We start from the raw sequence: 55,111 nt of genomic DNA, 5'->3' as shown, positions 1-55,111 counted from the left end.
GTCACTTTTCCCACGAAGGACACCTCATGGGCTCCGCCAAGAAGGCCAGCACGTCACGCAAGGCTCGAATAGAGGAGATGCGGCGCGCCGAGCAGGCCCGTGAGCGCCGCAACCGGATCCTCACCATCGGGGCCAGCCTCGTGATCGTGACCGGACTCGTCGTCGGCGGCGTGGTGCTCGTGCAGTCCCAGGACGACGGGGCCAGTGACACCGCGGCGGCGAAGGACTCCTCCGGCAAGGGCACGTTCGTGACGGGCAAGGACGGGGTCAAGACCTGGAAGGGGAAGCTGGCCCGCAACCACGTCACCAAGGCCGTGAAGTACGCCTCCGAACCGCCGGTGGGAGGCGACCACAACCCGGTCTGGATGAACTGCAACGGCGACGTCTACACCGAGCCGGTGAAGAACACCAACGCCGTGCACTCGCTGGAGCACGGCGCGGTGTGGGTGACGTACAACGCCGCCGCGAAGAAGTCCGACGTCGACGCGCTCGCGGCGAAGGTGAAGAAGACGCCGTACACGCTGATGAGCCCGATGGACGACCAGAAGGACCCGATCATGCTCTCGGCGTGGGGCCACCAGCGCACGGTGACCGGCGCGAGCGACCCGAACGTGGACAAGTTCTTCGAGAAGTTCGTCCAGGGCGAGCAGACCCCCGAGCCGGGCGCCGCCTGCACGAACGGGCTGTCCAAGTGAGGCATGCCGGCCTGATCGCGGGGGCCGCGGCGACGGCGCTCGTCGCGGCCGGTGCGATCACCTACGCCGTCGCCGGGGACGACGGCGGCGGCAGGACGCCCTCCGCCGACTCCGCTGACGCCGGGTTCGCGCGGGACATGGCGGTGCACCACCAGCAGGCCGTGGAGATGTCGTACATCGTGCGCGACCGCACGAAGGACGAGGAGGTCCGGCGCCTGGCGTACGACATCGCGCAGACGCAGGCCAACCAGCGCGGGATGATGCTCGGCTGGCTCGACCTGTGGGGCCTGCCGAAGGTGTCCGCCAAGCCGCCGATGACCTGGATGGACATGGGCGGCATGGCCTCCGCCAAGGACGGCGCGCTGATGCCCGGCATGGCGACCAACTCCGAGATGAAGAAGCTCGGCGAGCTCAGCGGGAAGCAGGCGGAGGTCTTCTACCTCCAGCTGATGACGGACCATCACCAGGGCGGCGTGCACATGGCCGAGGGCTGTGTGGACCGGTGCGTGGTCGGCGTGGAGAAGCGGCTCGCGCAGGGCATGGTGGACGCGCAGCAGTCGGAGATCCTGCTGATGGCGGACATGCTCAAGGAGCGCGGCGCCGCACCGCGGTCCTAGACCGGCACCGGTGGGCACGTAAGCCTCAAATCGCCCTGCCGGGCGGCCTCTTGGGCTCTTCTTGGTCTGCGTAGAGCGCTTCTTGGGCTGCACAATTCCCTTGCATGAACGGTTCATCGCGAGAGTGGCGACCGTCGAGTGATCCACTCGCGACGAACCGCACAGGGGGTTCCATGAGATCCAACCGCGCCTCGGTGCGCGCCGGGGTGAGCATGGCAGCGACACTGCCGATGCTCGCCGGTGCGCTGGCGCTCGGCATACCCGCGGCGCACGCCGCCGACCACCCGGTCCGCGACCTGCTGTCCGGGACCCGGCCCGCCTGGGCCACGGCCAAGGCGGACAAGGGCGCCGCTTCCGACGGCGCCCGGGTGACGGCCCGGGTCTACCTGGCCGGCAAGGACGCGGCGGGCCTCGCCGCCTACGCCAAGGCCGTCTCCGACCCGCACTCGGCCTCGTACGGCACATACCTGACGGCCAAGCAGGCGCAGTCCCGCTTCGGTGCGACGAAGGCCCAGGTGGCTGCCGTGAAGTCCTGGCTGACGGCGGCCGGCCTGAAGGTCACCGGCGTCACGCGGCACTACGTCTCCGTCAGCGGTGACGTGGCCGCCGCCGAGAAGGCGTTCGGCACCCAGCTGCACAACTTCGCCAAGGGCTCGAAGACCTACCGCGCCCCGGCGAGCACCGCCTCCGTGCCGCAGAGCCTGGCCGACGCCGTCCTGACCGTGACCGGGCTGGACAACGCGCCGCACATGGCCACGCACGACGATCAACTGCCGCCGCCGGACACCGTGTTCCGCAACGCCGGGCCGTTCTCCTCGTACTACGGCTCGAAGACCGCGAGCACGCTCCCGGACGCGTACGGCAAGAAGATCCCGTACGCCGTGAAGGGCTACACGGGCAAGCAGCTGCGGGCCGCCTACGGCGCGGGCACGCGCACCGGCAAGGGGGTCCGGGTCGCCATCACGGACGCCTACGCCTCCCCGACCATCGCCTACGACGCCGGCACCTACGCCAAGCGCAACGGTGACGCCGCGTGGAAGACCGGCCGGCTGCACCAGGTGCTGCCGAAGAAGTACACGAACACCGAGGACTGCTCGGCCTCCGGCTGGTACGGCGAGGAGACCCTGGACGTCGAGGCGGTGCACGCGGTCGCGCCGGCCGCGGACGTCACCTACGTCGGCGCCGCCTCCTGCATGGACGGCGATCTGCTCGACGCGCTCGGCAAGGTCGTCGACAGCCACCTGGCCGACATCGTCTCCAACTCCTGGGGCGAGGTCGAGGCGGCACAGACGCCGGACCTCGCGGCCGCCTACGACCAGGTCTTCCAGCTCGGCGCGGTCGAGGGCATCGGCTTCTACTTCTCCTCCGGGGACGACGGCGACGAGGTCGCGAGCTCCGGGACGAAGCAGGTCGACTCCCCGGCCAACTCGGCGTGGGTCACCGCCGTCGGCGGCACCTCGCTGGCCATCGGCAAGGACGACACGTACCTGTGGGAGACCGGCTGGGGCACCGACAAGGCGAACCTGTCGGCCGACGGCAAGAGCTGGACGGACTTCCCCGGCGCCTTCACCTCGGGCGCGGGCGGCGGCACCAGCAGGACCGTCGCCGAGCCCTCCTACCAGCAGGGCGTCGTGCCGGACGCGCTGGCCAAGGCCAACAGCGCGGGCGGCAACCGGGTCGTCCCGGACATCGCGGCGATCGCCGACCCGAACACCGGCTTCCTGGTCGGGCAGACGCAGACCTCGCCCGACGGCAAGACGCAGGCGTACAGCGAGTACCGCATCGGCGGCACCTCGCTCGCGGCCCCGACGATCGCGGCCATCCAGGCCCTGGCGCAGGAGGCCCGCGGCGGCAAGGCGATCGGTTTCGCCAACCCGGCGATCTACGCAAAGGCCGGTTCGAAGGTCTACCACGACGTCACGGACAACCCGACGGGCTCCGGCCTCGCCGTGGCCCGGGTCGACTTCGTGAACGGCTACGACGCCACCGGCGGTCTGTCCACCTCCGTACGCAGTCTCGGCAAGGACAGCTCGCTGGCCGCCGTGAAGGGCTACGACGACGTCACCGGCGTGGGCTCACCCGCGAAGGGCTACGTCGAGTCGTACCGGCGCGGCTGACCTCCGCAAGGGGACATGGGGTGGTGTGGGGTGACTCACACCACCCCATTGTGTCGCACTGACGATTACACTGGGCGGCGTGCCTCAACTACGTCTCGCCCTGAACCAGATCGACGCCGGCGTCGGCGACCTCGCCGGGAACACCGAGTCGGTCGTCCGCTGGACCCGGCACTCCGCCGAACAGGGAGCGCACCTCGTGGCGTTCCCCGAGATGGTGCTGACCGGGTATCCCGTCGAGGACCTGGCGCTCAGGTCGTCCTTCGTGGAGGCCTCCCGCGCGGCGCTGCGTTCTCTCGCCGCGCGCCTGGCCGAGGAGGGCTTCGGAGAGCTGCCGGTGATCGTCGGCTACCTCGACCGCAGCGCGACCGCCCAGCCGAAGTACGGTCAGCCGGCCGGCGCGCCGCAGAACGCGGGTGCGGTGCTGCACCGCGGCGAGGTGGTCCTGAACTTCGCCAAGCACCACCTGCCGAACTACGGCGTGTTCGACGAGTTCCGCTACTTCGTGCCCGGCGACAGCATGCCGGTGCTGCGGGTGCACGGCGTGGACGTCGCCCTGGCCATCTGCGAGGACCTCTGGCAGGACGGCGGCCGCGTCCCCGCCGCCCGTTCGGCGCAGGCGGGCCTGCTGGTCTCGATCAACGCCTCCCCGTATGAGCGCAACAAGGACGACACGCGCCTGGAGCTGGTCCGCAAGCGGGCCCAGGAGGCCGGCTGCACCACGGCCTACCTGGCGATGATCGGCGGCCAGGACGAGCTGGTGTTCGACGGCGACTCGATCGTCGTCGACAAGGACGGCGAGGTCGTGGCGCGGGCGCCGCAGTTCTCCGAGGGCTGCGTGGTCCTGGACCTGGACCTGCCGGCGGCGTCGGCGGACGCGCCGACGGGCGTGGTCGACGACGGGCTGCGCATCGACCGGGTCGTCCTGTCGGAGGAGCCGCTCGCCCCGTACGAGCCCGAGCTCACGGGTGGCTACGCGGACCGTCTGGAGGACGACGAGGAGGTCTACTCCGCGCTGGTCGTCGGCCTGCGGGCGTACGTCGCGAAGAACGGCTTCAGCTCGGTCCTGATCGGCCTGTCGGGCGGCATCGACTCGGCGCTGGTCGCGGCGATCGCGTGCGACGCGGTGGGCGCGCAGAACGTGTACGGCGTGTCGATGCCGTCGAAGTACTCCTCGGACCACTCCAAGGACGACGCCGCCGAACTGGCCCGCCGCACGGGCCTGAACTACCGCACGGTCGCGATCGAGCCGATGTTCGACGCCTACATGGGTTCGCTGGGGCTCACGGGCCTGGCGGAGGAGAACCTCCAGTCGCGTCTGCGCGGCACGCTGCTCATGGCGATCTCCAACCAGGAGGGCCACATCGTCCTGGCGCCGGGCAACAAGTCGGAGCTGGCGGTCGGCTACTCGACGCTCTACGGCGACTCGGTCGGGGCGTACGGCCCGATCAAGGACGTCTACAAGACGTCGGTCTTCCGCCTCGCCGAGTGGCGCAACCGGGCCGCCCGGGAACGCGGCCAGACCCCGCCGATCCCCGAGAACTCCATCAGCAAGCCCCCGAGCGCGGAACTGCGCCCGGGCCAGGTGGACACGGACTCGCTGCCCGACTACCCGGTGCTCGACGCGATCCTGGAGCTGTACGTCGACCGGGACCGGGGAGCCGACGAGATCGTCGCGGCCGGGTTCGACGCGGGGCTGGTCGCGAAGACGCTGCGCATGGTCGACACGGCCGAGTACAAGCGGCGCCAGTACCCGCCGGGCACGAAGATCTCGCCGAAGGGCTTCGGGAAGGACCGGCGGCTGCCGATCACGAACGGGTGGCGGGAGTCGCTCTGAGGGGCGGGGCCGGCTGACGGACGGGGCCGGGAGGGCTTGATAGGCAAGTGAGTACTTGCCTATGCTGGGGTCGTGGCCGACGACCTCTTCAAAGCCTTGGCCGACCCCACCCGTCGCACCATCCTCGACGAGCTCGCGGAGCAGTCCGGGCAGACACTGTTCGAGATCTGTTCGCGGCTGAGCATGAAGCACGGGCTCGGCATCTCGCGCCAGGCGGTCTCCCAGCACCTCGCGGTGCTGGAGGCCGCCGGGCTCGTGGAGACCAGGCGGGAGGGTCGTTACAAGTTCCACGACCTGAACACGGCACCACTCCGGCAGATCACCGAGCGGTGGCCGCCGCCCGACCCCTCCGGACCGGAAGAGAGCCCGCTATGAGGATCCACCTGACCAGCGTCTTCGTCGACGACCAGGCCAAGGCCCTGCGCTTCTACACCGAGATCCTCGGCTTCGTGAAGAAGCACGACGTCCCGGTGGGCGGGACGGACCGTTGGCTGACCGTCGTCTCCCCCGAGGAGCCCGGCGGCACGGAACTGCTCTTGGAGCCCGCCGGCCACCCGGCCGTCAAGCCCTACCGCGACGCGCTCGCCGCCGACGGCATCCCGCTCGCCCAGTTCGCCGTGACCGACGTCCGGGCCGAGTACGAGCGCCTGACCGGCCTCGGCGTCCGCTTCACCCAGGAGCCCGTGGAGATGGGCCCGGTCACCACGGCCGTCCTCGACGACACCTGCGGCAACCTGATCCAGATCGCGACGCAGCCGCAGTAACCGCCGTCACCACCTTGACCGGTGACAACACTCGGTGCCACCATCGTCACCTGCTCAAGCGGTGACACACCGACCGGCGCGGGAGAACAGATGGCGGCGATCCACGACATCGAGGTCGTCGTCTTCGACGTCCTGGGCACCATGGTCGACGAACCCGGCGGACTTCGATCGGCGGTACGGGAAGCGACCGGCCTGGCCGGCCCGACGGCCGCCGACGGGCTCGTCGACCTGTGGCGGAGGTACTGCGAGCAGCAGCAGGAACGCGTCCGGCAGGGACAACGCCCGTACGTGAGCACGGAGGTACTCGACGCCGAGGCCGCCCGGCTGGTGGCCCGGCACGCCGGGGTGACCGGCCCGGGGGCCGTCGCGCGGCTCGCCACGGCGGGGCGGCGGCTGCCCGCCTGGGACGACTCCGCCGCCGGGCTGGAGCGGCTCTCGCGGCGATACCCCGTGATGGGGCTGTCCAACGCCGGCCGCACCGCCCTGCTCCACCTCAACGCGCACGCCGGGCTGCGCTGGCATCAAGCCCTGTCCGCCGAGGCGGCCGCGGCCTACAAGCCGGCGCCGGAGGTCTACCGGCTCGCGCTCGACAGCGCCGGATGCCCCCCGGAACGCGTGCTGATGGTCGCCGCCCACGCCTGGGACCTGCGCGGCGCGCGGGCGATCGGCATGCGCACCGCCTACGTCCACCGGCCGGCGGGGGACCCGCCCACGGGCTCCGACGACTTCGACGGGCGGTTCGACGGACTGGGTGACCTGGTCAGCGCACTGACGGGACGTCAGGCGAAGGCGGTCGGATAGCGCACCCGCCTCGTACCCCTGTCGACGGAGAACGGCAGCACGCGGGACCTGGTCCCGCGTGCTGCCGTGTGCCGGAAGCCGTCAGTGGTGCACCGCTTGCGTCTCCTGGGGGACGTGGCTCGCCACGATCCGCTCGCGCCCGGCGACCGGAGCCCGGCGCCGGTCCACCGCGTAGGCCAGCGACGCCACGGCCAGGCCGAGGACGGCCAGGGCCACACCGGCCAGGGCCGGGGAGGTGACACCGAAGCCCGCGGCCAGCGCGAGGCCGCCGATCCAGGCGCCGCCGGCGTTGGCCAGGTTGAAGGCGGCCTGGTTGGCCGAGGAGGCCAGGGAAGGCGCCGAGGAGGCCTTCTCCATGACCATCAGCTGAAGCGGGGAGCCGGTGGCGAAGGCCGCCATGCCGAGCAGGATCACGGCCACGGCGGCCGTGAGCTCCGTGCGCATCAGCAGCGGGAACAGCGCCAGGACCGCCACCAGTGCGGTGAGGCCGCCGAACAGCGTGCCGCGCAGGGAGTGGTCGGCCAGGCGGCCGCCCAGCAGGTTGCCGGCGGTCGCACCGACGCCGAACAGCGCCAGCAGCAGGGTGACGCTGGCGTCGGCGTAACCGGCGGCGTCGGTGAGCATCGGCGTGATGTAGCTGTAGGCGGCGAAGAGGGCACCGAAGCCCGCGACGGTCGTGCCGAGCGACAGCCAGACCGGCAGCGAGCGCAGGGCGGCGAGTTCGCCGCGCAGGCCCTTCGCGGTGGCGTGCTCGTGGTCGTGCGGGATGAGGAACGCGAGCGCGGCGATGGCCGCCAGGCCGATGGTGCTGACGCCGAGGAAGGTCGCCCTCCAGCCGAGGTGCTGGCCCATCAGGGTCGCGACCGGCACGCCCGCGACGTTCGCGACCGTCAGGCCGAGGAACATCAGCGAGACCGAACGCGCCTTGCGCTCGGGGGCGACCATGTTCGTCGCGACGACGGCGCCCACGCCGAAGAAGGCGCCGTGCGGCAGACCGCTCAGGAAGCGGGCGGCCAGCAGCCAGCCGTTGTCGGGCGCGAGGGCCGACAGCGCGTTGCCCACGACGAACAGCCCCATCAGGCCGATCAGGACCGTGCGCCGGGACATCCTGGCGGTAACCGCGGCCAGCAGCGGGGCGCCGATGACGACGCCCAGCGCGTACGCCGACACCAGATGGCCGGCGCTGGGTATCGAGATGTTCAGGTCGTCCGCGACATCGGGCAGCAGCCCCATCATCACGAACTCGGTCGTACCGATGCCGAAGGCGCCCACGGCAAGGGCGAGCAGGGCCAGGGGCATGAAGGAGCCTTTCGAGACTTGCTTGGAGATCCGTACGCGTATGTTCAAGTACGGAACAAAGTCTCGCAGGCGCACTATTCCACGCGGTGACGCCGAGGTTGCGGATTTCTGTCCGGACTGCCCTGACCAGCGGTTTTCAGGAGCCGCTTGTGGTGACCCTCACACGAGCCGCGACCGGCAGATGGTCGCTGCCCGTCTGCGGGAGGGTCCACGAACTCTCCGGCTTCGGGCCCCGCACCATGATCTGGTCGATGCGCGCCATCGGGAACGACGCGGGCCAGCTGAAGCCGAACCCGTTGCCGGCCGCGCCCTGCGTGGAACGCATCTGGGAGGTGACGGCGTTGAGCGCGCGGTCGTTCATCGTGCCGTTCAGATCGCCGAGCAGGACGACGTTCTTCAGCGGTTCGTGGGCGATGGCCTCGCCGAGGTAGTCGGCGCTCCGGTCGCGCTGGCGGGCCGTGAAACCGGCCTCCATCTTCACGCGCACCGAGGGCAGATGGGCGACGTAGACCGCGACCTGCCCGGACGGTGCGGTCACGGTGGCGCGCATCGCGCGCGTCCAGCCCATGTCGAGGTCGACGTCCCGCACGCCGCTCAGCGGGTACTTGCTCCACACCCCGACCGTGCCCTGCACGGAGTGGTAGCGGTACGTCGGCGCCAGCGCCTTCTCGTACGTCGGGACGGCGGCCGGCGTCAGTTCCTCCAGGGCCAGCACGTCCGCGCCGGAGGCGGCCACGTCACGGGCGGTGCCGGCGGGGTCGGGGTTGTCGGCGTTGACGTTGTGCGTGACCACCGTGAGGTCGCCGCCGGTCGCGGTCTTGTCGCTGAGCTGGCCGCCGAAGAGGTTCAGCCAGACCACGGACGGCAGCACCACCGCGATCAGCGCGGTCGCGGACTTGCGGACCAGGGCGAGGACGAGCAGCACCGGGACGAGGAGCCCCAGCCAGGGCAGGAACGTCTCGGTGAGACTGCCCAGATTGCCGATGGTGTTCGGGATGCGCGAGTGCAGCACCATGACCAGGGCCAGCAGCACCGCGCACGCGGCGACGACCAGTCCGCGCCGCCAGATCCGCGGGTCGCCCCGCCAGGGACCCGCCAGCCGGTCGAACAGGCGCCGAAGCCGGGTTCCCCGGTGCTCGGGCCCCGAGCCGCCGTTGTCCGTCTCCGTCATGTACGCCTGCTGCGCCATACCGTCGCCTCACTGCCTGCCGTGCACACCATCGCCCCCGTGTCCTTACGACCCTAGGGGATGATCCGTTCCGTTCCCGCCGTCCTGCGACGGCCGTACGGGGGCGATGACGTCCGAGCCCCCGAGGAGAGTTCCGGTCCCGTCCGCCGAAAGCGCCGTCTGTGACGAAACGCGCACACTCACCCGGGCCGGTGGGACTCGGAACTGACGGGGCGTAGGCCTTCGAGGAGGGTGTCGACGACCTGGCCGGCGAGGTCGGCGGGGAGGTCGGCGTCGGTGTGCAGCACGGCGCGGAGGAGCATCGGGCCGACGAATATGTCGTTCAGCAGTTCGAGGTCGAGGTCCGTGCGCAGTTCGCCGTTCTCCTGGCCGCGGCGCAGAACCTCCAGGCCGAGCCGGCGGCGCGGGGCGACGACGGTGGCGTGGTACGCCGCCCAGAGTTTCGGACTGCTCTTCATCTGGGCCTGCACGCTGTGCAGGATCGCCGAGGAGCGGTTGGCCAGGCCGCGCCGGCGCACCTGTTCCAGCAGGACGACGAGGTCGTCGCGCATGGAAGTGCCGGGGAGCGGCGGGTCGGGGGGTTCGGCGGCGCGTACGACGTCGACGAAGAGTTCCTCCTTGCCGCTCCAGCGGCGGTAGATGGTGGCCTTGCCGACGCCCGCGGTGCGGGCGATGCGCTCGATGGACAGCTCCGCGAGGGGCACGCCCTCCTCCAGGAGCCTCATCACGCCCTCGATGATGGCCCGCTCGACGGCCTCGCTTCTGGGACGCCCCCTCGCGGGGCCGTCGGGCGGGGTGTGCCGTTCGGCGAGGCTCACGTCGCTGCGTCCTTCCTGACGGGGGTGGAGACCGTTCCCGGCTGCGCGGGGAGTGCATTCTCCCGCAGGTCTACGAACCCGTGTGCGACAACTCCTTGTCCCCTTGCGCTCTCTGGGGCGACGGCGGCCTGCCCGGCAGGAACAGCGCCACGACGACCGCGCCGATCAGGGCGACGCCCGCGCCCCACAGGGCGGTGACGTGCATCGCGTGCAGGAACGCGTCGTAGGCCGGGGCCACGAGGGACTCCCCCCGCGGTCCCAGCTTGTCCGCGACGCCGAGCGTGGCCTCGATGGACTCCCCGGCGGTGTGCCGCAGGGCCGGGGGCAGGACGCCTAGCTTGTCCTCGATGCCCGTGCGGTAGGCCGTGGACAGCACCGATCCGAGGACGGCGATGCCGAGGGCGCCGCCGACCTGCCGGAAGGTGTTGCTGAGCGCCGAGGCGGAGCCCGCCTTCTCGCGGGGCAGGGCCTGCATGATGACGACGCTGACCGGCGTCATGATGTGCGCCATGCCGGCACCCATGAGGAAGAAGATCACTTCCAGGATCCAGATGGGCGTGTCCCCGTCCAGGGTGGCGAAGGCGCCCAGCATGGCGGCGATGACGACCATGCCGGCGGTGGTCGTGACCCGGTTGCCGAAGCGGTCGACCACCAGCCGGGCGCGCGGCGCGAAGATCAACTGGGCGGCGGCCAGGGGCAGCATCAGCAGCCCGGTCTGAAGTGGCGAGTACCCGCGCACGCTCTGCGTGTAGAAGACGGAGAAGAAGGTCACACCCATCAGCGCGAAGAAGACCAGCGCCACGGCGGCGATGGCGGCCGAGAAGACCTTGTTCTTGAAGTACGTGACGTCTATCGACGGATGGTCGCTGCGCTTCTCGAACACGACGAACGCCACGAGCACGGCGAGGCCGGCGCCGATGGTCGCCAGCACGGTCGGGTCGGTGAAGTCGGCGAGCTGGCCGCCCTTGATGATGCCGTAGACGAGCAGGACCAGGCCGACGACGGACAGCACGACGCCGACGGGGTCGAGCCGGCCCGGTTTCGGATCGCGGGAGTCCGGCACCAGCCAGAGCATCAGTGCGAGTCCGAGCAGCACGATCGGCACGTTGACGAGGAAGACCGAGCCCCACCAGAAGTGGTCGAGCAGGACTCCGCCGGTGATCGGGCCGATGGCGACGGCGAGGCCGACGCCGCCCGCCCAGATGCCGATGGCCTTGGGCTGCTCCTCGCGCTCGAAGACGTTCATGAGGACGGCCAGGGTGGCGGGCATCACGAACGCGGCGCCCAGGCCCATCACGGCCCGAAAGGTGATCAACTGGCCAGGGGAGCCGGAGAACGCGGCGAGCGCCGAGCCGATGCCGAACACGGCGAGACCGCCGATCAGCACCTTCTTGCGGCCCAGCCGGTCGCCGAGCAGCCCGGCGGTGAACAGCAGGCCCGCGAAGACGAGGGTGTAGGCGTTGATGGCCCACTCCAGCTGGCTCTGCGTGGCGCCGAGGCCGGTGGGGGCCGGGGTGGAGATCGTCTTGATGGCGACGTTCAGGATCGAGTTGTCGAGCACGACGATCAGCAGGCTCAGCATCAGCACGCCGAGGATCGCCCAGCGGCGCCGGTGCACCGCTTCCGGTACGCGCGGGCCGGTGGGGGCGGCCGGTTCGGCAGGAGCAGTCATGGCACCGAGCCTAGAAGCATTTCGATACGAGACCGTCTCGTATTGGAATTCTCTTACCGGGATCTTACGCGGCATTCACGTCCCGGCCCCGGTGGACGCGCGGACGGAACTCACAGGGGCTCCCCTAGCCCTCGATGGCACGAGGTGCCACCATGGACGTGGTCCGGGGACGCCGTCAGGGCGCCTCGAGATGACGTGTTAGGAGCCGTGCAATGACGCAGCTTCCGGCTGCCCAGACTGCTCAGATGAAGCCCTCCGGCAGCGGCAGGGCGCTGTACGGGGGCAAGGGCACCCGCCGTATCACCGTGCGCGACATCGCCGCCGCCAAGGAGCGCGGCGAGAAGTGGCCGATGCTGACCGCGTACGACGCCATGACCGCGTCCGTCTTCGACGAGGCCGGGATCCCGGTGATGCTCGTCGGCGATTCGGCGGGCAACTGCCACCTCGGGTACGAGACGACCGTGCCCGTCACCCTCGACGAGATGACGATGCTGTCGGCGGCGGTCGTACGGGGCACCTCACGCGCCCTGATCGTCGGCGACCTGCCCTTCGGCTCCTACCAGGAGGGTCCGGTGCAGGCGCTGCGCTCGGCGACCCGGCTGGTGAAGGAGGCGGGCGTGCAGGCCGTGAAGCTGGAGGGCGGTGAGCGGTCGTACGACCAGATCCGGCTGCTCGTCGAGTCCGGCATCCCGGTCATGGCGCACATCGGCCTGACCCCGCAGTCGGTCAACGCGATGGGCTACCGGGTGCAGGGCCGCGGCGAGGAGGCGGCCCAGCAACTGCTGCGGGACGCGAAGGCCGTGCAGGACGCGGGCGCGTTCGCGGTGGTGCTGGAGCTGGTCCCCGCGGAGCTGGCCGCCGAGGTGACGCGGGTGCTGCACATCCCGACCGTCGGCATCGGGGCGGGCCCCGAGACCGACGCGCAGGTGCTGGTGTGGACCGACATGCTGGGTCTGACCGGCGGGCGGGTGCCGAAGTTCGTCAAGCAGTACGCGAACCTGCGTGAGGTCATGGGGAGCGCGGCGCAGGCGTTCGCCGAGGACGTGGTCGGCGGAACGTTCCCGCAGGAGGAGAACTCCGTCCACTAGGACGTCACAGAGTCACAGCAGACCACAGCGGTACCACGGACAGCCCGTCGATCTCCCCCAGTCGACGGGCTGTCCCCTTTCGCCGGGACCACCGACAGCGGGTGTCGGCGGCTTGTCGGTGGTTTGTCGGTGGGGCCTGGGACCGTCTGTCCCATGACGCGAATCGACACACAGACCAGCGGCGCCGCTGTCACCGTGCGGGGGCTGGTGAAGCACTACGGGGAGACCAAGGCACTGGACGGGGTCGACCTGGAGGTGCGGGAGGGCACCGTGATGGGGGTGCTCGGGCCGAACGGGGCCGGGAAGACCACCCTGGTGCGGATCCTGTCCACCCTGCTGGCGCCCGACTCGGGGCAGGCCACCGTGGCCGGGTACGACGCCGTACGGCAGCCGCGGCAGCTGCGGCGGGTCATAGGGCTCACGGGCCAGTACGCGTCCGTGGACGAGAAGCTCTCGGGCTGGGAGAACCTGTACATGATCGGGCGGCTGCTCGATCTGCCCCGCAAGGAGGCCCGCGCCCGTGCCGACGGGCTGCTGGAGCGCTTCTCGCTGACCGAGGCGGCCAAGCGGCCGGCGGCGACGTACTCCGGCGGGATGCGGCGCCGGCTGGACCTGGCCGCGTCGATGATCGGCCGGCCGGCCGTGCTCTTCCTCGACGAGCCGACCACCGGCCTCGACCCCCGCACCCGCAACGAGGTGTGGGACGAGGTCAAGCGCATGGTCGGCGACGGGGTCACCGTGCTGCTCACCACCCAGTACATGGAGGAGGCCGAACAGCTCGCCTCCGAGCTGACGGTCGTGGACCGCGGCCAGGTCATCGCCGGGGGCGCGATCGAGGCGCTGAAGGCGAAGGTCGGCGGCCGTGCGCTGCGGATCCGTCCGGCCGACCCCACGCACCTGCGGCCCCTCGCCGGCGCGCTGGACGAGCTGGGGATCACCGGGCTCGCCACCACGACCGTCGACGCCGACCGGGGCGACGTCCTCGTGCCGATCCTCAGCGACGAGCAGCTGACGGCCGTGGTCGGCGCGGTCACCGCGCGCGGCATCACGCTCTCCTCCATCACCACCGAACTGCCCAGCCTGGACGAGGTGTTCCTGTCCCTCACCGGCCACCGTGCCAGTGCCCCGCAGGACGCCGTGCCCGCCGAAGACCTTCAGGAGGCCGCCGTATGAGCGCCGTCACCGTCAACGACGCCGCCTCGGACGCCCGTATCCCGCTGCGCGGCCACCTGCGCCACACCGGGGCCCTGATCCGCCGCAACCTGCTGTGGATCCGCAAGGACCCGGAGTCGATGGCCGACGCGCTGCTGATGCCGGTCATCTTCACCCTGCTGTTCGTCTTCGTCTTCGGCGGCTCCATCGGGCAGGCGCTGGGCGGCGGGCAGGACCGGTACGTGCAGTACGTGATCCCGGGCATGATCGCGATGATGAGCATGACCCTGTCCCAGGGCGTCGGCACCGGCTTCAGCCAGGACTTCAACTCCGGTGTGATGGACCGGTTCCGGTCGCTGCCGATCGGGCGCGGTTCGGTGCTGTTCGCGAAGATCTCGGTGGAGCTGATGCGGATGCTGTTCGCGACCGCTGTGCTGATGATCGTCGCCGTGGCCGTCGGGTTCGAGATCACGAACTGGCCGGGGCTCTTCGCGACCGTGGCCCTGTCCACGGCTTTCGCCTCGTCGATCATGTGGGTGTTCCTCACCCTGGGCGTGATCCTGAAGAACGCGCAGTCCGTGCAGGCGATGGGCTTCCTGGTGCTGTTCCCGCTCCAGTTCGGCTCGTCGATCTTCGCGCCGACCACATCGATGCCGGGCTGGCTCCAGGCGTTCACCGACTACAACCCGCTGTCGACCCTCGCGGACGCCGCGCGCGGACTGATGGTGGGCGGGCCGGTCGCGCACGACCTGTGGGTGACGCTCGGATGGTCGGTGGCGATCACGGCCGTGATGGCGCCGGTCGCGATCCACAAGTTCCGCACGAAGAACTGACCGGACGGCCCGGATCCGCGTCAGAGCAGGGCGGTGGCCTCCTCGGGGGAGAGGCCTCCGCCCTGCGCGTACGCGGACTCGTACGCCGGGTCGCCGAGGACCGCACGCGCCCTTCCTTCCGCCCGCTCACGGACCTCGCGCTCCTGTTGCGGGGCGATGTGGCCGGGCGGCAGCAGGGCGTCGGCGGCGCCGAGACAACGGGCCGCGTCCGCGGCGCGGCGCCCGCCCTCGTGGGCGGCCAGGGCTCCGGCCCCGACGGTCAGGTACACGGCGCGCAAATAGGGTGCGATGGCCGACGACAGCGGGTCGGCGGCGCGCTCCAGGGCCCGGCGGACCCGGTCCAGGCACTCGTCGTAGCGTTCCTCGGCGGCGTCCAGCCACGCTTCGGCGCCGAGGATGAACGCGTCGAAGACGACGAAGTGGGCGATCCGGAAATCCCGGCGCAGCCGCTTCAGCTGCTCGCGTGCCTCCGCGGTGCGGCCCGTCATGCCCAGCCGGCCGGCCAGGAAGAGGCGGGCGGCGGGCATGGCCTCGCTGTGCGAGTCCTCGTGCTGGGCGATCACCTCGCGCAGCAGCCGCTCGCCGCGTTCGTCCTCGCCCGCCTCCAGCAGGGCGCTGCCCAGCCGGGCGCTGAGGACGGCGGCCTGGGCGCGGGCGCCGAGGTGTTCGGCATGGGCGATGGCCGCCTCGTAGTCGGCGGCGGCCAGGGCGTAGTGGCCCTTGCGCTCGTGGGCCTCGGCGCGGGCGGAGAGGGCCTCGGCGGTACCCCAGGCGTCACCGAGGCGCCGGTAGATCTCCAGCGACTCGTCGGCGTCACGGGCCGCGTCACCGGCCCAATCGGTGCGGTTGGCGAGGAAGTTGGCCCGCATCTGCAAGCCGGAGGCGAGCTCCCAGTCGAAGCCCGGGGTCCGTCGGCAGGTGCGGATGGACGCGTCGATGATGACGCGCAGCCGGTCCATGTCGCCGGTCAGCATCACGGCGAAGAACCAGAGCAGGCCGGGGAGCCGGCAGTTCTGCGGCAGGCCGGGCTCGTACGTCCCGGCGATGGCGCGCAGTTTCCGCTGGGACTCCGGGTTCTGCCAGGCGTCCAGCTCGGTGTCCATGCAGGCGAGATGGGCGAGATGGATACCGCGCCGGGCCTCCCACAGGACCTCGCCGGTCATCGGGGGCGGGGCGTCGGTGCAGCGCTGCCACACCGCGGTGGCGGGGCGGACGGGCTCGGTGAACGGGTCGGGGCCGAGCGCCATCACCTCGCGGCACCAGTTGCGCGCCTCGATGCGCAGGTCGCGCATCTGCCAGTACCAGACGAGGGACAGCGCCAGGCACAGCGCCTCCTGCTCGTCGCGCAGGGCGACGGCGTGCCGCAGCGCGGTGCGCAGGTTCTCGTACTCGCGCTCCAGCCGGTGGATGGCGGTGAGCTGGCCGGGGCCGCGCAGCAACGGGTCGGTGACACGGGCCAGTTCACGGAAGTACGTCAGGTGGGCCCGCTCGGTCTCGGCGCGCTGCCCGGACTCGTCCAGCCGCTCGGCGGCGTACTCGGCGACGGTCTCCAGCAGCCGGTAGCGCATCTCCCCGTCGGCGGAGCCGTCCGGCGGGGCGGCCACGACCAGGGAGCGGTCGACGAGTGAGCCGAGCACCTCCAGGGCGGCCGGTCCGCACACGGCCTCGGCGGCGGGCAGGTCGCAGCCGCCGGCGAACACCGACAGCCGCCGCAGGACGTCGCGTTCCTCCGCGTCGAGCAGGTCCCAGGACCAGTCGACGACCGCTCTGAGGGTCTGCTGGCGGGGCAGGACGGTGCGGCTGCCGGAGGTGAGGAGACGGAAGCGGTCGTCCAGCCGGTCGGCGATCTGGCGGGGTGTGAGCATCCGCAGCCGGGCGGCGGCCAGTTCGATGGCCAGCGGCAGGCCGTCGAGGCGGCGGCAGATCTCGGCGCACGCCCCGGGGTCGTCCTCGATCCGGAAGCCGGGCCGGGCCGCCGCGCCCCGGTCGGCCAGCAGCCGCAGCGCGACCGGCTCGGGCAGCGGCTCCACGGGCCGCAGCAACTCGCCAGGCACGCCGAGGGGTTCACGGCTGGTGGCCAGGACGGTCAAGTCCGGGCAGCGCTCCAGCAGTTCCTCGGTGAGCCGGGCGGCGGCGTCGACGACGTGTTCGCAGTTGTCGAGGATCAGCAGCATGCGGGGGCGGGCGCAGTGCTCGGCGAGCCGCTCGACGGGGTCGTCGAGCCGGTCGGCGACGGCGGCGCGGATGCCCTCGGCGCCGGCTCCGTACAGCACGGTCTCCCGGGCGCCGACGGCGGTGAGCACGGCCTCCGGCACGGCGTCCGGGTCGTCGACGGGGGCGAGTTCGGCCAGCCACACGCCGCCGGGCATGGCCTCGCGCACGGTCTCCGCGGTCTCCTGCGACAGCCGGGTCTTCCCGGCGCCGCCGGGGCCGAGCAGCGTGACCAGCCGGGCTTCCGCGAGATCTCCGCGGATGGTCTCGATGTCGGTCTCCCGGCCGATGAACGAGGTGAGGCGGGCCCGGAGGTTGCCGGCCGACCGGGCCGGCGCGGGCACGGATGTGTCCCCCAGCCGGAGCAACTCCGTGTGCAGGGCGCGCAGTTCCGGACCCGGGTCGGCCCCGAGGCGGTCGGCGAGGAGACGCCGGACGTCCTCGTAGGCGTCCAGTGCCTCCGCCGCGCGTCCGGCGTCCCGCAGGGCGCGCAGCCGCAGGGCCTGGAGGGGCTCGTCCAGGGGGTGGCTGTCGCACAGGGCGGTCAGCTCCGGCAGCGACTGCTCGGCCCCGCCCAGGGCGAGGGCGGCGGTGTGCCGGGCCCGGAGCGCGTCCAGGCGGCGGGTGTCCAGGCGGGCCGCCTCGGCGGTGCGGTCGGGCAGGTCGGCGAGAGCGGGGCCGCGCCACAGGGCGAGGGCGTCGTCGAGGACCACGGCGGCCTTGGCGGGGTCGCCGTCGGCCAGCGCCCGCAGCCCTTCGCCGGCCAGCCGCTCGAACCGGTGCAGGTCGACGTCGTCGGGCGCGGCCGTGAGCCGGTACCCGCCCTCGGCGGAGGCGACCGCGCCCGCCCCGAGCGCCCGCCGCAACCGCCCGACCAGTGCCTGAAGCGCCCCCGGCGCGTCGGCGGGCGGCTGCCCGCCCCACACCTCGTCGACGAGCAGCCCCACGGGCACGGTCCGTCCGGCCCGCAGCGCGAGCACGGTCAGCAACGCGCGCAGCCGCGCCCCGCCTACCGGAACGACCGACCCGTCACTGCGGAGCGCCTGCGTGGTGCCGAGGATGCGGTAGTGCACGGGCTCATTGTCTCCGGTGTTACGGGGGTGGGTCACGGCGGTTGGCGGCGCGGCGGGGCGTCGCAGCTCTCCATCTGCCAGTCCTCGTGGAACACGTGCCACAGCCCCATGCCCCCAGCCTCCCCGGAACCGACCGCCCCGCGCGAGACGTTTTTCACCTGTGCCCGGTACCGTCGGGCCGTCCCACCCGGTGTCGACGAGTGCAGGGAGCCCCATGACCACCGCCACCACCCGCCACAGCGAGCGGCGTATCAGTCCCGTCTTCATCGGGATCGTCGCCGTGACGGCGGTCACGGGATGGGCGACCTGGACCGGGTTCGCCGAGCAGCCCGGCGTCGCCGTGTTCCTGTTCGTGACGGCGGCGTGGATCGTCTCCCTGTGTCTGCACGAGTACGCGCACGCCCGCACCGCCCTGCACAGCGGCGACATCTCCATCGGCGCCAAGGGCTATCTGACCCTCAACCCGCTGAAGTACACACACGCCCTGCTCAGCATCGTCCTCCCGGTGATCTTCGTGATCATGGGCGGGATCGGACTGCCCGGCGGCGCCGTGTTCATCGAGCGGGGCCGGATCCAGGGGCGCTGGAAGCACAGTCTGATCTCGGCGGCGGGCCCGCTGACGAACGTGCTGTTCGCCGTCGTCTGCACCGCCCCGTTCTGGCTGGACGCGCTGGACGGCGTGCCGAACGACTTCCGGTTCGCCCTCGCCTTCCTCGCCCTGCTCCAGGTGACGGCGGCGCTGCTGAACTTCCTGCCGGTGCCGGGCCTGGACGGCTACGGCGTCATCGAGCCCTGGCTGTCGTACGGCATCCGGCGCCAGGTGGAGCCGTTCGCGCCGTTCGGTCTGCTGTTCGTGTTCGCGCTGCTGTGGCTGCCTGCGGTGAACGGCGTCTTCTTCGACGTGATCGACACGATCCTGAAGTCCCTCGGCATCAGCGACGTCGAGACGTACTGCGGTCAGGAGCTGTACCGCTTCTGGCAGGGCTCGAACGAGTTCTGCTCGGCGGCCCCCTGACGGGCGCGGGTCAGCCGGCGACGGACTTCCGCTGCTTGGCGCGCTTGACGTAGTACCAGCACATGTTGGACGACAGGCCCGCCAGCAGCACCCACACGATCCCCAGGAAGCTGCCCCGCGTGAAGGAGACCACGGCGGCGGCCACGGAGAGCACGCAGACGATCAGGGCGTAGAGGGCGAGGCGGGGCATGGGGTCGACTCCTGTCGGGGGACACTGCGGCACTGCTGGTGCCGTCCAGTGTCCCCCATGCCCGTCACCGGCTCACACGTCGGTGACGCGCAGGCCCGCGTGCGCCTTGTACCGGCGGTTCACGGAGATCAGGTTCGCCACCAGCGACTCCACCTGGTGGGCGTTGCGCAGCCGTCCGGCGAAGATGCCGCGCATGCCGGGGATGCGGCCGGCGAGGGCCTGGACGATCTCGACGTCGGCGCGGACCTCGCCGAGCACCATCACGTCGGTGTCGATCTCGTCGATCTCCGGGTCCTGGAGCAGCACGGCCGACAGGTGGTGGAAGGCGGCCGTGACCCGGGAGTCCGGCAGCAGGGCGGCGGCCTGCTCGGCGGCGCTGCCCTCCTCGGGCTTGAGGGCGTAGGCGCCCTTCTTGTCGAAGCCGAGCGGGTTGACGCAGTCGACGACGAGCTTGCCGGCCAGTTCCTCGCGCAGGGATTCGAGGGTCTTGCCGTGGCCGTCCCAGGGCACGGCGACGATCACGATGTCGCTGCGGCGGGCGGTCTCGGCGTTGTCGGCGCCCTCGACGCCGTGGCCGAGCTCGTCGGCGGCCGCCTGGGCGCGGTCGGCGGCACGCGAGCCGATGATCACCTTCTGGCCGGCCTTGGCGAGCCGGTAGGCCAGGCCCTTGCCCTGCGGCCCGGTCCCGCCGAGCACCCCCACCACGAGTCCGGAGACGTCGGGCAGGTCCCAGGGGTCCTTGGCGGGGGCCTTCTGGGCGTGGTCGGCGGCAGCACTGTCGGTAGAGGTCATGGCCCCGACTCTACGGCCGCGTCACCGCGCCGGGAGGCTCAGGTCAGCTCCGTCACGGGAACCCGCCGGAAGGTGATCGTCTCGTAGGCGCTGAAGTCCCCGGTCTCGTAGAGCAGGCCCACGGTGCCGGCGTCGACGCGTACGAGATCCGAGTACGCGGCGGGCAGGCCGTCCACGGTGTACGCCGGACGCCAGGTGGTGCCGCCGTCGGTGGAGGCACGGATCGTCATCAGGGCGCGGAAGCCCGGGTCGGCGGGGCCGGAGTACAGGAGCAGGTCGGGGTCGCGGAGCTGGAGGACGGCGGCCTCGCAGACGGGGGCGGTGAGCCCGGCCTGGGGGCGGAAGGGCTTCACCAGGGTCCGGCCGCCGTCGGCCGAGTGGGCGTCGGCCCGGGTGCCGGGTGAGGGCGAGTCGTTGCGGGTGTTGAAGTAGACGCGGCCGTCGGGGAGTTCGGCGGCGGTGGTCTCGTTGGCGTTGATGTACCCGTCGGGGTCGTCGTCGACGTAGCCGATCCGCCAGGTGGTGCCCTCGTCGTCGCTGAGCAGGCAGTGGCCGCCGTTGTACTTGCCCTCGGTGCCGTTGTCGGTGCCGGCGGGCGGCAGGGAGTGGTTGGCGGGGACGACGACCCTGCCGGTGTTCAGCTGGATCGCGTGGCCGGGGGTGGTGGCGTACCAGCGCCACTCGGGCCGCTTGGCCTGCTGGGTGATCTCCCTCGGCGCGGACCAGGTGCGGCCCTCGTCGTCGCTGTGCCGAACCCAGACGCGGCGTCGGTCCGCCGCGCTCACCTTGCCGCGCCGGATGGCGTCCTCGGTGGCGAGGGCCGCGTTGCGCACGTGCACGAGGAGGACGCGGCCGGTGCGCAGGACGACGGGCGCGGGGTTGCCCGCGAGGGCGTCGCCGTTGCGGGCGGCGACCTGGAGGGGGCCCCAGGTGCGGCCGCCGTCCGTGGAGCGTTTCAGCACGATGTCGATGTTCCCGAAGTCGTCCCGGGAGCCGACCCGGCCTTCGCAGAAGGCGAGCAGGTCACCGGTGCCGGTGGCGACGACGGCGGGGATACGGAAACTGGCGTACCCCTCCTGTCCGGCGCGGAAGGGGACGCTGGTCTCGGTCATCGGCGGGTTCCTCCGGTCGTTCGACGGCGGTACGGATGACCGGTCGGCCTACCCAGCCCGGGCGAATGCGGGGTGAACCGCACGTCACGAGTGACTGTTCGGGGCAGGATGCGCTCCCATGGATGCGGTTCGGGTCGCGTTGCTGCGGGAAGTGCTCGCCGGGACGGAGTGGCTGGGGGCGACGCGGCGGTTCGCCGGGGCGCTGCGCGGCTCGGTGGTGTCGCACGGAGGCGGCCTGCTGCTGGTCGGCACGCCGCAGTACGAGCCGTGGCATCTCGCCGCGCACCTGGTGGACGAGGCCGCCTGGTCGGGCACTCCGGAGCTGGCCCCGACGCTGGTGCGGCACGACGCGCGCCCCTCGGACCCGGCGCATCTGGCGGTCGGTCTGGGCCGGCTGGAGGCGGCCCGGCGGGGCGAGACGCTGCTGGTGGTCGCCCCCGCGACGCCCGCCGCACCCCTCGCGGAACGGGTCTCCGACGCCCGTCGGGCCGGAGCGACGGTCCTGGCCCTCGGCCCCGGGCAGGGCGAGCTGCCGTCCCTGGCGCACGAGGTCCTGGCCGTGCCCGACGGTTCGGAACTGGACCTCGACACGGTGCAGCACCTGGTCAGCGCGGCGGCCGGGGAGAACGCCCTGCCGACCCCGCGCGGGCGGCGCCGCTTCCGGGACCGGGTGGCGCGCCTTGCGGAGCATCTGACGGCTCCTCCGCCGGCCCGCTGGTGAGGTCCGGGCGTCCCAGGGCCTGTCGTTTGGATCAGGCCACAGACGCGGGGCCCGACCCGAACGACAGGCCCTGGGTGAGCCGGAGCGAACGCCCGGGTCCGCGGCTGTCGCGGACCCGGGCGTCGGCGGGATCAGCTCTCGTCGTCCCGGCTGCCCGCCGGGGCGTCGTGCCACTTGGGGTCGTTCTCCCACTGGAGGTTGCGCTCGCGGGCGGTCGCCATCGCGTGTTCGGCCTCCGTGCGGGAGGCGTACGGCCCGAACCGGTCCTTGTTGGGGCACTCCGGCCCCTCCTCGACCTTCTTGTGTTCCAGGCAGTAGTACCACTCACCCGGCTTGCCGACCGTGCGCTTCTTGAACAGGGCCATGACCAGCTCCTCTCGCCATCGACATGTTCCCCCATGGCCGCTGGTTAGACTCGCTGGCATGTCTGGCCAGTCGCTGCTCGTACCGGGGGAGCTGTCCCCCACCCGTCCCGTGCCCGGAAACATCCGCCGCCCCGAATACGTCGGCAAGCCCGCGCCGACGCCGTACACCGGACCGGAGGTGCAGACGCCCGAGACCATCGAGGCGATGCGCGTGGCCGGCCGGATCGCGGCCCGGGCGATGGCGGAGGCCGCGAAGCTGATCGCCCCCGGGGTGACCACGGACGAGCTGGACAGGGTCGCGCACGAGTACATGTGCGACCACGGCGCCTACCCCTCGACGCTGGGCTACCGGGGATTCCCGAAGTCGCTGTGCTCGTCGGTCAACGAGGTCATCTGCCACGGCATCCCGGACTCGACGGTGCTGCGCGACGGCGACATCGTCAACCTCGACGTGACGGCGTACATCGGCGGTGTGCACGGCGACAACAACGCCACCTACCTGGTGGGTGACGTCGACGAGGAGTCGCGGCTGCTGGTGGAGCGGACCCGGGAGTCCCTGGAGCGGGCGATCAAGGCGGTCAAGCCGGGCCGGCAGATCAACATCATCGGCCGGGTCATCGAGTCGTACGCCAAGCGCTTCGGCTACGGGGTGGTCCGCGACTTCACCGGGCACGGCATCAACTCGTCGTTCCACTCGGGCCTGATCATCCCGCACTACGACAGCCCGCACGCGACGACGGTCATCCAGCCCGGCATGACGTTCACGATCGAGCCGATGCTGACGCTCGGGACGCACGAGTACGACATGTGGGACGACGGCTGGACGGTCGTGACGAAGGACCGGAAGCGGACGGCCCAGTTCGAGCACACGCTGGTGGTGACGGACTCGGGCGCGGAGATCCTGACGCTGCCGTAACCCCGCCGCCCGCACACCGCCACCCGGCCCGCCCTCTCCCGCGAGGGCGGGCCGTTCCTTTCGGTGCCGGGGTTTTTACCGACAGCCCGTCGGGAAAAGTAGCCCCATGGAATCCTTCTCCTCGCTCCTTCGTACCGCTTCCCGTGAGCAGCACGAGGAGGTCAGGGGCTCGACCTTCATCGGCGACCTGCTGGGCCACAAGCTGGGGGTCGACGCGTTCGCGCGCTACACGGAGCAGTTGTGGTTCGTGTACGGCGCGCTGGAGACCGGCGCCCGCCGGCTCGCCGCGGATCCGGTGGCCGGCCCCTTCGTCCGGCCGGAGCTGTTCCGCATCGCGGCGCTGGAGCGGGACCTGGAGTACCTGCGCGGCCCCGGCTGGCGGAGGACGGCCGGCGCGCTGCCGGCCACCCTGGAGTACGCCGAGCGGATCACGGAGTGCGTCAGCGACTGGCCGGCCGGCTACATCGCCCACCACTACACCCGCTACCTCGGCGACCTCTCGGGTGGGCAGATCATCCGCGACACGGCCGAGCGGAACTGGGGCTTCCCGAAGAAGGGCGACGGGGTCCGCTTCTACGTCTTCGAGGAGATCCCCAACCCGGCCGCCTTCAAGCGGACCTACGCGCAGCTGCTGGACGCGGTGCCCGGTGACGAGCTGGAGCGGCAGCGGATCGTGGCCGAGTGCAAGCGGGCGTACGGGCTGAACAACGCGGTGTTCGAGGCGCTGGGCGCGGAGTTCCCCCTGACGGCGTGAAGGGGCGGGGCCCCCTCGCGCGCGGCGAGGGGGCCCCGGTGCCGGCTCGCAGGGGAGCCGGGCCTGTCCTGCTCAGATGTCGAACGGACCGTTGTGGCAGACGGCCCCGCCCCACTCGATCTCGGCGGTCTCGGCCTCGAGCTCACCGAAGTACGGGCTGCACGCCACGTGGTGGTCGTCGCGGTACTCCGCGTCGTCGTTGGCGGAGGCCGCAGCCACACCGGTGGCGGACAGGGCGGCGGTCAGGGCGACGACGGCCAGAGCGGATCGAATGCGCATGAGATTCCTCTCGCGGTGGTGCTTGGTCACGCCCAGTGGTCCCCGTTCACCGCCGCCCACACACGCTGTTCCACCCGTACGGCCGCGCTCCGTCCGGGTCAGCGTTCGAGGCGGACGCGGCCGCCGACCTCGGTCCATCCGCCCGGCTGGGGCGCGGTCAGGATCTGGGAGCCCGCGCCCTGGGTGATGTTCAGGGCCCGGCCCAGGCGGTCGGTGAGCAGCAGGGCCGCGGCCCCGGTCGCCTCGTCCTCGTCGATGCCGTCGCCCCGGCCGGGGAAGGCCCGGGCCCGGATCCGCCCGGCGGGCTCGTCCTCCCACGCCCAGGCGTACACCCTCCCCCACTGCCCGAAAGGCGTGGGCGGTGCCCCCACCCCCGGCGGCGGCACGGCCAGGTCGTCGACCTCGGCGGCACTGCCGTACCGGCGCAGCGTCCGCGGCGGCACCCACTCCGCCCGGGCCTCGATCCAGCAGAACTCCCCGTCCTGCCGGGCGCCGACCACCCCGGCGGGCGTGACCAGTTCGGGCACGTCGAGCAGCCATGCCGTGCCGACGCAGGGGTGCCCGGCGAAGGGCAGCCGCAGGGCCGGGGTGTAGATGTCGATCACTCCGCGCTCGGGATCGTCGACGAACACCGTCTCGCTGAATCCGGCCTTCGCGGCGAACGCCTGCCGTTCCTCCGGCTCGGGCATCACGGATCCCTCGCGTACGACCCCGAGTTCGTTGCCGTACCCGCCGTTCGGCCCGCAGAAGACGCGGAGCACGTCGTAGTCAGTCACGAGGGGCATTCTCGCCGGTCAGGGGCGCACCGGTGACCCAGGGGTCGCGATGCGACCTTTGACCTTCCCTTGACGCACCCATGGGGGCGATTTTGAGCCACCTCATGCGACCCGCCCGTCCCGCTTCCGTCGCCGGCTGCACCGAGAAGAGCGGCGCGAAGGACGGCCGACCCCACGACACTCAAGTAGCGGTAGCGCTCCTGTACTTGATCCCGGCCCTGGCCCTGCTCCTGGCTCTGACCCGGACCCCGGTGAAGGAGCCGGTACGCGACGGGGCGTGACAACACACCGCCACTTCACGCCCCCGCGAACGGGCTGCGGGTGGCGGCGAGCCCATCACTGGTCACGGTGGCCGCGATGCCGACCAGGAGGGGATGACTGGCAGCCACGGCTCGCATCAGACTGGTAGGGCTCGTACGGCTGTCGAGGCGACGACCGCGGCTGCTGGTCAGCAGTGGGCCGGTGGCCGGGAAGCTGTGAGGGGCCGCCGTTCGGCGGTGAGGGAAGTAGTCATCGACCGCAGCCGCAACGGGTAGTGGGACCGAACGGGTTTCGGTGTTGCCGCCCTTGAGCCGGATACGAGCGGTGAGGTGCTCGTCTTTCATCCAGTCGCTGAGGTCGATGGCGACGGCTTGGTGCGCACGGAGATCCATGCCGAGGATCAGGTAGCCGAGAGCGCGGGTGCGTTGGGGCAGAGGGCCGCGGTAGTGGTCGAGGGCACTCAGGAAGAGGGCGGCCTGGGAGTCGTCGAGCGCCGGCCGGCCGGGTGGGAGGTGCGTGACACAAGGCCGGAGATCGCGCTCGGCGGGGTTGTCGATGAAGGCGTCGTAGGTCTGGGCATGGTTGTAGAAGCCGCGGAGCGATGAGACACGGCGCGCTTTGGTACGGGGCCTGGCACCAACCGCCGACCAGGCGTCGACGTCGTCGCGATCGGCTGACCAAACGCGTGCACCGATGTAGACAAGCCAGGCGTTCACCTCGGAACGGTATGCGTCGCAGCTGCGTTGTCGGAGAGGGGCACGCTTCAGCCAGTCATCGAGCACCTCGTAGGGATCGGGCTCCATGCTTCGGATGGTACGGCCGCCCTTCCGCCTGTTATCCCAAGTGACCGTCTTGGGAGTCGTGTCTTCCCTGGTCACAGCGGTTCACCGCATCCCGTCGCTTTTCGCCCCAATAAGTAGGAGGGCCCGCAGGGTCCGCGGAACGAGGAGCACTGATGGCCAAGGCCGGTACCCCAACGGCGACGACCCCGGCCGCATCGTCGGTCGAACGGGACCTGATCGCCGAGCTCATACTGGTCCGTCAGCACCTTCGGCGGCTGGAGAGCGGCCCTGTGATCACCGGTGCCCACAAGGTCGCTCGTAACCTCGGCCCGGTTCTGGAACCGGTCTGGGGCCTCATCGCCGACTCCAGTGACGGCGTCGGGTACCTCCGGCAGTACGGAGCCGGCCAAGCTGCGCCCGCTGCGAAGAAGGCCAACATCGCTGTCACCACAAAGGCTGTCCGGGCCTACAGGAAGCTCAACCTCGTCGGTCCTGAGCGTCACCAGGTCTGGGCGGCTCTTTCCAACCCCGCCGAATCTCTGCTGCGGACGGTCCGCGCGCCGTTGCCTTCTCCGGCCGAGAGCGACGGCACCACTGTCGGCCTGCACCTGAGTATCCGGCCGACTCTCCCCGCAGTGCTTCATCTCGACTGGGACGACGACCGCGATGTCGTTCCAGCACTGCGAGCCGTCCTGCGACGCTGGTGCGATCTGGCGTACCGGGCGGGCGGCACGACGGGGGAGCTGGCTCGCGTGACGCTGGCATCCGCCCTGCTGGCTCGAGGGGCCGCGCTCGACGGTGACGTCGCCACCGTCCGCTGGTTCGTGGAGCGTTGGCTCGGACTCGACCCGTCCGACACCCGTGTGGACGGCGCGACCGCCGCTCTGCTCGAGAACAACTGGATCCGCAACCGCGTCGACAACCAACTCTCCGTGGTCATCGACACCGTCACCCAGCTCCGGTTGGACGCAACCCATCAGCACCGGCTTCACCGCCCGGCCTGGGAGACCCAGTTGAAGGGCATCCCCTTGGCTCTCCTGTCCGACCAGCCTCTCGACATCCCGAATCACGACGAGGACCCGGCCGAGGCCGCCACCCGCGTTCTCCTCGCCGAGCAGGTGCGATCCGTCCTCGACACCCTCAGCGAGAGGGAGGATCGGGTGATCACCGCGCTCGTCATGGAGGGCAAGAGCCAGAAGAGGGTGGCGGAGGAGTACGGCATTTCGACCTACGCAGTCAGGAAGGTCTACGGAAACGCCCTGCGTAAACTTCAGCATCCCAGTCGGTCTCAGGTCCTCAAGGACTACTAGTCCCTCTCCCGAGAACACCGGCCGCTCTACTGCCGTACTCCGCTACTCGGAGAGCCGGTGGCTCAGCGGTGTGGTCGTTTCCACCACCACGACGGGTGAATCCACGCCGACCGCTCGGCACGGCTGCCGCCGACGAGCGACGAGAACTGCAATCCGAAGGACCGGGTTCCATGAAGTGCATCCCCCTTTGTGCCGCCCACGGCTACGTCCAGTCGGGCACGGCAAGGTTGGCCCTCGATCAGCATCTCGGCATCAGCGGGACCGGCATGAGCATCTTCCGGGACGCGATGCCGGAGTTCCTCGGTGGCCTCGCCGTCGTGCTCGTGGTCGCCGTCTTTGGGATGTATGTCCAGCGCAGGCGTAACAAGCTGCGCCGGTACACCCTGCTCAACAGCGTGGACCCGGAAGGTAACCCGGTCCTCCATGTCACGACGCGCCGCGCGGGCATCGTCATCAGGCGCGACGTCGGCCACGGTCCGGAGCGCTTCGAGCTCACCGATGTGCAGTTGCCCGACAACACCTACGCGGCAGAGCCCCTGGACCGTTTCGCCTAGCGGTGTCAGGCGGACGCACCCACCCCGCGCCCGACCGCCGGAGGCACCCGGTAGGGTTCGCCTCCGGAAAGGGGAAGGTGAAGGTACCCGATGAGCAGGGATCGCGACCCTCGAACGCTCCGCAGGCCCGCCCGGAGCGCCCTCATAGCAACCTCGGTGACCGCTTTGTCGCTGACGGCCAGTGGATGCGTCGTCGTGCACGGCGAACGCGAGATCCTCCCGTCCACGACCCGGGCCGAAGCCGCAAAGGCCCTCCAGGAGTTCACGGCCGCGTACAACGAAGCCGACAAGGCCTACGACGGCACCCTGGACGCCGACCACACCACCGGCGCCCTCGCCGACATCGACTCGGCCCGCCTCAAGGCCGGGAAGGCGAACAACCCGGACGGCAACCCGAACCACACCCCGCTGACGCTGACGGACGCGAAGTTCACGATCCCCAAGAAGGCCGGCTGGCCCCGCTGGTTCGTCGTCGACGCGGCCGGCAACAAGGGCGGCACCGCCCGCTGGCTGCTGGTGTTCACCCGCAGCAGCCTGGACGACCCGTTCCAGGTGGCGTACCTGACGCTCGTCGCCCCCGGCAAGGTCCCGCAGTTCAAGAAGGACGCCGACGGCTGGGCCGAGCCCGTCCCCGTGAACTCCCCCGGCCTGGCCACGGACCCCGGCGACCTGAGCCGGACGTACACGACGTATCTGAAGAACGGCGGAGAGACCTTCACGGACGGCCCCCACACCAGCCAGTGGCGTGCCGCGCGGCAGAAGAACTCCAAGAAGCCGGGCATGGTCACCCAGTACATCGACGAGCCGCTGACGAACGGCGACTACGCCCCCCTGGCGCTGCGCACGGCGGACGGCGGAGCGCTGGTGTTCTTCACCACCCGTCACTTCGAGAAGCAGACCGCCTACGCGGGCACGTCCGTCCCCACCCCCAACAAGGACGTCCTCGCCCTGACGAAGGGCGAGATCAAGCAGTCCTTCACGATGGAGTTCGTCTCCAACGAGGTGGCGCTGGACCCCAAGGGCCAGGGAAAGGTGACGATCCTGGGCAGGATCCAGGGCCTGACGTCGGCGGTCGGTTCGTAGCGGGGCTCAGTGCCGAAGGGGCCAGCCCGCGCCGGCGGAGTGGTCCGCGTCCTCACCGATGTGGCGCGCACAGACCTCCGTGAGCACCTCCAGCAGGCTCAGCGGATCCGGCAGCGCGTGCTCCGGCCCACGGACCCACCGCACCCCCTGGCCCTCACCGGGCAGCCGCGCCGGCGGTACGAGGACGTAGGAGCCCCGGCAGTGCCAGCGCAGCCCGGGGTGCTCGTCCGCCGTCTCGGGGTGGCAGTCCAGTTCGCACGGCCACCACTCGTCCTCGTCCTCGGGAGTGCCGCGGGTGAGCGTGAAGAAGAGGAGGCGGCCGTCGTCGCTCTCGGCGACCGGCCCGACCTCGACACCGGCGGCGAGCAGCCGCTCCAACGCGTCGCGACCGGCATCGAGGGGCACGTCGAGGACGTCGTGCACCATGCCGGTCGCGGTGATGAAGTTGGCCTGCGGCTGGTGGCGGGCCCAGCGCTCGATCTGGGCGCGGTCGGTGGTGGACTGCGTCTGCCAGGCGAAGGACACCGGGTGCCGGGCGGGGGTGGGACAGCCGACCCGGTCGCAGGAGCAGCGGTACCCGGCCGCCGGATGGGCCGCGGGCGCGAGGGGCAGTCCCGCGTCGGCGGCGGCGAGCAGCAGGGCCTCACGGCCGCCGTCCCCGGCGGTCTCCTTCGGCCGGCGCCCGGCGCGCAGCCACTGGGTGAGTTTGCCCTGCAGGCCGGTCCGGCCGCCGAACTCCGCGCTCATCTATCCCCTCGCCTCGCCGTCGTGCGGAACAGCATGCCTCATGGTGCCATCATCCCGTGCACCGGGGGGCCAGTGCCCACCATCCAGGACAGGAAGGGCGCAACGTACAGCGGGCGTCCGAAGGGAGAAGGAACGGCGAACGCCGCTTCCCTCATGATCGGGTGTCATTGCCTGCTTTGCCATGACATGGCGCCCTACCGTGGTCGCCATGGTCACATGGATCGCGCTGACGGGTCTGGCCTCCGCGGCTTCCGTGGTCTCACTGACCCTCACGGGCCCCGGCGGCCGTGCCCCGGCCCCGCTGGAGTGGGGCGCGGGCCCGCTGACCGTGGCGGCCCTGCCCCGGGTCACGTACGTCGCGCACCGCGGCGGCGCCCGTGAGGTCCCCGAGAACAGCATGGCGGGGCTGACGACCGCCTACGAGCGCGGGACCGCGCAGGTGCTGGACTTCGACACGCGGCTGCTGCGCGACGGCACGCCGGTGGTGTTCCACGACGAGACCCTGAACCGCACCACCTACCTGGGCGGCGCGGTGCAGGGCCTGAACGCCCAGGAGTGGCGGGGCGTACGCCTGCGCCCGAAGGACAGGCTCCCCGGGAGCTGGCGGTCGGAGCGGCCGCCGACGGTCGCCGAGGTGCTGGATCGTTTCGGCGGGCGGATCGTGCTGATGCTGGAGGCGAAGGACCCGCGCAGTCTGGACCGGCTGGCCGAGCTGATCCGGGCCCGCGGCCTGACCCGCTCGGTGTTCGTGAACTCCAACGACCCGGAGGTGGCCCGGCGCGTCCACCGCCTCGGGCTGCTCACGCAGTTGTGGCGCTCGGCGCAGCAGCTGCGCACGGACCGGCCGGAGCGCTGGCGGTCGTTCGTGGACCTGCTGGACGTGGACCACCGGGCGCGCGACGCCGATCTGGTGCGGGCGGTGAACTCGGGGATCGCGCGGGTGTGGGCGCACACCGTCCTGACGGACGCGCAGCGGGACCGGGTGCTGGCGCTGGGCTGCGGCGGCGTGATCACGGACGCGCCGGGGCGCCTGGCCCGGGCCGCTCAGCGCGGGGCCAGGCCGTGAAGGGCGTAGTCGACGAGGGTGTCGGTGTACTCGTAGGAGATCGGGCCGGTGTGCTGGAGCCAGCGCTGGGCGAGCGGGGAGATGAAGAACTCCAGGGCGATGCGCGGGTCGATGTCGGGACGCACCTGGCCGGCCTCCTGCGCGGCGCGCAGCCGGCCGGTGTAGAGGTCGAGTGAGGGCTGCATGAGCTTGGCCACGAGTTCGCGCCCGAGCTGCTCGTTGACGACGCCCTCGGCGGCCAGCGCGCGGGAGGGGGCCTCGAACCTCGGATCGCGCAGTTCGTCGACGGTGGCGCGCAGGACGGCCTTGAGGTCGGCGGCGACGTCACCGGTGTCCGGGAAGGTGTACGGCTCCGGCCCGGCATCCGGCGCGGACCGCTCGGCCAGGTCGAGGAACGCCTCCATCAGGACGTCCGCCTTGGACGACCACCACCGGTAGATCGTCTGCTTGCCGACACCGGCGCGGGCTGCGATGCCCTCGATGGTGGTCTTGGGGTAGCCCACCTCGACGACGAGCGCGAGGGCGGCGTCGTAGATGGCGCGGCGGGACTTCTCGCTGCGCCGGGTGGAGTCGGGGGTGGGCTTGCCGGGGGCGTGCTGGGCGGATTTCTGGGCGGCCATGCGTCGAATTTATCAGGTTGACAAGACGGAGCGTCTCGCGGACAGTGGAGCGGTACGCACGAGACGAACCGTCTCGTTGCGACAAGGAATCAGGGAAGGAGCCCGGGATGACCCGAGGCGGAGCCGGAAACATGCTGGGGGTCGGCGGATCGCGCAGGAACCTCGGCCGCAATGCACTGCGCGGCGGCGGCCGGGCCGGCCGGATCGGCGGCGGTCTCGACCCGCAGGCACAGAAGCGCGAACTGCTGCGCAAGCTCCAGGAGCAACGACAGCAGCGGGAAGGACGGGAGGAGGGCCCGGCCGGCGAGGAGTCGTGAGCCTCCCCCGTGCGAGGGAGGGCGCACCCCCGTGCGCGGGATCCTCCCGGGCCGTCCGGCGGATGTACTGAGGCGGTCGCGGCCCGCGACCGGCGCACACACCCGCCGCACGGACACCCGGGAGGACTCGGCTCATGACCGCATGGACCAGACGACGGCTGCTGACCTCGGCGGCCCTGGCCGTCCCGGCGACGGGCCTCGCCACCTCGGCGGCCACGGCCCTCCCGGCGACGGGCCTCGCCACCTCGGCGGCCACGGCCCTCCCGGCGACGGGCCTCGTCACCGCGGCGGCCCCGCCCGCGCGGGCGGCGGCAGCGACGGCCCGCAACGGGGACGCCGACGTGGCCGACGCCTTACGGGCCCTTCCCGGACTGCGCCTGATCGAAGAGCGGCAGGACGCCGAACCCGGCTACCGGCACTTCGTCCTGGGCCTGCGCCAGCCGGTCGACCACACGGATCCCGCCGCGGGCACCTTCGAGCAGCGCCTCACCCTGCTCCACACCGCCGCCGACCGCCCCACCGTGCTGTTCAGCACCGGTTACCACGCGGTCCTCACCCCACGGCGGACCGAACCGGCCGTCCTGCTCGGCGCCAACCAACTCCAGGTGGAGCACCGCTACTTCGGCGCCTCACGCCCCGCCGGCCCGGGCTACGCCCACCTCACGATCCGCCAGGCCGCCGACGACCACCACCGCGTCGTCCGGCTCTTCCGCCGGCTCTACCCCGGCGCGTGGATCTCCACCGGCGGCAGCAAGGGCGGCATGGCGAGCGTCTACCACCGCCGTTTCCATCCCCACGACGTGAACGGCACGCTGGTCTACTCGGCCCCGAACAACGTCGACGACCGCGACGACTCCGCGTATCTCCGCTTCCTGGAGACGGTCGGCACTCCCGACGCCCGGGAGGCCCTGAAGACGGCCCAGCGGGCGATCCTGCTGCGCCGGACCGAGCTGGTCGCGCGCTACGAGGCCTGGGCGGCCGCCCGCGGCGACACCTTCCGGCTCGTCGGCAGCGCCGACAAGGCGCTCGAAGTCGCCGCCCTGCGGGTGCCGTTCATGTTCTGGCAGCGGGGCACGCCGGCCGATGTCGCGGCGATCCCCGGCCCCGGGGCGACGGACGAGGAGCTGTACACCTGGCTGGACGACACGGCGGGCCTGGCGCTGTACGCCGACACGACCGCCCGGAACTACATCCCGTACTGGTACCAGATCGGCACCCAGCTCGGGTACGGCAGCTTCCCCGCCGCGCACCTCGCGGACCTGCTCCGCCACCCCGGCGCCGCCGAGCCGCGCAGTTTCGTCCCCCGGGACGTCCCCCTGCGCTTCGACCGGGCCGCCATGCCCGACATCGACCGCTGGGTCCGGCGGCGCGGCAGCCGGCTGCTGTTCGTCCACGGCACCCAGGACCCGTCCGTGGCCGAGCACTTCCGCCCCGGGGGTCCCGACTCACGGATACTGTGGGTGCGGGGCGGGAATCACGGGGCCGGCCTCGCGGACCTGTCCCCCGCCGACCGGACGGCGGCGGAGGACACGCTGGTCCGCTGGGCGGGTCAGGAGTACTTCACGCACACGTTGGGCACGTAGCCGACGGTGCCGCGGTAGTTGACCTTGCGCCAGTAGTGGTAGCTGTCTATCCCGCAGGTGTTCTTGTACGAGCCGCCGTCGACGCCCTTGATGTCGCAGCCCTTGGTGCCCTTGTACCAGAGGCGCAGGCTGGTGGACCGGGTGCTGGCCGACTTGCGGACGTGAACGGTCGACAGGGCCGTGAGGCTCTTGCACTTCGCCGTCGCCGCGACGGTGGCCATGTCGTCGCTCTTCACGGTCGCCGTGCCGGAGGCGCTCGGCACGAGCCCGGTCAGCGCCAGGGCCGCCACCGCCAGCGGGGCGATCAGCAGTTTCTTCAAGGTTCCTCCCGTTTCAGTGGTACGCGTTACGCACGCCCGAGGGCGCGAGTTGATCTTATGCGTACCTGACAGAAGCTCAGGAGGGCGGCCAGGCGTCTCCCCAGTCGGCGTCCCGCGCGGCCTTGTACAGGTCGCCGTGGCGCTTGGTGACGGTGGCGCGGCGCAGGGACGGTTCGCTCTCGCACAGGTCGAGGAGGACCTGACCCTTGCGGATCTGGGGGCGCCGGACGACCCGGTTGGCAGCCGGTTCGACGGGGAAGCGGGCGGCGGCGACGTAGGCGAACTTCTCGTCCTCGTAGGCGAGGGAGCCGCCCTTGACCTGACGGTGCAGGGAGGAGCGGCTGACCCGTGCGGAGAAGTGGCACCAGTCCGTGCCCGGGGCGATCGGGCATGTGGCGCTGTGCGGGCACGGGGCGGCGATCCGGAAGCCTGCGGTGATCAGGCGGTCCCGGGCCTCGATGAGGCGGGCGTAACCGTCGGGGGTGCCGGGTTCGACGATCACGACGGCCTGGGCGGCCGCCGCGGCGGCGTCGACGAGGGCGGTGCGGTCGGCGGCGGTCAGCTCGTTGAGGACGTAGGAGACGGTGACGAGGTCCGTGCTGTCGAGGGTGAGCGCCGCTCCGATCCGGGAGCGCCGCCAGCGTACGTCCCGCAGCTCCGGGTTGGCCGCGGCGATCTCCCGCCCCAGGGCGAGCGCGGGCTCGGCCCAGTCGAGCACGGTGACGGGCCGCTCCCCGCCCCAGACGGCGTTCACGGCCCAGGCGGCGGCGCCCGTGCCCCCACCGAGGTCGGTGTGCCCGCCCGGCACCCACGCGGGCACGGCGTCCGCGAACGCCTCCAGCGCGGCGCGCACGGCCTCGAAGGTCGCCGGCATCCGGTAGGCGGCGTAGGCGGCGACGTCGGCCCGGTCCCGGAGGATGGGAGCGTCGGTCGGGGTGGCCCCCCGGTAGCTGGCGATCAGCCGCTCGACCGCCTGCGAGGCCTGCCGGGGCGGCAGCCCGTCGAGCAGACCGGCAAGAGCGGCACGGAGATTTTCGGCCGGGGGTGCGGGGGCGTTCACCCGGCGATTCTACGAGGCGGGCCGGGGCGGGTGCGGCGCTCACCCGGGGCGGCCCGCCCGGGCTTCCGACGACCTCCGGCGCCGCCACCGCCGCCGTCCGCCGCCACACCGGCTCCGTGCCCGGGACCGGCTGGGCTGGGCTTGCCCGCTCGGCCCGGCCCGGCCCGCCCGGTTCGGCTCGGGCGGCTCGACTCGGGCGGCTCGGGCGGCTCGGCTCCGGCGGCTCGGCTCGGGCGGCTCGGCTCGGCTCCGGCGGCTCGGGCGGCTCGGCCCGCCCAGCCCACTCGGGCGGCTCGGCTCGGCCCGCCCGGCTGGGCGCGGCCCGCCCGGCTCGGGCGGCTCGGCTCGAGCGGCTCGGCTCGAGCGGCTCGGCTCGGGCGGCTCGGCTCGGGCGGCTCGGCTCGGGCGGCTCGGCTCGGGCGGGCTCGGCCCGCCCGGCCCGCTCGGGCGGCTCGGGCGGCTCGGCTCGGCCCGCCCGGCTGGGCCCGGCTCGGCAGGGCTCGGCAGGGCTCGGCAGGGCTCGGCTCGGCTCCGCGGTGGTGTGATGACCGCCGGGAGGTGACGACACCACCCCCGGCCGGGCACCACGGCTCGCCCCTCACCGGAGGACCACCGCCCCGCCCGGGCCACCCGGAGGTGACGACACCTCCCCGGCCGGGCGCCCCGGCTCGCCCCTCACCGGAGGGTCACCGCACCGCCCGCGCCACCCGTGACGCCGCTGCCGCTCGCGGCGCACTGTCCGGGCGGCGGCGGCGTGGGTGGACCGCGTTGGTGAGGAGGATCAGGAACGTGTCCGTGGCCGGGTCGAGGACGAGGGACGTGCCGGTGAAGCCCGTGTGGCCCGCCGCACCGCGGCCCGCCAGGTCGCCCATGAACCAGGGCTGGTCGAGGGAGAAGCCGAGGCCCGGCGGGGTGAAGAGGAGCTCGACGAAGTCGGGGCCGAGGATGCGGGCCGGGCCGTAGGAGCCGCCGGCGAGGAGGGTGCGGCAGAACACCGCGAGGTCCCGGCCGGTGGAGAACAGGCCCGCGTGGCCGGCCACGCCCCCGAGGGCCCAGGCGTTCTCGTCGTGGACCTCGCCCCGCAGCATCCCCCGGTCCGCCTTGGCCCACGGCCGCCGCTGGTCCTCCGTCGCCGCGGCACCCGGGCAGGGCCCGAAGTCCGTCGCCGTCATGCCCAGCGGCCGGGTGATTCCGTCGTGGACCAGGACGTCGAGGGTGCGGCCGGTGACGCGCTCCAGGACGTACTGGAGGAGGAGCATGTTGAGGTCGGAGTAGCGGTACGTGCCCGGCACCCCGGCCGGCGGCTCCGCCTGGAGTGCGGCCAGCCGCTGGGCGTCGTCGGCGTAGTCGTGGAGGGGCAGTTCGGGCCGCAGCCCCGAGGTGTGGGTGAGCAGCTGCCGCACGGTGATGCCGTGCCGGGCGGCCGCCGTGAAGTCGGGCAGGTACGCCCCGACCTTCGCGTCGATGCCTAGCGTGCCGCGCTCGATCTGCTGCACGGCGGCCACGGACGTGAACAGCTTGGTCAGGGACGCCAGGTCGAAGGGCGTGCCGACGGTCATCGGGACGCGTTCCTCGGGTGGCAGTTCCACCCCGGCGTCGGCCTCGGGGTCGTAGGCCGCGTAGCGCACGGCCCACCCCGCGGCCTCCTCCACCGCGATCACCGGGCCGCGCCCGACGACCAGGACTGCTCCGGGCGCCCAGGGACGCTGCCCGGTGGTCAGGACGTGGACCTCCCGGACGAGGTGACGCAGCTCCGCGGGGTCGAGTCCGGCCCGTTCCGGCGTGCCGTCGCGCAGTCTGGGTGCGCTCAGCTGACTGCTCCCTCCACGCTCGGGCGGCTGCTCTCCTTCTTCCAGGGTCGGCACATTCCCATGAAGCAGGCAAGTGCCACCAGTGCGGCGGCCAGTTGGACGACGGCCATCGGGAGGGCGGTGTCCTCCCCGGCGACGCCGACGAGCGGGGAGGCGATCGCGCCGATGAGGAAGGAGGACGTGCCGAGCAGGGCGGATGCCGAACCGGCGGCGTGCTTGGTGCGCATCAGGGCGAGCGCCTGGGTGTTGGGCAGGGTGATGCCCATCGCGGACATCAGCACGAACAGCGCGGCGGCGACAGGCACGAGACCGACCTCGCCGAAGACGCCCAGGGACATCAGCAACAGCGCGGTCGAGGCCGTGATGACGATCGCGAGGCCGATGCCCAGCACCCGGTCGAGGCTGACCCGGCCGACCAGGATCTTGCCGTTGATCTGGCCGACGACGACCAGCCCGACCGAGTTGAGGCCGAACAGCAGGCTGAACGTCTGGGGGGAGGCGCCGTAGATCTCCTGGATGACGAACGGGGACGCCGAGATGTAGGCGAACAGGGAGGCGAAGGCGAAGCCGCCGGCGAGGGTGTAACCCGCGAAGGAGCGGTCGGCGAGCAGGCCGCGCATCGAGCGCAGCGCCTCTCCGACGCCGCCGCTGTGCCGTTCGGCGGGCGCCAGCGTCTCGGGCAGCCGCGCCCAGACCAGGACCCCGATCAGCACGCCGATGACCGTGAGGACGGCGAACACGCCCCGCCAGTCCGTGACGCGCAGGACCTGCCCGCCGATCAGCGGCGCCACGATCGGGGCGACGCCGGAGATCAGCATGAGGGTGGAGAAGAAGCGGGCCATGGCCATGCCGTCGTAGAGGTCACGGACGACGGCCCGGGCGATCACGATGGCGGCCGCGCCCGCGAGGCCCTGGGCCAGCCGGAAGGCCACCAGCAGCTCGACGGTGGGAGCGAGCGCGCACAGCACCGTGGCGACGACGAAGACGGCGAGCCCGGCGAGCAGCGGACGGCGGCGCCCCCACCGGTCGCTCATCGGCCCGACCACGAGCTGCCCGAGCGCCATGCCGGCCAGGCAGGCCGTGAGGGTGAGCTGCACGGTCGCGGCGGGCGCGTGCAGGGAACGGGTGACCTCCGGCAGGGACGGGAGGTACATGTCCATCGCCAGCGGCGGCACGGCGGTCAGGCTCCCGAGGAGGAAGGTGACCAAGAGCGCGGTACGGCGGTGCGATGCGCGGTCGGGCCGCTCGGACCGCTCGGACCGCTCAGCCCCGGCTGCGGCCCCCTGCGCGGTGTCCGGTGCCTCCTGTGCGGTCTTCGATGCCTCCTGCTCGGTCTTCGATATGGACGCCCCACCCTCGGGCATGAGTCCCTCCCTCTGCGTTCGATCGCCACCTATGCTCTCAGCTCGTACGCAGTGCTCGGGGTCACGAGGTGGAGGCGGGGCGGCATGACGGCGGACACGGTGCGGTGGGGGATCCTGGCGACCGGCGGTATAGCGGGCGCGTTCACCGCGGATCTGATCGACCTGCCGGACGCGGAGGTCGTGGCGGTGGCGTCCCGGTCGGAGGCGTCGGCGAAGACGTTCGCGGAGCGGTTCGGCATCCCCCGGGCCTACGGCGACTGGAACGCCCTCGCGCAGGACGAGGACATCGATGTCGTCTACGTCGCCACCCCGCACACGGCGCACCGGACCGCCGCCGGGCTGTGCCTCGCGGCCGGGCGGCACGTGCTGTGCGAGAAGCCCTTCACGCTGAACGTGCGCGAGGCGGAGGAACTCGTCGCGCTGGCGCGGGAGCACGGGCGCTTCCTGATGGAGGCGATGTGGATGTACTGCAACCCGCTGGTACGCCGCCTCAAGGCGCTCGTCGACGACGGGGTGATCGGCGAGGTGCGCAGCGTCCAGGCCGACTTCGGGCTGGCCGGCCCGTTCCCGCCCTCGCACCGGCTGCGCAACCCGGAGCTGGGCGGCGGCGCGCTGCTCGATCTGGGCGTGTACCCGGTGTCGTTCGCGCAGCTGCTGCTCGGGGAGCCGTCGGACGTCGTGGCGCGGGCGGTGCTCTCCGAGGAGGGCGTCGACCTCCAGACGGCGGCGGTGCTCTCCTTCGACAGCGGCGCGCTCGGCTCGGTGCACTGCTCCATCGTGGGCGGTACGGCGACCTCCGCGTCGGTCACCGGCTCCCAGGGCCGGATCGACATCCCGCACGGATTCTTCTTCCCGGACCGTTTCGTCCTGCACCGGGACGGCCGTGACGCCGAGGAGTTCACCGCAGACCCGGCGGACGGCCCGCGCAACAGCATGCGCCACGAGGCGCTGGAGGTCATGCGGGCCGTGCGCGCCGGTGAGACGGAGTCCCCGCTGGTGCCGCTGGACGGCACGCTCGCGGTGATGCGGACGCTCGACGCGATCCGCGACCGCGTGGGCGTGCGCTACCCCGACGAGACGGGCGAGCCGGAACTCACGCCCGCCTGACACCGTCGTACTGACGCCGTCGTATCCGGGCGGCATGGTCACGGGGAGCGCTCCCGTACGCTGCGGGGCCATGAATGCCAAGGAAAATGCGATCGCGGTGGTGACCGGGGCGGGTTCCGGCATCGGCCGGGCGGTCGCCGTGGAACTGCTGCGCACGGGCTGGTCGGTGGCGCTGGCGGGCCGGCGCGCGGAGACACTGGAGGAGACGGCGGCCCTGGCACCCGGGGCCGCGTCCCTGGCGGTGCGCACGGACGTCTCCCGCCCCGAGGACGTGAACGCCCTGTTCGCCGCGACCGTCGAGCGCTTCGGCCGGGTCGACCTGCTGTTCAACAACGCCGGCACGTTCGGCCCCGGCGGTGTCCCGGTCGAGGAACTGCCCTACGAGGCCTGGCGGCACGTGGTGGACACCAACCTCAACGGGGCGTTCCTGTGCGCGCAGGCGGCGTACCGGCAGATGAAGGAGCAGGCCCCGCAGGGCGGCCGGATCATCAACAACGGCTCCATCTCCGCGCACACGCCCCGCCCGCTGTCGGTGGCCTACACGGCGACCAAGCACGCGCTGACCGGCCTGACGAAGTCGCTCTCCCTGGACGGGCGGCCGTACGGGATCGCCGTCGGGCAGATCGACATCGGCAACGCGGCCACCGACATGACGTCCCGTATGCAGACGGGAGCACTCCAGGCCAACGGGGAGGTCGCCCCGGAACCCGTGATGGACGTCGCGGACGTGGCCCGCACGGTGCGGCACATGGCGGAGCTTCCGCTGGAGGCGAACGTGCAGTTCGCGACCGTACTGGCGACGGCGATGCCGTACGTCGGACGCGGCTGAGCACGAGACGGAGTTCGTCAACTCGTCAACCTGCACAAACGGAATAGCAACGTCCGCCCCATTGCGGCCGGTAGGGGACTTATGCTCAACTCTCCTACACCAAAGCTTCACAGTTGGAGCAGATCGCTTCCGTCGGCCACATCCAGGGGGGAGGCGGCAGTCGTTCCACCGCACCGGGTGGGGGTGGATTCCGCGAGGGACCGCGGAGTACGCACCGGTGCGCGTGGAACGACTGCCGCACAGCTCAAGGGCCGGACGCGGTCTCGCCGGTCACGGTCACAGCAAGGCCCCGCAAGGGTTTACGGCGAGGTCAGGCCTGCCCGGTCTCGAAGCGGCTGATCCTGCCGTCCTCGTCCACGGTGAAGCTCCACCGGGTGCGCATCTCGCCCCAGGTGTCGTTGCTGTAGCGCGCGATGAGGGAACGGCCGCCGTTGGACTCGTTGTCGACCTCCAGGTGACCGTGCGAGGAGAAGATCTCCCGGTCCACCCAGTCGGCGAGGTCCCGGTCGGAGCCGTCGTCCGCCATGGTCGCGCCCGGTGCGAGGAGCGCCATGAAGCTCTCGCGGTCGTGGTTGTTCACGGCGGCCACGAAGGCCCGGACGGCCGGGTCGCTGAGGCGCGTGGTCTGAATCGTCATGCGAGCCAGCCTCGTACCGGCCACCCCCGCCCGCCACCCGTGCCACCCGAACGGCGTCCCGGACGGGTCCGCCGGGTGTCGCGGGGTGTGAGGGGTGCGACGGTGGAAACGCGAGAAGGAGAACTCTCTGACCTGTCTCTGTTCCTTCTGTCTCTGTTCCTTCTGTCTCTGTTCCTGCTGTCTGCTCCGGGAGTCGACGTGAGGCGTAACGACCGACGTGATCTGGGCCTGCTGCTGCTCCGACTGGGGGCGGGCGGTGTGCTGGCGGCGCACGGCACGCAGAAACTGTTCGGCTGGTTCGGCGGACACGGCATCGAGGGCACCGGCCAGTTCATGGAGTCCGTCGGCTACTCCCCCGGCAAGCAGAGCGCGACGGCGGCGGGCCTCGCGGAGACCGGCGGCGGCACGCTGCTGGCCCTGGGCCTGGCCACCCCGGCCGCGGGCGCGGCGGCGGCCGGCGCGATGGCGGGGGCGGCGGCGGTGCACGCCCCGAACGGCTTCTTCAACCAGGGCGGCGGCTACGAGTACGCGGCGACGCTCGGCCTCACGGCAGCGGGCCTGGCCATCACCGGCCCGGGCCGCCTCTCCCTGGACCACCTGCTCGGCCACGCGGTGAACCGCGGCTGGATGATTCCCGCGGCCTTCGCGGCGACGGCGGCGGGCACGGCGGTGGTGGTGGGGTCCCGGGCGAGGCGCCTGCGGAAGGCGAAGGAAGGGGAGCAGGAGGCGTTGTTCGAGGAGGAGTACATGGAGTAGGGGCCGGGGGCTGGACCGGGACCCGGGGCGTTGTCAGTCCCGCATGGCAGGCTGCGCCCCCATGAACGAACAGTCCCCCGCCCCGGAACTCTGGTCCACCATCGACGCCTTGCACGAGTGGCTCGACACCAACCGCCCGGTCGAGGGCCGCGAGGGTCTCCTCCTGCGCATCCTCAAACTCTCCGAGGAGGTCGGCGAGGTCTCGGAGGCGGTGATCGGGGTGACGGGGCAGAACCCGCGCAAGGGGGTCACGCACACGTGGGAGGACGTGGAGGCGGAGCTGTGCGACGTCGTCATCACGGCGCTGCTGGCGCTGCGGACGCTGGCGCCTCAAGCGCGGGAGGTGTTCGGCAGGCATCTGGAGCGGGTCGCGCGGCGGTCGTCGGGGGCGTCTTCTCCCTCCCCCACGGCATCCCGTCTCCCCGAGAACCGGCAGGCCGGCGGGGGTGAGACATCCCAGCCTCCCAAAGGGGCACTCGGCAGTTGATCGGTCACTCGGCGGCGTGAGAGACCTCTTCGTGGCTCGGCGCGGAAGGACGAAGGCGCTGAGTTCCGATCCGACGAAGGGGGAAACACATGAGCGTGTTCAAGGGAGTACGCGCCAAGGCGGGGATCGCCTCGGGCGCCGTGCTGCTGGCCGGTCTGGGCATCGGCGCGACGAGCGGCACCGCGGCCGCCGCGTCGGGCGACTGCCCGAAGGGCTGGTTCTGCGTCTGGGCCGGCGAGAACTACACCGGCCGCATGCAGAAGGTCCAGTACGACAACACGGACCTGTCCAGGTACACCGTCTTCGCCAACGGCTTCCGCTCCGCCTTCAACAACGGCAACAGCTGCGATGTGCAGGTGTACGGCGGTAAGAACTACACCAACTCCCTCGGCACGATCAAGCGCGGCCAGAAGGGCAGCTCCGACGAAGTGACGATCAAGGTCCTCTCCAACAAGTGGGTCAACTGCCGCTGACCGACGTCCGGTTCGCCGACGCACCTGGCCGGCCGAGGGTCGGTGACGCGCTGACCCGAGCCGGTCAGGGGGCGTCGCCGCCCTCGCCCGGCGGGGGGTCCTCGGCGGCGGCGCAGTGGGGCCAGTCGGAGAAGTCCTCGTCCTGAGCCCACAGCCGGTGCGCCGCCCGGATGTTCCAGTCCGGGTCCATGGCCTTCTCCGGCGTGCCCCGCAGATCGCGCAGCCGGGCGTCGGAGATCTGGAAGACGCCCCAGTTCCGGGTGCCGTTGGTGTTGGGTGTGATGTAGAGCGGGTCGAGGAAGGACTGGCAGCGGGCGATCCGCACGGCCGTGTCCGCCTTCTCTCCGAAGACCTCGTGGACACGGTCGGCCACCTGCTTCTTGCTCCAGGTCTTCAGGGACACGTCCTCGTCGTACAGCGCCCGCTTGGTGTCGTCGTCGACGATGCCGTCCACGTTCAGTCCGACCCGCAGCTGGAACGCCTCGACCCGGCGCAGGGTCTCGGGGCCGAAGATGCCGTCGATCCCTATCGTCACTCCGGTTCTGGACAGCAGCAGCTGGACCTCCCGGACGCACTTGTCGCTCTGGCCGTCGCGTACCGGCTCCCGGCATTCACCGGTGAACAGAGGACGGTTGTCGGCCACTGTCCCGGACGGTTCGTCACCGTCGAGCTGCCACAGCAGAACGGCAGCCAGTGCGGCGGCACCGAGCAGGGCGGCGACGGCCCACGGCCACCGGCGCGTCCGGGAGCCCGCGGCCCCCACGGCCTCTGCGCCCTCCTCGGCGGGAGTTGCGGCGGGGCTCAGGGCCTCGGCTTCGCCGCCGACCGGCCCGTCTTCGACAGGCACCGGCGCCGGGGCCCCGGCGGCAGCGGGTTCCGGCACCGGAGACGGCGTACGCGGCTCGCTCGCCAGCACCCACAGCCGATGCAGCTCCGTCACCTCGTCCCGGTCGGCCCTGGCCTGCCGGGCCAGCCGCCTGACCACATCGAAGTCGGCGGGTACGGCCCTGCCCGAGCAGTACCGGTGCAGCGCGGAACGGCTGATGTCCAGCCGGGCGGCAAGCGTCTCGTAACTGTGCGGCGTACGTTCCTTCAGTGCGAGAAGCGCCTCGGCGAATTCCCTGACACGGGCATCGCCCCGATCGCCCTGCATCTTTCCGGACCTCCGCAGCATGATCCCCCGGTACACGCGGTGTCCATGCTACGGAGAAGCGGGCGTTTCGGCATCAACCACGGTTTCACGCAGACGAGTTCACAGCCGATCCACTGGTTCCACCGTGACGTTGCAGTGCGGCCACGCACGGAAGTCCTGGTGCCGTGACCACAGCCGGTGAGCGGCCCGGATGTTCCACTCCGGGTCCAGCGCGTCCACGGGTGTTCCGTCCAGTTCCCGCAGTTGGGACTCGGAGAGCTGGAAGACGCCCCAGGTACGGGTGGAATCGGCCTGGGACGTCGTGGCGAGCGGCTCCAGCAGCGACTGGCACTCGGCCGTGCGCACCGCCTGCCCGGCGTCCCGGTCGAAGACCTCGCGGATGCGGTCCGCCACGCGCTCCTCGCTCCAGGTCTTCAGGGACACGTCCACGTCCTCGTCGTACAGCGCCTGCTTGGTCTCCGTGTCGACGACGCCGTTGTCGTGCAACCCGGCGAACGCCTGGAAGGCCACGACCAGGCTGCGTGTGTCCCCGATGAAACGCCCGGTGACGTCGAGGTCCCCGCCGGCCCTCACCAGCAGACGCTGGACCTCTCGGACGCATTCGCCCCTCTCCCCCATGCCGACCGGCCCCTTGCAGGCCTCCGAGAGCAGCAGTCGCCCGTCGTCGGACGCTCCCGCGGTGCCCCGTACGACACCCAGCACCCCCGCGCCGAGGACGACGGCGACCGCGACGCCGACCAGGTTCCGGGACTTCCGGACGGGCCTTGCGGCCACGGTCGGCCGCGTCGGCGGCCGAGGCACCTGCGGCTCGACCGGTTTCGGTGCCCGTCCCGAAGAATCCGGTTCGTCCGGCTCCGGTGCCCGTCCCGAGGCATACCGTTCGTCCGGCCGAGGATCCCTCCCCGGGGCATCCGGTTCGGTCGCCCGGACCCACAGCCGGTGCAGCCCGACCAGTTCCTCCCGGTCCGCCCCGCACCGCTTGGCGAACCGCTCCACGGTCGCGAAGTCGGCCGGAACCGACTTGCCCGAGCAGTAACGGTGCAGCGCGGACCGGCTGATACCGGTCCGCGCCGCCAAGGTCTCAAAACTCTGCCGCGTGCGTTCCTTCAACTCCCGCAACGCCGCTGCGAACTCCGACCCCCCGCCGTGCCCCATCCCGGTCCTCCCCCGATGACACGGTGCGCATTCCGACGGAGTGATGGTATCGGGGCGGGTGCGGGGCAAGGAGGTTCAGCCGCGCCCCACCGTCTCAGGCACCGTTTCGGAGTTCACCGCAGTACCAGATGTAGCGGTTCTCGTACCAACGCCACTTGAGATGGGTGCGCGACTGCTCGCCGTACTTGCCGTCCTTGCCGATCTTTTCCTCGTTCTGCGCGAACTCAAGCGCGTCCTTGGTGTCCTTGCCGAAGATGCCGTCGACTTCGAGTTTGCGGTCGTAGCACCAGTTCAGGTTGTTCTGCAGCGCCTTGACGGCTTTGCTCTCCGCACCCTGGTTCATGTAGCAGTCGATGTTGCCGCCGTGGGCGGGGAGGTACGCCTTGTAGGAGCCGCCGCCGGCGGCTGGCCTCTTCTTGGTCACCTCGGCATTGCAGTAGCCCGCATAGGCGGCGGCCGGTGTCGCGGTGGCCAGGCCGATCCCGGCGCAGGACAGCAGAACGGCGGCGGCGGAGACGGCCGACTTGGAGCGCAGTGCGCGGGTCTTGTTCACGTGGTGGTCCCCCATGGGCTGGTGAGTGTGCGTGGGCAGCGGACCCGGCGCTCGTCCGAGGGCGCCGAGTCGACGGGTGGATGGTCGTCATGGGCGGGCAGGGGGCGTCAACCGGATGCGGGCGGCACGGGAGGCAGGGATGTCCCACCCGGCCTGAACTGCTGCTTCTCCGCGCGATGGGACGGCCGGCGGGACGAAAGGGCGTTCAAAAACATCGCGCACCATCGAGTTACCGGATCCCCGCCCCCCGGTGCCGAGCTGGGCGAATACCCCTCACCGGACCGCCTGCACTCCATCGCCCCGCAGGCGGCCCGGGTTGTGCGCGACCGGCCAAGACAAGGTGTGAACCACCCCCAAGCGGCGCGGCAAGGTTCCGGCCCGCCCCCCTCCAGTAGCATGATCGATTGGCCGTTCGAGATGACTGACTTGGAGGGGGAGCAGGTTGTCTTTCGAAGAGGAGTGGGCCCAGTTGAAGGCCGACGCCCTGGCGCGTCAGCAGACCGGTACGCAGATCAATCAGTTGCCGGCAGACAGCGGCGGCGGGGCCGTCGCCCCGGCTGCCGGTTCCCTGGTGGCCAAGGCCCAGTCGATCAACGGCAACGCGAATCTGCTGATCGAGATCGCGGGCTTTCTCCATGAGGGTCGGCCCGATGACGAACTGACCACCATGGCCCGGGCCCCCAGGGCGCCGGCGGACGTGGCCAAGCAGGTGGCACGGTTCGCGGGCTTCGCCGATGACCAGTACCTGGACGCGGTCGCCCTGTTCGCGGCGCTGTCCACTCGCCTCAGGACAACCGGAAGCGACTTCGTGAAGATCGACGACGACACGGCTCAACACTTCCTGGACAACGTCCTGGAGTACGGTCAGTACGTCGCCCCGGAGGCGCGATGAGCAGCGGCATCAGTCACCGCAAGGACGTCGAGTTCCTGGAAGACTGCAACCCGCCCCTAGTCGAGCGGAATGCGGACGAGTTCAAGCGCCTGCACGACATGCTCGTGGCGGTCGACCCTCCCGCCGAACGCGCCGAGAAGCACACGCAGTGGAAAAGCGAGGGCAGTCGGCACTACGAAGCCCGGCTCTCCGAGGGGCGCAAGCTGGTCGCACAACTCGCGGAAGGCTACGACAAGGCGTCCAGCGCTCTGCGCAGCTACGCGTTCGCGCTGGAGGTGGCCAAGACCCACTACTCCAACGGCAAGGCGAACGAGCAGTTGCTCGCGGACCTGATCCACACCAAGGGCACGGCGATCACCCGTGAGGCGCAGGAGGCGGAGCCGATGCGTCAGTGGGAGGACATGCGTGGCACCACCGGGGTCATGGACTTCTTCGCCGAGCTGACCATGGATGTCGACGACATCCGCGAGGACGCGAACCGACTGCACGACGCCGCCGGTGGGGACTTCCACCTCGCGAAGACCACGGAACACGAGGCGCGGGAGATCTGCGTCCACGAACTCAAGCAGGCCTATGACCTGCTACCCGATTTCCGCATGGGCTTCATCGAGCGTGTGGACATCGTCTCGGCGATCCCGGAGCTGCGGCGCGAGGCAGCCGAGGCTCGCGCGAACCCCCTGACGCGGCTGTCCGGCAGCGGCCCCAAGCAGGACTACTCCCCCGTCGCCGGCGACGACATCGTCTCCCCGACCCTGCGGGACATCCGCCTCCAGATCGCCAACCTCCCTGGCGCGCACGACAGTTACTGGAGTCCACCGGCTACCGCACAGGACCGCGCCGACTGGATATCGGCCAACAAGGAGATCATCAAGGCAGCGGCACGGAATTCGGGGCTGCCGCCGGACATGGTCGCCGGTATCGCGTGGCAGGAGGTCGGCGGACAGCCCGGCATCCTGGACGACATGACCGACACCATCCGCGAACAGGCGGACTCTCCCTTGAGCCCGATCGCTCCCGAGAGCCTGCCGTGGCGACTCGGCGGTGACCCGGACAACACGTCCATGGGCCCCATCGCCATCCAGGTGAGACGTGGCGCCGAGGTTCTCGGTTACGACCCCGAGCACCTCACCGACCAGCAGCGCGGCACGGTGGAAACAGCCCTGCAGGACCCCGCGCAGAACATCTTCATCGCTTCGGAGTACCTGGCCCAACTCAAGGCGGAGAGCGAGTTCGCCGACGTGCCGGCCGAGGAGATGACACCGGCCCAGTACCAGGAACTCGCCGCGCGTTACAACGGCGGGCCGTACTGGGAGACGGACGACGCCCAGGGCTACGGGCGTGGGTTCGCGAACAATCTGGACGAGGCAAGGAACGCACTGCGCTGATGACCACCCCTTCCCACGTGGACGACGACCGCGGCTGCCTCCGTGCGGTCCTCGCCGTACCCCTCGCCCTGCTCACCCTCATCGCCGCGTACTTCTGCTGGACGGCACTGACCATCACGCCGTCCGGCACCTGGGACGACGACGCGTACGCCGGAATCGTGCTGTCGTGCGTCGTCACCATTGCTGTCGCCGGCGCTGCGGCAGCGCTGTGGCTGGTGCCGTCGGTGCGGAGGGTCGTGCCGTGGTGGTGGATACTTCCCCCTCTGCTGCTGGGAGTGGTTGCGGGAGCGCGGTGGGCCATGGGCGGCTAGCCCACCACCACCATCGCCCGCCCCGACTGCCTGCCGTCTGGCTCATTGGCTCCTGGGAACAGGACTCCAGCCCCTCATGGGGCCTCCGGCGTGCGCTGCTCCTCCGATCAGCCGTCGACCTGAAGGCGTGTCGGTTCGCCCAGCACCAGGCCGGTGCTCTCGAAGTCTGCTGCTTCTCGTGGCACGGGTTCGTGGACGTCGACGCACAGGTGCTTGAGACACCGGACCCCCAAAGCGTCGGCACGCTCATCATGCGCGCCCGCCCCCCTCTTCACCACCTTGCGCGAGACCGGCACCACCGCTCTGGTCATGACCGGCGATCGCACCGAAGGCCAGCTCTTCCCCGGCCTGTACGCGTCCCAGCAGCCGCCCGGCCGGGGCACGCTCGTCCGCCGCGGACGCCCCCACAGCTCATCCAGACCGCCCTCGCAGTCGAAGAAGGCCCGTGACCAAGGACGTCATCGCCCTCACCCCTCAGATGCCGGACCTGCCCACCCTGCTCGCGGGCCTGTATGCCGGCGGACCCGACCTCGGCGTGAACACCACGGCCGACGGCGCGGTCGTCCAGCTCTGCGGCCCCGACGGCCGCCCTCTCGTCTCGGTGGAGGCGCCCATCCTCGTCCAAGTCCCTGGCGAGACCACGCGTCTGCTGGACCACGTGGTCGCGGACGGGCCGGTGTGGTGGACGGCCCGCGCCTCGACCGCCGTCGCCGAAGCCGGACGGCTCGCGGGCTCTTCACCGGAGAGCCGGCCACCGTGCTTGGGCGGGACGGTGTGGCCGCCGGAGGCCGCGACCACCGACGTCGTTCCCCTCACCACCGACATTTCGGCAATCCCGGCCCCGGCCATCGCCGCTCCCGCCGTGGACGTTCTCACCGACACCACCGCCGTGATCATCCAGGACCGCCCCCTGATCGCCATGACCAGCTGGCTCTCCGATGCCCTGGGCACAGCCGCCACCGCCGAGCGGGCCCTGCAAATCGTCACCCCGCCCACGACACGCCTCACCCTGCCGACCCGCAACGCCCTGCGAGGCCTGCCCAACCGCTGGGTCGTCCAAGATCCCGAGCACGGCTACTACGACGGCCTGTCCGGCGCCGTACTCCACTGGAAGAACGGCACCTTCACTCCCGTACACGACGAGCGGGGCGTCACCAGAGTCGCCGAAGCCTTCGCTCCCGCACCCGACACCGGTGATCGCCAGCTTATCCTCGCCCTGCGCACCCGCCACCCCGCAAACGAGAACCTCGTTCCTGGGCCACGCGCTGTAAACGGCCTTTCGGCACCTGACCGGCGCACCGCCCGCGGGATGGAGCACCGCGGAGCCGATCAACCTCCTCTGGTCCACCCGCCAGTTGACCGACCTCGCCCGCACCCGCGCTCCCCGGCCCACCTGGCTCGTCGCGGTCGGACACCCCGGTCGCCCCGCCCTCGCCACCGTCCGTGTTCTCCGCACACCGGCAGGCGTCGAGGAGGACATCACTCTCGTGCTCGGCTACGGCGGTGACGAGACACCGCCCCTGGACTCCGTCGAGGAACTCGCGACCGCACTCGACGCCGGGCCCGGTCTCGTCACCCTGCATACGTCACTGCGCGCAGGGCGCCGCGACCTCACGGTTCCACCGCTTCTGGAGGCCCCGCCCATCCCGGTCGCGTTCACCCTGGGCAGTGACGAGGCCGCCGCCGGTCAGGCCCGCGCCGGGCACCCACCCGTCGGCACCCTGCCCAAGCGCCTCGGCCCTGAAGCCAGACCCGCCCTTCACTACCCTCTGGGAGACGGAACCGACCCCGGTACCTGGGGCGTGTTCCAGCGGCTCCTCCGCCATCTGCAAGGCGGGTGAAGTACGGATGGGCGGCAGACGAGTCGGGCTGTACGCCGGGGAGAGTCGTCGCGGCGCTATGAACAGCGCAAACAGGCACCGAGGCTGCTTCCGTGGCTACCTTGACGGCTACGTAAGGAAACGCCCCACCCCCGGGGCGTTTCGCCTCGTACTGCGTCCGTAGCTCAGAAGTCCCACAAGATCACTCTCCTCAGTGCGTAGCGGCAGTGGCTGCCATGCCTCCCACCAGCGGGCTGGGTTCGCCGTGCCAGACGATGGTGAGCGCGTCCCTGGCCCGTGTCGCCGCGACGAAGAGCAGTGATCGGGCCCGCTTGCACTCCGCCTGGTAACGGGCCGGGTCGGTGCGGCGCAATGCCTCCACGGAAGCCCTTGGAACAAGACCCCGTTGCACGCCCGCGATGACCATCCTCTGGTACTCAAGCCCCTTGAACCGGTACATCGTGCCGATGTGCACGCCCTCGTCACCCCGGGGGCCGTCGGCCGTGATTTCAGTGGACACGATGCCGTTCTTCGCCAGCCGGGCCGCCACTTGGGTGACCATGTCGTTCGTCGGGACGCATACCGCGATGTCTTCACGACGGATGTCGTGCCAGGCCTTGATCTGCTCGGTGATCGCGTCCAGTTCATCGTCGGAGGAGTCGGTGCGCCGCACCACCGGCTCGCTCCCGTACAGCACCGAGCGGTAGCCGGCCAGGGTCTCCTCGTCGCCGTCCAGATTGTCGTAGCGTTCGTCACCAAGCACACCGAGGGCGGACTTGAGGATTTCGCGGGTAGTCCGATAGCTCAGGGTGAGCTTGGCGGAGCGGCCGCGAATGTGTACGCCCAGGCTGCCCAGGGTGACGCGGTTGTCGTAGATGCGCTGGTGGGTGTCGCCGACCAGGAAGATGTCGTCCGGCCCGGCGGCGACCATGGCCCGCAGCATCTTCCAGTGGGCCGCGGCCAAATCCTGGGCCTCGTCCACGACGATGTGCCGGTACCGGTACCGCTGCCAGGCGCCCGTTGCCGACTCGGCGTGCACGTTGCCGAGACCACCGCGCTCCTCCTTGTCCCGCGCCGCCGCCTCGATCCGTGCCGTGCGTTCTATCTCCAGACGAGCGGCCCGTTCGGCGACCTGACGGTGAGTCTCCAGGTTCTTTTCGTCGAGCCTCTGGGTGAACCTTTCGGTCAGCTGCCAGATGTCGGCCCGGTCCGCGCGGGTGATGCTCCTGCCCCGTCCGGCTCGGCGCGCCTTGAAGTATCCGGCCCGGGAGTTGACCGCCTGGCCGAGGATGACCTGGGTCCACTCGTCCATCAGGAATTCGGCGTCCCACTTGGTCTCGCCGGTTTCGAGCAGTATCTGCCGCCACTCGTTCAGAGCGCGTGTGTCGTCGATACGGCTCTTCACACTGCCTGGGTCCGCCTCCCGAACCACCCGGGTCGCCAGCTGGTCGACGTGCGCGATCTCCACCCGGGCCACGGTCTCGGGGCCACCGAGGGCCAGCAGCCGCGCGCGCAGGTCCGCGGCCAGGTTCTTGTTGAAGGTGGTCAGCAGGATCTGCTTGCTGTTGCCTGGGCCCAGCCGGTCCACGAGGTGCTTCACCCGATGCAGGGCGACAATCGTCTTGCCGGTGCCAGGACCGCCGCCGACCCGGGCCGGGCCGGAGTACCGGCGCGTCACGAGACGCTTCTGGGTGGGGTGGAGGAAGACCTTCCAGCGCCCGAAGTCGCCCTCCTCGATGATGCTTTCGAGGTCCTTGTCGGTCGTGATCACCGTGGTGTCGGTGCGCTCGGCCGCCGCCTGGTAGTCCTCCGGGTCGATGTCGTTGACCTCGACCGGTTTGGTGACCTCTTCGAGGACCTGCTGATACGGGGTGTCGCGCAGCCGCAACAGCACCTCGCCGGTGTGCCGCGGGGCGTACTCGACGAGGCCCAGCAGTTCCTCGTCGGAGGTCAGCCGGGCGACGACCGGGATGAGGGGCTCCGCCACACCGAGCTCCAGGAGCTGCTCCGGCGTGACATCGGCGAACAGCGGACGTTCCTGCACCGGCTGGGGCTCCGCGGGGGCCGGGTGGGACACCGGGGGGCGTCCTTTGCGCAGCACACCGGACTCGACGATTTCCAGATCGACGTAGTCGATGCTGCCGGTGATCTGGTTGATCCCGTACGAGAGACGATCGAGGTTCTCGTACACGTGCCCCCGGTGCTTGACCGCGACCAGCAGCCACTCGGACTCGCTCAGGTGCAGCAGGAGGGCCCGGTAGTCGGCGTTGACGCGAGCGGAGTACAGGCGGTCATGGCCTTCGAGCCGCTTCAGCCGCAAGCCCTGCTGGCGCGGGTTGGTCCGGAAGTCGTGCTGGAACTTGTAGACGGCACCGACGACCGCGCGGTCGAGCTTGACGATCTCCCGGTCGGTCTTCTCCAGCAGGCGCAGCGTTACCTTGGCCGGTGCGGAGGGGGTGGGCGTGGTCATCGTTCGTCTGCTCCCGTACGGTCCGTTCCGGCGATACGTCGTGCGAGGTCGGTGGGGTCCCATTGGACGGCGGTCCGGGCGTCCCAGCCCGCCGCGGCGAAGGCCGCGTCGCGGTCGGCCGCCTCGTAGTCGGGGCCGTCATCCTCCGTCGCGGCCAGGACGACGGCTGTCTTCGCGGGGGGCCAGGCCAGTTCTGCCTGCCACCCGGAGTCGTTCAGCTCGTGGCCTGCCTCGGCCGCTGGTACACCCATCTCGGCGAGTCGGCGGGCGAGGTCGCGCAGCCCCGGTTCCTCTTCGTCGAGAAGAGACAGCACATCGTCCCAGACAGAATCCCTGGCTACCCGGGTCTGCCCGGCTGCCTGTCCACCCACGCCCGCGGCGATCGAGAGCTGCGCGGCGTCGAAGAGCGGCAGCTCACTCGCGGCCAGCTGCCGGGCGTCGCCCTCGCCCTCTGCGAGGAACTGCACGAGGTTGCCCCAGTACAGCCAGGCCTGCCAGCGCTGCTGGTGAGCCGTCGGGTCCTTGGTGACGGCTTCAGGACTGTCGTCCAGGACGGCGAGCGCGGTCCAGGCCGCTGCCACCGGGCCCGGCGTCATGTCGACCGCGAGGACGAGCGGGCATCCGCTCGCGTCGGCCACGCGGACCACCTGGACAGGCCCTTGAACACCCGACGCGTCCTCCCCGCGCAGGTACTGGTCGATCCGGGTGGCCGCATCCTGCACCGTCGTGGCCGTCCGAACCGCTTCGGGCAGCGCGATCAGGCCGGACAGTGCCGCCTGGGTACGCAGTCGCCACCGCTGCGGATCAGGATCGGCGAGGAACTTCAGCAGTGTGACCACCGGGTTCTGCCAGACCGTGTCGCGCAGCTCGCGGGGATCGCCGCCGTACTGCCCCTGGAGAACCTGCCCCGCTATCCGCATGGCGTTGTTCTGGTACGGCTCCCAGGCCGGCCGGTCGGAGGCGGCGCCTTCACCGTCCCAGCGGGCCAGGTCGCTCCAGGTCAGCTGGAACACGACCCAGCCCTCGGCACGGAGGCGAGCCCGGCGGGCCGCGTCCTTGGCGATGCGGTTGTGGTCAGCCGAGGCGTGGTACTGGAAGCCGTCGAGATAAACCGCGACACGCAGGGGTTCGGCATCCAACCTGCGGACCACGAAGTCCGGGCGGGTCCAGCCCAGGTCCTCCTGGGGCTTGATCTGCCAGTGGACGACGGTGCGCCCGTCCGGTGCGGTGAGCCTGAGGTCCGTGGCGATGGTGCCGGAGGGGTCCTGGGCGTGCCGGACGCTCGCCTGGGTGTCCTTGCGGCGGGCCCAGGCCACGAGGCCTTCCAGGAACCGGGCTTCAAGTTCGCTCTCCACCTGGCGCCCCAGGGGGATCTCGTGGGTGGCGGCGACCGGGGCGATCTGCCAGCCCTCGACCGCGTCGCCCAGGACCTCACGCAGCATGCCGAGCGCCGCCGCCCGGCTGACGTGCGCGTACTCCGTGCCCGAGACGTGGCACAGCAGGCAGCGGTGGCAGGCCGCCTTGCCTTCCTCCTTGCAGGGGCAGATGTCGATGCGGTGGCGTGCCGCCACGAGAACGTCCCGGAAGGTGGCCGGGTCGGCCAGGCGGTGCAGATAGCCGGTGCCGCCGGGAAGGGTGTCGTACACCACGAGGAAGCGGCGCCGGATCTCGCCGCCGCCCGACTGGTCGGGCATGGAGGCGACGACGGCCTCCAGGTGGTCGGGGTTGCCGCCGTAGGTCTCCGCGATGCCCGCCCGCAGCAGCGCCTTGAAGGAGGACAGCCGCTCGTCGACATGGGTGGTGGCGGCGGGCAGGAGGATGCGCAGGGCCTCGGTGTGCAGTTCGTGGGCGAGCAGCAGGGAGACGTCGCCGTCCGGGCGGCCCCGGCCCCGGAAGCGTGGGCACCAGGGCCGGTGGTGGGACCGGTCCGGGCGGCGGGCGAGGGACGGGCTCAGAGCGTCCGGAGACTGCTCGGGCGCGGGTCGCCCCTTCGCCGTTGCGCCGCCGCACTGGGTGCACACGTAGAAGGGGTTGAGCCGGACGTCCTCGCCCGCGAAGGAGTCGGTGGCGGGGACGTCGAAGCGGGTCTGTCCGAGGTTGAAGGCACGGACCGCGGCTCGTCGGCTGAAGTCCCACCCGAAGGTGGCTTGTTGGTGCCGCCAAGCGGACTCGATGTCCTCGGTGGGGATGTCCACGGCGGTGACGACGGTGTACGTGAGCCGCTCGCGGTCGTCGGACTCGTCCCTGACCCGGGCGTCGTCGCGCCGGTCCCGGGAGGTGACGCGGGTGGGCTGAAGCACCCGGTGCAGGCAGCCGCGGTCGCCGATGGCGCTGCTGTGACAGCGTGGGCAGGCGGTCGTGTCGTCCTCGGCCCGGTGAGTACGGACGTAGCCGCAGCTGGGGCACACCCGCCACACCGACCACTTGGGGCGTTCGGCACTGCCTATGTCCAGGCCGGAGACTCGGTGCTTGTACCCCTTGAAGTAGAAGAGGTTCCCGGGGGCGTAGTCCGTGAGCGCCAGTCGGGCCGCCCGCTCGTGGCTGACGACCTTGCTGTCGTAGGTGGTGTTTCCGTCCTCGCCCTCCTCGGTCCAGGTGAGGGTCGCCTCCAGTTCCGTGCCGCCGTCCACCAGGCTGTAGTTGGGCAGCAGGCCGAGGTCGACCAGCGTGGAGTGGGCGCTCTCCCTGCCGATCTCGGCGAACCGGCGGGCGACGGCGGCCCGTTCGGCCCGCAGTTCGCGGTCCTGCCGGATGTGTTCGGGGTCTCCGGCGATGAGCTGGGCGCGGGCCTCGTCGATGGCGGTGAGGCGGCCGCGCAGGTCGGTCAGGCGCTCTTCCCATGTGGTGGCGGCCCGTTCGACGGCCTGGCGGAGCTCGTCGGTGGCGAAGGAACGCAGGGCGTGAGCTGTCTCCTCGTCCACGGCGGGGACGTCGTCCTCGTTCACGAAGAGGGCCAGGAAGTCCTCCACGAGGTGAGCACCCTGGGCCAGCGCGGCGTCCGTGAAGTCGTGCAGCCAGCCGGTGTCTCCGAACAGGGCGGAAGCGAGTCGGGGCAGCGGGAGCACCTCGGGCGAGCCGTCCCCGTGGGGGCCGCGCAGCAGGCCGCGGGCCGCGAGGTCGAC

53 protein-coding genes and 1 pseudogene (1 of these 54 only partly in view) are annotated in these 55,111 nt (G+C 71.3%); 29 read left to right on the top strand and 25 right to left on the bottom strand.

Translation table 11 applies throughout. The features are described from left to right. Positions 1–26 precede the first annotated feature (26 nt). The 7 genes from AB0E85_RS06175 to AB0E85_RS06145 all read left to right on the top strand — a co-directional run bounded on the left by AB0E85_RS06175 (position 27) and on the right by AB0E85_RS06145 (position 6,828). A complete protein-coding gene (locus AB0E85_RS06175; RefSeq protein WP_361923046.1) occupies positions 27–695 on the top strand; it encodes a DUF3105 domain-containing protein in 669 nt (222 codons plus the stop codon). Next, positions 692–1,312, top strand: coding sequence for a DUF305 domain-containing protein (locus tag AB0E85_RS06170; RefSeq protein ID WP_361923043.1), 621 nt, complete (start codon positions 692–694; stop codon positions 1,310–1,312). Before AB0E85_RS06175 ends, AB0E85_RS06170 begins: the two co-directional genes overlap by 4 nt. A 173-nt stretch (positions 1,313–1,485) precedes the next feature. Further along, on the top strand, positions 1,486–3,429 hold the full coding sequence (locus AB0E85_RS06165; protein ID WP_361923040.1) for a S53 family peptidase: 1,944 nt from the start codon (positions 1,486–1,488) through the stop codon (positions 3,427–3,429). 79 nt (positions 3,430–3,508) lie between these two features. Further along, positions 3,509–5,263, top strand: a complete 1,755-nt coding sequence (locus AB0E85_RS06160; protein WP_361923038.1) for an NAD+ synthase — start codon at positions 3,509–3,511, stop codon at positions 5,261–5,263. Positions 5,264–5,335: 72 nt separating this feature from the next. Further along, the gene (locus tag AB0E85_RS06155; protein ID WP_361923035.1) at positions 5,336–5,638 is read left to right on the top strand and encodes a metalloregulator ArsR/SmtB family transcription factor; all 303 of its coding nucleotides are present in this window, start codon (positions 5,336–5,338) and stop codon (positions 5,636–5,638) included. Further along, positions 5,635–6,027, top strand: a complete 393-nt coding sequence (locus AB0E85_RS06150) for a VOC family protein (RefSeq protein WP_361923032.1) — start codon at positions 5,635–5,637, stop codon at positions 6,025–6,027. Before AB0E85_RS06155 ends, AB0E85_RS06150 begins: the two co-directional genes overlap by 4 nt. Before the next feature lie 90 nt (positions 6,028–6,117). Beyond that, positions 6,118–6,828, top strand: a complete 711-nt coding sequence (locus AB0E85_RS06145) for a haloacid dehalogenase type II (protein ID WP_361923029.1) — start codon at positions 6,118–6,120, stop codon at positions 6,826–6,828. Between the two features lie 81 nt (positions 6,829–6,909). Here the strand turns inward: AB0E85_RS06145 and AB0E85_RS06140 are convergent, their stop codons facing one another. The 4 genes from AB0E85_RS06140 to AB0E85_RS06125 all read right to left on the bottom strand — a co-directional run bounded on the left by AB0E85_RS06140 (position 6,910) and on the right by AB0E85_RS06125 (position 11,806). Then, a complete protein-coding gene (locus AB0E85_RS06140) occupies positions 6,910–8,127 on the bottom strand; it encodes an MFS transporter (RefSeq protein ID WP_361923106.1) in 1,218 nt (405 codons plus the stop codon). A 136-nt stretch (positions 8,128–8,263) separates the two neighbouring features. Next, positions 8,264–9,316 (bottom strand): endonuclease/exonuclease/phosphatase family protein, encoded by a 1,053-nt coding sequence (locus tag AB0E85_RS06135; RefSeq protein ID WP_361923026.1) that lies wholly within the window; start codon positions 9,314–9,316, stop codon positions 8,264–8,266. Between the two features lie 179 nt (positions 9,317–9,495). Next, positions 9,496–10,134, bottom strand: coding sequence for a TetR/AcrR family transcriptional regulator (locus AB0E85_RS06130; protein WP_361923023.1), 639 nt, complete (start codon positions 10,132–10,134; stop codon positions 9,496–9,498). Positions 10,135–10,204: 70 nt separating this feature from the next. Then, entirely contained in the window at positions 10,205–11,806 is a 1,602-nt protein-coding gene (locus AB0E85_RS06125) for an MFS transporter (RefSeq protein WP_361923020.1), read from the bottom strand. Between the two features lie 212 nt (positions 11,807–12,018). On the opposite strand from AB0E85_RS06125, the gene panB reads away from it, so the two are divergent. The 3 genes from panB (at position 12,019) to AB0E85_RS06110 (ending at position 14,879) form a co-directional block, all read left to right on the top strand. After that, the gene (panB, locus tag AB0E85_RS06120; RefSeq protein ID WP_361923017.1) at positions 12,019–12,894 is read left to right on the top strand and encodes a 3-methyl-2-oxobutanoate hydroxymethyltransferase; all 876 of its coding nucleotides are present in this window, start codon (positions 12,019–12,021) and stop codon (positions 12,892–12,894) included. Between the two features lie 153 nt (positions 12,895–13,047). Then, positions 13,048–14,067, top strand: coding sequence for an ATP-binding cassette domain-containing protein (locus AB0E85_RS06115; protein WP_361923014.1), 1,020 nt, complete (start codon positions 13,048–13,050; stop codon positions 14,065–14,067). Further along, the gene (locus AB0E85_RS06110) at positions 14,064–14,879 is read left to right on the top strand and encodes an ABC transporter permease (protein WP_361923012.1); all 816 of its coding nucleotides are present in this window, start codon (positions 14,064–14,066) and stop codon (positions 14,877–14,879) included. Before AB0E85_RS06115 ends, AB0E85_RS06110 begins: the two co-directional genes overlap by 4 nt. A 20-nt stretch (positions 14,880–14,899) precedes the next feature. Here the strand turns inward: AB0E85_RS06110 and AB0E85_RS06105 are convergent, their stop codons facing one another. Beyond that, the gene (locus AB0E85_RS06105) at positions 14,900–18,163 is read right to left on the bottom strand and encodes a BTAD domain-containing putative transcriptional regulator (protein WP_361923009.1); all 3,264 of its coding nucleotides are present in this window, start codon (positions 18,161–18,163) and stop codon (positions 14,900–14,902) included. A 214-nt stretch (positions 18,164–18,377) separates the two neighbouring features. Here AB0E85_RS06105 and AB0E85_RS06100 point away from each other — a divergent pair, with 214 nt between their 5' ends. Next, the gene (locus AB0E85_RS06100; RefSeq protein ID WP_361923006.1) at positions 18,378–19,178 is read left to right on the top strand and encodes a site-2 protease family protein; all 801 of its coding nucleotides are present in this window, start codon (positions 18,378–18,380) and stop codon (positions 19,176–19,178) included. Between the two features lie 10 nt (positions 19,179–19,188). Here AB0E85_RS06100 and AB0E85_RS06095 read toward each other — a convergent pair whose 3' ends face one another. The 3 genes from AB0E85_RS06095 to AB0E85_RS06085 form a co-directional block, all read right to left on the bottom strand. Next, entirely contained in the window at positions 19,189–19,368 is a 180-nt protein-coding gene (locus tag AB0E85_RS06095) for a hypothetical protein (protein ID WP_361923003.1), read from the bottom strand. A 72-nt stretch (positions 19,369–19,440) separates the two neighbouring features. Continuing rightward, complete coding sequence (gene npdG / locus AB0E85_RS06090) at positions 19,441–20,160, bottom strand: NADPH-dependent F420 reductase (RefSeq protein ID WP_361923001.1); 720 nt, start codon at positions 20,158–20,160, stop codon at positions 19,441–19,443. Between the two features lie 38 nt (positions 20,161–20,198). Then, positions 20,199–21,272, bottom strand: a complete 1,074-nt coding sequence (locus AB0E85_RS06085; RefSeq protein WP_361922998.1) for a sialidase family protein — start codon at positions 21,270–21,272, stop codon at positions 20,199–20,201. A 118-nt stretch (positions 21,273–21,390) separates the two neighbouring features. On the opposite strand from AB0E85_RS06085, the gene AB0E85_RS06080 reads away from it, so the two are divergent. Next, positions 21,391–21,993: a hypothetical protein gene (locus AB0E85_RS06080; protein WP_361922995.1), complete on the top strand. Its 603-nt coding sequence runs from the start codon at positions 21,391–21,393 to the stop codon at positions 21,991–21,993. Between the two features lie 131 nt (positions 21,994–22,124). Here AB0E85_RS06080 and AB0E85_RS06075 read toward each other — a convergent pair whose 3' ends face one another. Then, entirely contained in the window at positions 22,125–22,358 is a 234-nt protein-coding gene (locus tag AB0E85_RS06075) for a hypothetical protein (protein ID WP_031105401.1), read from the bottom strand. A 58-nt stretch (positions 22,359–22,416) separates the two neighbouring features. On the opposite strand from AB0E85_RS06075, the gene map reads away from it, so the two are divergent. Both map and AB0E85_RS06065 read left to right on the top strand, forming a co-directional pair. Beyond that, positions 22,417–23,274, top strand: a complete 858-nt coding sequence (map, locus tag AB0E85_RS06070; RefSeq protein ID WP_033305987.1) for a type I methionyl aminopeptidase — start codon at positions 22,417–22,419, stop codon at positions 23,272–23,274. 106 nt (positions 23,275–23,380) lie between these two features. Then, positions 23,381–24,028, top strand: a complete 648-nt coding sequence (locus AB0E85_RS06065; RefSeq protein ID WP_361922992.1) for a biliverdin-producing heme oxygenase — start codon at positions 23,381–23,383, stop codon at positions 24,026–24,028. 72 nt (positions 24,029–24,100) lie between these two features. Here AB0E85_RS06065 and AB0E85_RS06060 read toward each other — a convergent pair whose 3' ends face one another. The 3 genes from AB0E85_RS06060 to AB0E85_RS06050 form a co-directional block, all read right to left on the bottom strand. Next, positions 24,101–24,307, bottom strand: coding sequence for a hypothetical protein (locus AB0E85_RS06060; RefSeq protein ID WP_361922990.1), 207 nt, complete (start codon positions 24,305–24,307; stop codon positions 24,101–24,103). Between the two features lie 98 nt (positions 24,308–24,405). Further along, positions 24,406–25,083 (bottom strand): PhzF family phenazine biosynthesis protein, encoded by a 678-nt coding sequence (locus AB0E85_RS06055; protein WP_361922987.1) that lies wholly within the window; start codon positions 25,081–25,083, stop codon positions 24,406–24,408. Between the two features lie 296 nt (positions 25,084–25,379). Next, on the bottom strand, positions 25,380–26,147 hold the full coding sequence (locus tag AB0E85_RS06050) for a hypothetical protein (protein ID WP_361922985.1): 768 nt from the start codon (positions 26,145–26,147) through the stop codon (positions 25,380–25,382). A gap of 152 nt (positions 26,148–26,299) precedes the next feature. Between AB0E85_RS06050 and AB0E85_RS06045 the strand changes: the two genes are divergently transcribed. The 3 genes from AB0E85_RS06045 to AB0E85_RS06035 all read left to right on the top strand — a co-directional run bounded on the left by AB0E85_RS06045 (position 26,300) and on the right by AB0E85_RS06035 (position 29,073). Next, positions 26,300–27,436 carry a sigma-70 family RNA polymerase sigma factor gene (locus AB0E85_RS06045; protein ID WP_361922982.1) on the top strand — a complete coding sequence of 379 codons (1,137 nt, stop codon included), beginning with the start codon at positions 26,300–26,302 and terminating at the stop codon, positions 27,434–27,436. A 170-nt stretch (positions 27,437–27,606) separates the two neighbouring features. After that, on the top strand, positions 27,607–27,990 hold the full coding sequence (locus tag AB0E85_RS06040; protein ID WP_361922979.1) for a hypothetical protein: 384 nt from the start codon (positions 27,607–27,609) through the stop codon (positions 27,988–27,990). A 90-nt stretch (positions 27,991–28,080) separates the two neighbouring features. Next, positions 28,081–29,073 (top strand): hypothetical protein, encoded by a 993-nt coding sequence (locus AB0E85_RS06035; protein WP_361922976.1) that lies wholly within the window; start codon positions 28,081–28,083, stop codon positions 29,071–29,073. Positions 29,074–29,079: 6 nt separating this feature from the next. Here the strand turns inward: AB0E85_RS06035 and AB0E85_RS06030 are convergent, their stop codons facing one another. After that, the gene (locus AB0E85_RS06030) at positions 29,080–29,820 is read right to left on the bottom strand and encodes a bifunctional DNA primase/polymerase (protein WP_361922973.1); all 741 of its coding nucleotides are present in this window, start codon (positions 29,818–29,820) and stop codon (positions 29,080–29,082) included. 208 nt (positions 29,821–30,028) lie between these two features. Here AB0E85_RS06030 and AB0E85_RS06025 point away from each other — a divergent pair, with 208 nt between their 5' ends. Beyond that, entirely contained in the window at positions 30,029–30,886 is an 858-nt protein-coding gene (locus AB0E85_RS06025) for a glycerophosphodiester phosphodiesterase (protein WP_361922970.1), read from the top strand. On the opposite strand, the gene AB0E85_RS06020 is transcribed toward AB0E85_RS06025, so the two are convergent. After that, positions 30,865–31,506 (bottom strand): TetR/AcrR family transcriptional regulator, encoded by a 642-nt coding sequence (locus tag AB0E85_RS06020; RefSeq protein WP_361922968.1) that lies wholly within the window; start codon positions 31,504–31,506, stop codon positions 30,865–30,867. The two genes, AB0E85_RS06025 and AB0E85_RS06020, sit on opposite strands and share 22 nt — an antisense overlap. A 107-nt stretch (positions 31,507–31,613) precedes the next feature. Between AB0E85_RS06020 and AB0E85_RS06015 the strand changes: the two genes are divergently transcribed. Together AB0E85_RS06015 and AB0E85_RS06010 are read left to right on the top strand one after the other, a co-directional pair. Then, complete coding sequence (locus AB0E85_RS06015) at positions 31,614–31,823, top strand: DUF6243 family protein (protein ID WP_361922965.1); 210 nt, start codon at positions 31,614–31,616, stop codon at positions 31,821–31,823. Between the two features lie 134 nt (positions 31,824–31,957). Next, positions 31,958–33,406: a S28 family serine protease gene (locus AB0E85_RS06010; RefSeq protein WP_361922962.1), complete on the top strand. Its 1,449-nt coding sequence runs from the start codon at positions 31,958–31,960 to the stop codon at positions 33,404–33,406. Here AB0E85_RS06010 and AB0E85_RS06005 read toward each other — a convergent pair. The 4 genes from AB0E85_RS06005 to AB0E85_RS05990 all read right to left on the bottom strand — a co-directional run bounded on the left by AB0E85_RS06005 (position 33,373) and on the right by AB0E85_RS05990 (position 37,961). Beyond that, positions 33,373–33,726 (bottom strand): hypothetical protein, encoded by a 354-nt coding sequence (locus AB0E85_RS06005; RefSeq protein ID WP_361922959.1) that lies wholly within the window; start codon positions 33,724–33,726, stop codon positions 33,373–33,375. The genes AB0E85_RS06010 and AB0E85_RS06005 overlap by 34 nt on opposite strands. Before the next feature lie 76 nt (positions 33,727–33,802). Further along, on the bottom strand, positions 33,803–34,786 hold the full coding sequence (locus tag AB0E85_RS06000) for a small ribosomal subunit Rsm22 family protein (protein ID WP_361922956.1): 984 nt from the start codon (positions 34,784–34,786) through the stop codon (positions 33,803–33,805). A 686-nt stretch (positions 34,787–35,472) separates the two neighbouring features. After that, positions 35,473–36,651: a serine hydrolase domain-containing protein gene (locus tag AB0E85_RS05995; RefSeq protein ID WP_361922953.1), complete on the bottom strand. Its 1,179-nt coding sequence runs from the start codon at positions 36,649–36,651 to the stop codon at positions 35,473–35,475. After that, entirely contained in the window at positions 36,594–37,961 is a 1,368-nt protein-coding gene (locus tag AB0E85_RS05990) for a multidrug effflux MFS transporter (RefSeq protein WP_361922950.1), read from the bottom strand. The genes AB0E85_RS05995 and AB0E85_RS05990 overlap by 58 nt, the downstream gene beginning before the upstream one ends. A gap of 84 nt (positions 37,962–38,045) precedes the next feature. Between AB0E85_RS05990 and AB0E85_RS05985 the strand changes: the two genes are divergently transcribed. Then, positions 38,046–39,068, top strand: a complete 1,023-nt coding sequence (locus AB0E85_RS05985) for a Gfo/Idh/MocA family oxidoreductase (RefSeq protein ID WP_361922947.1) — start codon at positions 38,046–38,048, stop codon at positions 39,066–39,068. A gap of 70 nt (positions 39,069–39,138) precedes the next feature. Further along, a complete protein-coding gene (locus tag AB0E85_RS05980; RefSeq protein ID WP_361922944.1) occupies positions 39,139–39,897 on the top strand; it encodes an SDR family oxidoreductase in 759 nt (252 codons plus the stop codon). A gap of 310 nt (positions 39,898–40,207) precedes the next feature. On the opposite strand, the gene AB0E85_RS05975 is transcribed toward AB0E85_RS05980, so the two are convergent. Beyond that, complete coding sequence (locus AB0E85_RS05975; RefSeq protein ID WP_161362552.1) at positions 40,208–40,534, bottom strand: nuclear transport factor 2 family protein; 327 nt, start codon at positions 40,532–40,534, stop codon at positions 40,208–40,210. Positions 40,535–40,732: 198 nt separating this feature from the next. On the opposite strand from AB0E85_RS05975, the gene AB0E85_RS05970 reads away from it, so the two are divergent. From AB0E85_RS05970 to AB0E85_RS05960, 3 genes are all read left to right on the top strand, one after another. Next, positions 40,733–41,290 (top strand): DoxX family protein, encoded by a 558-nt coding sequence (locus AB0E85_RS05970; protein WP_361922940.1) that lies wholly within the window; start codon positions 40,733–40,735, stop codon positions 41,288–41,290. A gap of 61 nt (positions 41,291–41,351) precedes the next feature. Then, positions 41,352–41,777, top strand: coding sequence for a MazG-like family protein (locus AB0E85_RS05965; RefSeq protein ID WP_361922937.1), 426 nt, complete (start codon positions 41,352–41,354; stop codon positions 41,775–41,777). A gap of 89 nt (positions 41,778–41,866) precedes the next feature. After that, a complete protein-coding gene (locus AB0E85_RS05960) occupies positions 41,867–42,250 on the top strand; it encodes a peptidase inhibitor family I36 protein (protein WP_361922934.1) in 384 nt (127 codons plus the stop codon). Positions 42,251–42,314: 64 nt separating this feature from the next. On the opposite strand, the gene AB0E85_RS05955 is transcribed toward AB0E85_RS05960, so the two are convergent. The 3 genes from AB0E85_RS05955 to AB0E85_RS05945 form a co-directional block, all read right to left on the bottom strand. Continuing rightward, positions 42,315–43,403, bottom strand: coding sequence for a peptidoglycan-binding protein (locus AB0E85_RS05955; RefSeq protein ID WP_361922932.1), 1,089 nt, complete (start codon positions 43,401–43,403; stop codon positions 42,315–42,317). 99 nt (positions 43,404–43,502) lie between these two features. Beyond that, entirely contained in the window at positions 43,503–44,558 is a 1,056-nt protein-coding gene (locus AB0E85_RS05950) for a helix-turn-helix domain-containing protein (RefSeq protein ID WP_361922929.1), read from the bottom strand. 94 nt (positions 44,559–44,652) lie between these two features. After that, complete coding sequence (locus tag AB0E85_RS05945; protein ID WP_361922926.1) at positions 44,653–45,111, bottom strand: peptidoglycan-binding domain-containing protein; 459 nt, start codon at positions 45,109–45,111, stop codon at positions 44,653–44,655. Positions 45,112–45,580: 469 nt separating this feature from the next. Between AB0E85_RS05945 and AB0E85_RS05940 the strand changes: the two genes are divergently transcribed. Genes AB0E85_RS05940 through AB0E85_RS05930 form a run of 3 tightly spaced genes read left to right on the top strand, consistent with a single transcriptional unit; the run spans position 45,581 to position 47,699 of the window. Continuing rightward, positions 45,581–46,003: a hypothetical protein gene (locus tag AB0E85_RS05940; protein ID WP_361922923.1), complete on the top strand. Its 423-nt coding sequence runs from the start codon at positions 45,581–45,583 to the stop codon at positions 46,001–46,003. Continuing rightward, the gene (locus AB0E85_RS05935; protein ID WP_361922920.1) at positions 46,000–47,388 is read left to right on the top strand and encodes a hypothetical protein; all 1,389 of its coding nucleotides are present in this window, start codon (positions 46,000–46,002) and stop codon (positions 47,386–47,388) included. The genes AB0E85_RS05940 and AB0E85_RS05935 overlap by 4 nt, the downstream gene beginning before the upstream one ends. After that, positions 47,388–47,699, top strand: a complete 312-nt coding sequence (locus AB0E85_RS05930) for a hypothetical protein (protein ID WP_361922917.1) — start codon at positions 47,388–47,390, stop codon at positions 47,697–47,699. The genes AB0E85_RS05935 and AB0E85_RS05930 overlap by 1 nt, the downstream gene beginning before the upstream one ends. Before the next feature lie 107 nt (positions 47,700–47,806). On the opposite strand, the gene AB0E85_RS05925 is transcribed toward AB0E85_RS05930, so the two are convergent. Beyond that, positions 47,807–48,010 (bottom strand): hypothetical protein, encoded by a 204-nt coding sequence (locus tag AB0E85_RS05925; protein ID WP_361922914.1) that lies wholly within the window; start codon positions 48,008–48,010, stop codon positions 47,807–47,809. Positions 48,011–48,144: 134 nt separating this feature from the next. Between AB0E85_RS05925 and AB0E85_RS05920 the strand changes: the two are divergent. Then, positions 48,145–49,540 (top strand): annotated as a pseudogene (locus tag AB0E85_RS05920) (DUF6177 family protein). A gap of 190 nt (positions 49,541–49,730) precedes the next feature. Here the strand turns inward: AB0E85_RS05920 and AB0E85_RS05915 are convergent. After that, the gene (locus AB0E85_RS05915) at positions 49,731–51,989 is read right to left on the bottom strand and encodes a UvrD-helicase domain-containing protein (protein WP_361922911.1); all 2,259 of its coding nucleotides are present in this window, start codon (positions 51,987–51,989) and stop codon (positions 49,731–49,733) included. After that, a protein-coding gene (locus AB0E85_RS05910; RefSeq protein WP_361922908.1) for a DEAD/DEAH box helicase crosses the window boundary here: on the bottom strand, positions 51,986–55,111 show its 3' portion. The gene runs 3,537 nt beyond the window's last position; 3,126 of the gene's 6,663 nt are visible here — the last part of the coding sequence; the start codon falls outside the window, past its right edge; its stop codon occupies positions 51,986–51,988. Before AB0E85_RS05910 ends, AB0E85_RS05915 begins: the two co-directional genes overlap by 4 nt.

This window comes from Streptomyces sp. NPDC029044, assembly GCF_040637495.1.
GTDB lineage: Bacteria > Actinomycetota > Actinomycetes > Streptomycetales > Streptomycetaceae > Streptomyces.
The sequence above is the reverse complement of the archived record's forward strand: the minus strand, read 5'-3'. Positions and strand labels throughout refer to the sequence as shown.

Bases quoted from the DNA above. Each gene is read 5' to 3' on its own strand.
- AB0E85_RS06175 (WP_361923046.1), top strand. From the start codon at position 27: ATGGGCTCCGCCAAGAAGGCCAGCACGTCACGCAAGGCTCGAATAGAG.
- AB0E85_RS06165 (WP_361923040.1), top strand. From the start codon at position 1,486: ATGAGATCCAACCGCGCCTCGGTGCGCGCCGGGGTGAGCATGGCAGCG.
- AB0E85_RS06150 (WP_361923032.1), top strand. From the start codon at position 5,635: ATGAGGATCCACCTGACCAGCGTCTTCGTCGACGACCAGGCCAAGGCC.
- AB0E85_RS06145 (WP_361923029.1), top strand. From the start codon at position 6,118: ATGGCGGCGATCCACGACATCGAGGTCGTCGTCTTCGACGTCCTGGGC.
- AB0E85_RS06140 (WP_361923106.1), bottom strand. From the start codon at position 8,127: ATGCCCCTGGCCCTGCTCGCCCTTGCCGTGGGCGCCTTCGGCATCGGT.
- AB0E85_RS06135 (WP_361923026.1), bottom strand. From the start codon at position 9,316: ATGGCGCAGCAGGCGTACATGACGGAGACGGACAACGGCGGCTCGGGG.
- AB0E85_RS06125 (WP_361923020.1), bottom strand. From the start codon at position 11,806: ATGACTGCTCCTGCCGAACCGGCCGCCCCCACCGGCCCGCGCGTACCG.
- panB (WP_361923017.1), top strand. From the start codon at position 12,019: ATGACGCAGCTTCCGGCTGCCCAGACTGCTCAGATGAAGCCCTCCGGC.
- AB0E85_RS06115 (WP_361923014.1), top strand. From the start codon at position 13,048: ATGACGCGAATCGACACACAGACCAGCGGCGCCGCTGTCACCGTGCGG.
- AB0E85_RS06110 (WP_361923012.1), top strand. From the start codon at position 14,064: ATGAGCGCCGTCACCGTCAACGACGCCGCCTCGGACGCCCGTATCCCG.
- AB0E85_RS06100 (WP_361923006.1), top strand. From the start codon at position 18,378: ATGACCACCGCCACCACCCGCCACAGCGAGCGGCGTATCAGTCCCGTC.
- AB0E85_RS06095 (WP_361923003.1), bottom strand. From the start codon at position 19,368: ATGCCCCGCCTCGCCCTCTACGCCCTGATCGTCTGCGTGCTCTCCGTG.
- npdG (WP_361923001.1), bottom strand. From the start codon at position 20,160: ATGACCTCTACCGACAGTGCTGCCGCCGACCACGCCCAGAAGGCCCCC.
- AB0E85_RS06085 (WP_361922998.1), bottom strand. From the start codon at position 21,272: ATGACCGAGACCAGCGTCCCCTTCCGCGCCGGACAGGAGGGGTACGCC.
- AB0E85_RS06080 (WP_361922995.1), top strand. From the start codon at position 21,391: ATGGATGCGGTTCGGGTCGCGTTGCTGCGGGAAGTGCTCGCCGGGACG.
- AB0E85_RS06075 (WP_031105401.1), bottom strand. From the start codon at position 22,358: ATGGCCCTGTTCAAGAAGCGCACGGTCGGCAAGCCGGGTGAGTGGTAC.
- map (WP_033305987.1), top strand. From the start codon at position 22,417: ATGTCTGGCCAGTCGCTGCTCGTACCGGGGGAGCTGTCCCCCACCCGT.
- AB0E85_RS06065 (WP_361922992.1), top strand. From the start codon at position 23,381: ATGGAATCCTTCTCCTCGCTCCTTCGTACCGCTTCCCGTGAGCAGCAC.
- AB0E85_RS06060 (WP_361922990.1), bottom strand. From the start codon at position 24,307: ATGCGCATTCGATCCGCTCTGGCCGTCGTCGCCCTGACCGCCGCCCTG.
- AB0E85_RS06050 (WP_361922985.1), bottom strand. From the start codon at position 26,147: ATGGAGCCCGATCCCTACGAGGTGCTCGATGACTGGCTGAAGCGTGCC.
- AB0E85_RS06045 (WP_361922982.1), top strand. From the start codon at position 26,300: ATGGCCAAGGCCGGTACCCCAACGGCGACGACCCCGGCCGCATCGTCG.
- AB0E85_RS06040 (WP_361922979.1), top strand. From the start codon at position 27,607: ATGAAGTGCATCCCCCTTTGTGCCGCCCACGGCTACGTCCAGTCGGGC.
- AB0E85_RS06035 (WP_361922976.1), top strand. From the start codon at position 28,081: ATGAGCAGGGATCGCGACCCTCGAACGCTCCGCAGGCCCGCCCGGAGC.
- AB0E85_RS06030 (WP_361922973.1), bottom strand. From the start codon at position 29,820: ATGAGCGCGGAGTTCGGCGGCCGGACCGGCCTGCAGGGCAAACTCACC.
- AB0E85_RS06025 (WP_361922970.1), top strand. From the start codon at position 30,029: ATGGTCACATGGATCGCGCTGACGGGTCTGGCCTCCGCGGCTTCCGTG.
- AB0E85_RS06020 (WP_361922968.1), bottom strand. From the start codon at position 31,506: ATGGCCGCCCAGAAATCCGCCCAGCACGCCCCCGGCAAGCCCACCCCC.
- AB0E85_RS06015 (WP_361922965.1), top strand. From the start codon at position 31,614: ATGACCCGAGGCGGAGCCGGAAACATGCTGGGGGTCGGCGGATCGCGC.
- AB0E85_RS06010 (WP_361922962.1), top strand. From the start codon at position 31,958: ATGACCGCATGGACCAGACGACGGCTGCTGACCTCGGCGGCCCTGGCC.
- AB0E85_RS05990 (WP_361922950.1), bottom strand. From the start codon at position 37,961: ATGCCCGAGGGTGGGGCGTCCATATCGAAGACCGAGCAGGAGGCATCG.
- AB0E85_RS05985 (WP_361922947.1), top strand. From the start codon at position 38,046: ATGACGGCGGACACGGTGCGGTGGGGGATCCTGGCGACCGGCGGTATA.
- AB0E85_RS05980 (WP_361922944.1), top strand. From the start codon at position 39,139: ATGAATGCCAAGGAAAATGCGATCGCGGTGGTGACCGGGGCGGGTTCC.
- AB0E85_RS05975 (WP_161362552.1), bottom strand. From the start codon at position 40,534: ATGACGATTCAGACCACGCGCCTCAGCGACCCGGCCGTCCGGGCCTTC.
- AB0E85_RS05965 (WP_361922937.1), top strand. From the start codon at position 41,352: ATGAACGAACAGTCCCCCGCCCCGGAACTCTGGTCCACCATCGACGCC.
- AB0E85_RS05960 (WP_361922934.1), top strand. From the start codon at position 41,867: ATGAGCGTGTTCAAGGGAGTACGCGCCAAGGCGGGGATCGCCTCGGGC.
- AB0E85_RS05955 (WP_361922932.1), bottom strand. From the start codon at position 43,403: ATGCAGGGCGATCGGGGCGATGCCCGTGTCAGGGAATTCGCCGAGGCG.
- AB0E85_RS05950 (WP_361922929.1), bottom strand. From the start codon at position 44,558: ATGGGGCACGGCGGGGGGTCGGAGTTCGCAGCGGCGTTGCGGGAGTTG.
- AB0E85_RS05935 (WP_361922920.1), top strand. From the start codon at position 46,000: ATGAGCAGCGGCATCAGTCACCGCAAGGACGTCGAGTTCCTGGAAGAC.
- AB0E85_RS05930 (WP_361922917.1), top strand. From the start codon at position 47,388: ATGACCACCCCTTCCCACGTGGACGACGACCGCGGCTGCCTCCGTGCG.
- AB0E85_RS05925 (WP_361922914.1), bottom strand. From the start codon at position 48,010: ATGACCAGAGCGGTGGTGCCGGTCTCGCGCAAGGTGGTGAAGAGGGGG.
- AB0E85_RS05915 (WP_361922911.1), bottom strand. From the start codon at position 51,989: ATGACCACGCCCACCCCCTCCGCACCGGCCAAGGTAACGCTGCGCCTG.